Source organism: Bacillus mobilis, from assembly GCF_001884045.1.
Taxonomy (GTDB): Bacteria; Bacillota; Bacilli; order Bacillales; family Bacillaceae_G; genus Bacillus_A; species Bacillus_A mobilis.
In genome coordinates this window covers 1-41,727 of sequence record NZ_MACF01000134.1, presented here as the reverse complement: position 1 = coordinate 41,727, position 41,727 = coordinate 1, and the positions used below count along the sequence as shown (strand labels likewise).

Below are 41,727 nucleotides of genomic sequence, written 5' to 3'. Positions count from 1 at the left end.
CCCTGCACCCCCCCCGGTCCTGTCGCTCCTGTTTCTCCTTGTGGTCCTCTCAATCCTTGTGGTCCCTGCTGTCCTTCTGGTCCAGTTGCACCTATTGGTCCAACTGGTCCTTGTATCCCTTGCACACCTTGAGGTCCTGTCGGGCCCATCTCCCCCATCGGACCTTGTAATCCTCTTGGTCCTTGAGGTCCTGTTGGACCTTGTGGACCAGTTGGGCCAGTAATCCCAATGCCAGTAAATCCCGTTGGAACGGGTGGAAAGGTAGGCCCAATAAGATTTGGTGGAATTCTGAAATTAGAGTTTAATGAATGTTTTTTATCGCGCTCTCTCACACTTTCACCACCTGCACACCATCTTTTTTACATGAAACAAACCTCTTCTTCTTAATATGTATTTACAAAAACAAACTCAAAGACTATTTTTATTTGAAATAATAAAAACTCCCTTAAATCCTTAAGGGAGTCCAGCAACTGAATCCATATTATCTGTATTTGGGACAGCTTGTGCTATACTCGATGTGTTTACACTTTGCCCCGTATTTGTGCCTGTTACAGTACCAGCAGGCGTACCCCTTGTATATGTTGTCGTCACCGAATCTCCTGGTTGCAAGCAAAGCTTCGTCTCCGTTCCTATTACTGTAACAACATCAATCCACGTACACCCCATTGAACCACTATACGATTTCGAAGCAGTAAATGACGTATCACTCAAATTATCACCGGTAAATATATTACCAGTGTTATTCACAATAACAAACTCTTTTATATGAGCAGGCATAATTACACTCTACCTTTCCTCTATGAACCTAATGTACGTGTACTCGTTGCTAACGGCGGAAGAAACACTGATGTTCGAATCACTGCTTCTGGCTGCCTTTTCCCATTTAAAAAAACTGCCGCGCTCGAACCTCCAGCACCTGCATATATTTTTGCTACAGCTAAAGGTGCGATATTATAACAGTCGCCAACATTAACAGCTCCTGTATTGTTAATAATTTTTACTTTACGCATGTTAATCCCCATTTATCCCTCCCCCTTTTGTATACTGTATGCAAAAGAAAAAAACTTGAAACAAACACGTTTCAAGTTTTTAAACTACTTATTTCGTTTCACCTTCATATTGAAGCATACCGCCAACCATGTTCATTGTTTTATATCCTTGCTCATTTAAATAATGGCATACATTTTCACTGCGCATTCCCGAGCGACAAATAAAGATATATTCATTCTCTTTATCAAAGAAATCTACTTTATTTGGGATATCACCCATTTTAATATGTACAGCTTCTGGAATTTTCCCTGCTGCTACTTCTTCATCTTCCCTTACGTCTACTAAAAATAACATTTCACCATTTTCTAAACGTTCTTGCACTTCTTCTGTAGTGATTGTTTTAACTTCTGTCATATTTCGTTCCTCCTTATATACAATAAAACCTTTAGTCTCTTCCTTAAAAAGCATGTCTAATCAATTTTAGCATGCGAAAGAAAGAACGCAAAGAATGCAAAATTTATTTCTCAATTTTCTCGCAAAACTTATTCTTTACAAACATAACTCGTGCATTGTATCCTCAATATACTTGTTTTATGAAAGGAGCCAATGAAAATGACACTTTTTCTTTTCATTACCGGCATCATTTTCTTAATCGCTGCAATTATTGCTCTTAGTATGAAAAATAATAAAAAGATAAAATCGCCACAAGAAATATCATTCTTATTTTTATTACTTAGTATAGCGTTCTTTGGTATAGCAATTGCCACATATATTTTCCGTCTACAAATCATGTAAAAAAAGGTGCCTACTACATACATTGCACCTTTTTCACACCATTTCTTTTCTACACAAAACTAGATACTTTCCGATTTAAAAACTCATAAACCTTTTTTTCAAATAAATGAATATCAAATGCTCCCGCCATATGCCCATTTATACTTTCTATCTCATACACTTCCGCATACTTCCCTTGTTTTTGCAACATGTCTACCATTTTATAATTATAACGTGACGGCTGAAGCAAATCTTGTTTACACGGAATCATAAGTACATTTGCTTCTATATGAGACAGCGCCTCTTCTAAAGACGAAAATCCATGCGCAATATCATGTAATAAAACTGCTTTCGCAGTATATATCCACGAATTTGCATCTACTAACTCTATACCTCTATATGTCACTTTATTTATTTCTTTCTCAAATGACGTCAATGTAGAAACCTTTTCATAAGGAGCTACTTCTATACTATTACGAGGGAATGTTGTTTCATAAAAATGCTCATCAAACGCGTTCATAAACATCATTCTATTTGCTAAATGAAGCCCCTTCATTGGCTGCTCTTCTCCATATTTTCCACCCCTCCAACTTGGATCTAGTTGAATGGCCTCAATAGCATTTTGCGCTACATTTACTGACGTAATAATTGGATTTTGCGGATTCGTAATAACACCAATCATTCGCTCTACCATATGAGGATAATGAACAGCCCATTGCTGCGCAATCATCCCGCCAGCTGACGGTCCCATTACAGCATGTAGCCTTGCGATTCCCATATCTTTTATTAACTCATATTGCATACGAGCTACATCAAGAAATGTAAAAACCGGGAAATCCATCGCATATTCATCTCCAGTTTTCGGATCAATTGATTTCGGTCCTGTTGTAATCACATAAGGGTTCTTTACCTGCACATTACAAAGATTATCAGTGCATATAACAAAGTATTTATTTGTATCAATTGCTTTTCCAGGTCCAATTAAACCATCCCACCAACCAGACTCCTCATCATGCGCTGTATATTTTCCTGCCGCGTGACTCGTTGCACTAAAATGATGACAAACCAAAATCGCATTTGACCTTTCTCTATTTAAAGTACCATACGTCTCATACCCCATTTGAACAGGAATTTCCCTACCATTTTCAAACGTAAACTCCCTTAAAACAAACTTCTCTTTTTTTACAATTTGCACAGACTCTCCCTCTTCCCGTTATAGTATGAACTGCTTACTACATGTTTTTTTCTATGCAAACCAAACTCCTTCTTCTTTTCATAAATAAATGAATAATATACAAAATTAGCCACAAAATAGCACTATATTACACAATTAAAGAGGGAATACATATGATTTGGAATTGGCTACGTAAGAAAAAAAAATCAAATACAACAAAGAAAAACGAAACAGATAACTTGGAGCAACAACCTAACAATCCAGAGGATGATAACAAAGAACAAACTAGAAGTATGAAACATAATAAAGTTAGCAATGGCGCGCAAAAAAAAGAGGAAAACAAGGATTCTTCTCAGGATCAACAACAACACTCTAAACAAAACGACTCAGATCAGAATCAGCAGCAAAGTTCTAAACAAGACCACTCGAATCAGGATCAACAACAACAACAACAACAACAACAACAACAACAACAACAACAACAACAACAACAACACTCTAAGCAAGACGACTCAGATCAGAATCAACAACAACATTCCAAACAAGACGACTCAGATCAGAATCAGCAGCAACAGCAACATTCTAAACAAGACGACTCGAATCAGAATCAACAACAACATTCTAAACAAGACGACTCGGATCAGAATCAACAACATTCTAAACAAGATAACTCGGAGCAAAATCAACAACAAAGCTCTAAACAAGGTAACTCGGATCAAAATCATCAGCAAAGCTCTAAACAAGGTAACTCGGATCAGAATCAACAACATTCTAAACAAGATAACTCGGATCAAAATCAACAGCAAAACTCTAAACAAGATAACTCGGATCAAAATCAACAGCAAAGCTCTAAACAAGGTAACTCGGATCAAAATCAGCAGCAAAACTCTAAACAAGATAACTTGGAGCAAGATCAACAACAAGGATCTGGAAATAATAGTATTTATGATTTTACGAAACCAGGAAAAGACCGTATTCATTCTCTACAAGATTTAATAGAGAAGCTCAAAAAGTCTAGTGATTTTGTTAATTACCATACATCTGATGATGAAACAATGCCTTATTGGATTTCTTACTATCGCCCTTCGCTTGATGGAGAGAAATTGCAAAAATATTTAATGCCTACTCTTTTAGAACGACCTAGTGCTTCACTAGAAGAGCTGAAAGAACATATTCCGATGAGCGGCATTACAATCACGAACGATTTACAAAAAATTGAGGATATGGTGTTAAAAGGACATGCGATTATTCAATTGAACCAGCAAGATCAAAAATGTATGCTTGCAAACATCGCGATTGATAATTATCGTGCACCAACTCCTCCTTTAAACGAATCGACTGTTATCGGTCCTCAAGAAGGTTTCGTAGAGGATATTGATACAAATATTAATTTAGTTCGAAAACGGCTTCCTGTTTTAGATTTACAAACAAAAGAAATGATTGTCGGTGAGTTTTCCAAAACAAAAGTTGTCATGATGTATTTAGACAACCTCGCTGAAAAAGATAATGTAGATTTTCTCGAGGAGTCATTACGCGCTCTTGAATATGATCAAATTAATGATAGCGCTTATATACAAGAACTAATGGGAGAAAAGTCAATTTTCCCCCTCTACATCAATACAGAGCGTACTGATAGAGTTACAAAAGCACTAATTGATGGAAAAATCGCTATTTTTGTGGATGGTTCTCCAAGTGTCCTACTAACACCTGTATCCTATTTCGATTTTTTCATTTCGCCAGAAGACTATAACGTCTCTTGGCTATATGCTACATTTTCAAGGATTTTAAGATTAATCGCCGTTCTATTTTCAATTTGTGCTACACCGTTATACGTTGCAGTTTTAAATTATCATTATGAACTTATTCCAAGCGATTTACTTGAAACTTTGATTTTATCAAGAGCTCAAGTACCGTTCCCACCTTTAATTGAAGCACTATTTTTAGAACTTGCAATCGACTTATTGAGAGAGGCTGGCGCAAGGTTACCGATGAAAGTTGGTCAAACGCTCGGTATTGTAGGCGGTATCGTAATCGGACAAGCATCTGTACAAGCTGGTTTAACGAGTAATATTTTATTAATTATCGTTGCCTTATCAGCACTTGCTTCCTTTATTACACCTATTTATAAAATGGGTAATGCTGTTCGATTACTACGTTTTCCATTTCTTATGTTTGCAGAAATAGGCGGATTATTCGGGATTTCTCTTGGATTTATCTTTTTATTTACTCATCTATTCAGGCTCACTTCCTTACGTAAACCGTACGCTTTGTTTTACCCGACAAGACAACAATCTGTTAAAGATTCTTGGATTCGTTTTCCTTTAACAATGATTGATACAAGAGATGTACAAGCAAGGCCACAACATGTAAAAAAAGCAGCAAAAGGAATTTCAACAAAACATAGATCAGACTTCGATGATTAAGGAATGAGGTGCATTGATGAGTAAAGTTCAAGAAAAATATCAAATATCACCTGTTTTTGTCTTCTTCTTAATTCATGGTGCACAGTTTGGAGCTGGCGTTCTCGGCTTCGCTCGAATCACTGCAAAGGCCGCTGGATACGACGGCTGGATGGGCGTTCTAATCACAGGACTCTGTATCCAAATTCTTATATGGATGATGTATTTTTTATTAAAAGAAACAAACGGTAATTTAATCGACTTACATCGGCAAACATTTGGAAAGTGGCTAGGAAACGGCGTTAACATCGTCTTTGCAGCTTATTTTTTAATCGTCAGTATTTCTGTTATTCGAACATACGTTGAAATTATTCAAGTATGGATGTTTCCTACCGCTTCCACCTTTATGTTAACACTATTTTTATGCTTAGTTAGCTATTACATTATATCTTCTGGATTTCGTGTAATTACCGGTATTTGCGTCATCTCTGTTGGTGGTACATTAGGATATTTATTTCTAAGCTTATTCGTTTTGAAATATTCACATTGGGAGAATTTACTACCTATATTCACACATTCTCTTTCAGACATTTTAAAATCCGCTCAACTGTCAATCTACAGTATGACCGGTTTTGAGATTTACCTCATGGTGTATCCATTTGTGAAAAAGCCTATGCAATCTCATAAATACGCTCAGCTTGGAGCACTATTTTCAAACCTTCTATATTTAATTAGTACCCTTTTAGCCTTTTCATTTTTTAGTGAAAAACAATTATTAAAGACGATATGGGCCCAACTTTCTATGACCCAAGTCATTCAATTACCATTCATAGAAAGGCTAGAGTATATTGCAATTTCAGGCTATGCACTCGTTATTATTACAAGTTTTATTCTTCCTTTGTGGGCGGCGACGAGAGCAACGCACGAAATATTCCGTATAAAACAAAGAGGTGTTTTAATCGCTTTTATGCTTATTACCCTTGTTGTTTCACAGCTTTTAACAAACAGACACGATATTAATAATTTTATTAGTAATGCATCGAAAGGGAGCTTTTGGCTCATTTATGTATACATCCCAATCCTATTTATCATTGTGTGGGTGAAAAGAAAATGGAAAAAATCAAAAAAAAATTAATACTTATCTCTTGTATAACACTCTTCAGTTTAACTGGATGTTTACAAAAAAATATTATCGACGACGTACACCTTATACAAGGAACTGTCTTTGATGTAGCAAAAGATAATAAAATAAAGGTAACATTTGTTTGTCCTATTCAGCAAAAAGGCAACAAAGTTCAAGTTTTTGAAGGAACAGCAAATGCGGTAAAACAAGTAAAAGCTGACACATCTTTAGAGTCTTCTCAACCATTTGCCAGCGGACAAATGCGGGTTTCTCTATTTACCATCCGAATTGCTAAGAAAGGAATGGTTGCTTCCTTCGATACATTAATTCGTGATGTAAATATCGGAAATGCCTTATATGTTGCTTTACTTGACGGTAATGGTACTGAACTTTTAAAAGGAAAGTACACGACTTCATCCAACGTTGCAATTTATATAAAAAAAATGCTAGAACATAATATGGAGACCGGTCCTTTACCAACAGATAATCTGCATGTAGGAGCATTCCGTTATTATCAAGAAGGGCAAGACTACTATATTCCAATTCTAAAGAAACATGGTGATAAAATAAAAATCACGGGAATTGGTCTTTTTAAAAAAGATAAATATGTTGGTAAAATTGCGGAAACAGATATGTTTATATTTAAAGGAATTTTGGAGAAACATAAGTTAGATTCACATGAATTTAAAGCAAATCCTGGGTACGTAATGATTAATAATATTCGTTCTGTTCCAACATACGATATAAAAATAAAAAATGGAAAGCCTTCCTTTTCCATTCATGTTACGCTTGAGGCTCGTATTCAAGAAGTATCAAAACAAATTAACTTAGAGAATGCTAAGAACACAAAAAAGATTGAGAAGGTCGTTCAAAAACAATTGGAGACACAAGCTAACAAATTAATTAAGCAATTCAAATCTTTAAATGTCGATCCCCTCGGACTAGGAGCAAAATATAAACAACATTACCGTCCATTCAAGTTAGAAGAGTGGAAACAGATGTACAAAGATGTCCCTGTTACTGTAAAATACACCGTAAATATTACAAATTCTGGTGTAATCGAATGAGAAATGATTGAACTCCTCTCTCCGGCATGATACAACGGAAAGAGGAGTTTTTATTTTAGATAGAGAGAGAAGATATTTATGGGGGAGCTTATGTCTAAAAAATTAGTAAAGCCTATTTTAAATGGTATTTTATTTCTCGGCGTCTTTTTATTTGCTCATACATACTTAAAAAATGTTTCCTTCACGCGTTATTTACTTGTCGTTATACCAATGTTGCTCGTTGGTATGTTTGGCATCGACCTTATTTTATCCATTTTAATAAAAGAAGAAAAATAACGAGCAGGGCCGTCCCAACAGTATTCCGGGATGGCTTTCTTTTATTAAAAGGCTATGTTTTGTCGTTCAGTCGATATAATCTTTCACTAACGCTATCTGAACTAAAAGATGAAACTTTTGGACAGTCCTTTTTCATTTCATAATCACCATATGTTACAATGAGATTCGGCACAAAGCGAGAAAGGATGAAACAACATGACAAACGAAAAAGGTTTAGATAAAGGGTATGAACTTGTTGCAAAAATGCATGAAGAGTTCGGACATCCTGTGACAAATACTCCAACAAAATTAGCAGAAGAACGTGCAAAAATCCGTGCAAGTTTTATGCAAGAAGAGCTAGAAGAATTTCTAGAAGCAACGACTGTTGAAGATCAATATGATGCACTAATTGACCTTATTTACTTTGCATTCGGAACGTTTGCCGAAATGGGCGTACGTCCTGATAAAGGATTCGAAATTGTAAATAACGCAAACATGGCAAAACTATTCCCTGATGGAAAACCTCGATTCCGCGAAGGCGACGGCAAAATTCTAAAACCAGAAGGCTGGCAAGCACCAGAACCACAACTTCGTGCTGAAATCGAACGTCAGCGCCAAGAAGCTGAAAAAAACTGCTAGGAAATCCTAGCAGTTTTTTATTATGTCTTTTTTTCTGCAATTCCTTAATGACCCACGTGTCCAGCGTGTCCTGCTGCTCCACCAATACTAGCCGCTCCTGCTGCTGCCCCTGCTCCTCCTGCTCCAATTCCACCTGTCCAAGGAGAAGATTGTTGCTGTTGATATTGTTGGTATTGTTGGTGCTGTTGAACATGTTGGCCTTGGTGACCGTGTTGGCCTTGGTGACCGTGTTGGCCTTGATGACCGTGTTGGCCTTGATGACCATGTTGACCATGTTGACCATGTTGACCATGATGACCATGTTGACCATGTTGACCATGTTGACCATGTTGACCATGTTGACCATGTTGACCATGTTGACCATGTTGACCGTGGTGACCGTGGTGACCTTGATGGCCTTGGTGCGTTTGATAAAGAACAGCTTGCGGATGAATGTGGTGGTGACCGTGGTGATGTACTTGTTGTTGATGACCATGGTGGCCGTGTTGGCCTTGATGATGATGATGATGATGTCCATGATGGCCGTGTTGACCTTGGTGGTGATGATGTCCATGATGACCGTGTTGGCCTTGGTGGTGATGGTGTACATGGTGGCCATGTTGACCTTGGTGATGATGATGTACATGATGACCATGAATACCTTGCGGATAACCACCTACTCCGCCTGCTACAACACCTACTCCTGGTACTGGAAATCCTGTCTGCACTCCTCCAACGAAAGAAGGAAATGTAGTTGGTGCTCCTACTGGAAATCCTGTCTGTACGCCAGCTACTGATGTTGGAAAGCTTCCTGTTACTGTAGGCATTCCAGCCCCTGATGTCGAAAATCCTCCCATTGATGTAGGCATTCCCGTTTGCATGCCAGCTACCGATGTTGGAAATCCTCCTGCTGCTCCACCCATCCAGCTCGGAATTCCGCCGTACCCTTGTTGGCCAGCTCCTCCCATTAACATCATTTGTTCATAACTACCCGATCCACCTCCGAAGAAGCCATGTGGTGCATTATTGTCCATCCCTTTCATTCCTTTCACCTCTTCTACTCAATTTAGCCTACCTTTTTTATCATATTTCCTATAGAAGAATAGGTGTTTGTCTGTATTGGAATTCCGCTCCTTTTTCTTCATTCATGATAAAATTAATTAACTAAATATTTCTTCTAGGAGGTATTTCTATTGAAAAACGTAACAAAGGCTTCTATCAAAGATTTAGATGCAATCTTACATATAGATATTGATGTAATCGGAGATGATAGTAGACGAGATTATATTAAACACACTATCAATGAGGGCAAATGCATCATTGTAAAAGAAGACAATTCTATTTCTGGTTTTCTAACATACGATACAAATTTCTTTGGTTGTACTTTCCTCTCATTAATTATTGTTTCGCCAGCAAAAAGAAGGAACGGCTATGCAAGCTCGTTAATCTCATATATGTTAAGTCATTCTCCTACTCAAAAAATCTTTTCTTCGACGAACGAATCGAATACAAGTATGCAAGCCGTTTTTAATACGAATGGATTTGTACGTAGTGGAATAGTTGAAAATTTAGATGAAGGGGATCCTGAAATTATTTTCTACACAAAAAAGCTCAGAGCATAAATGCTCTGAGCTTTTTTAAAATACATTAGTTTGCAACAATGTTAACAAGTTTTCCAGGAACTACAATTACTTTACGAACTGTTTTTCCTTCGATTTGGTCTTGAATTGCTTCAAGTGCAAGTTGTTCCATTTCTTCTTTTGATGCGTCTTTACTCATTGTTAGTTTTGCGCGAACTTTGCCCATAACTTGAACAACGATTTCAACTTCATCTTCTACAAGTTTAGACTCATCAAATGTTGGCCAGCTTGCATATGTGATTGTTTCATTGTATCCAAGTTTGCTCCATAGTTCTTCTCCGATGTGAGGTGCAACTGGTGCAATCATTTTTACGAAACCTTCTACATATTCTTTTGGAAGTGTTTCAGCTTTGTATGCATCGTTGATGAATACCATCATTTGAGAAATCGCTGTGTTGAAGCGAAGCTCTGCATAGTCTTCTGTTACTTTCTTCACTGTTTGGTGGTAAGCTTTTTCAAGCTCTTTATTTGGTGCATCAGTAATTTTCTCACTTAATTCACCGTTATCTTGAATGAATAGACGCCATACGCGGTCTAGGAAACGACGAGCTCCGTCAAGACCATTTTCAGACCAAGCGATTGAAGCATCTAATGGTCCCATGAACATTTCGTATAGACGAAGTGTATCTGCACCATGGCTTGCTACGATATCATCAGGGTTTACAACGTTACCTTTTGATTTACTCATTTTCTCGTTGTTTTCACCTAGAATCATACCTTGGTTGAATAATTGTTGGAACGGCTCTTTCGTTGGAACTACACCGATATCGTATAATACTTTATGCCAGAAACGAGCATATAGTAAGTGAAGTACAGCGTGCTCCGCTCCGCCGATATAAATATCAACTGGAAGCCATTGTTTTACTTTCTCAGGATCCACAAGTGCGTCGCTGTTGTTTGGATCGATGTAACGTAGGTAATACCAGCAGCTACCAGCCCATTGTGGCATTGTGTTCGTTTCACGACGACCTTTTTTACCAGTTTCAGGATCAACAACATTTACCCACTCTTCAATGTTCGCAAGTGGTGATTCACCTGTACCTGAAGGACGGATGTTTTCTGTTTTCGGAAGAACTAATGGTAATTCTTCTTCTTTCACAGCTGTCATTGTGCCATCTTCCCAGTGGATTACTGGAATTGGCTCACCCCAGTAACGTTGACGGCTGAATAACCAGTCACGTAGACGGTACGTTACTTTTTGATTTCCTGCGCTCGTTACTTCAAGCCATTCAATCATTTTTGCGATTGCTTCTTCTTTATTTAAACCATCAAGGAATGCTGAGTTTACGTGTGTACCATCACCTGTGTACACTTCTTTCGTAATGTCTCCACCTTTTACAACTTCCTTCATTGGAAGATTGAATACTGATGCGAATTCATAGTCACGCTCATCGTGAGCTGGAACTGCCATTACAGCACCTGTTCCGTAAGTTGCAAGAACGTAATCAGCGATCCAGATTGGTAATTTCTCACCGTTTACTGGATTAACTGCGTAAGCACCAGTGAATACACCAGTTTTTTCTTTCGCAAGCTCTGTACGCTCTAGGTCACTCTTCATTTTTACAGCGTTAATGTAAGCTTCTACTGCTTCTTTTTGTTCCGCCGTTGTAATTTCAGCAACAAGTGCATGTTCCGGAGCAAGTACACAGTATGTTGCACCGAATAATGTATCAGGACGCGTTGTGAAAACTGTGAACTTCTCATCTGTACCATCGATGTTGAAATGTACTTCTGCACCTTCAGAACGACCGATCCAGTTACGTTGCATATCTTTTAAGCTTTCTGGCCAATCAAGCTCATCTAGATCTTCTAATAGACGATCTCCGTAAGCTGTAATTTTTAACATCCACTGTCTCATCGGACGACGCTCAACTGGATGTCCGCCGCGCTCACTCTTACCGTCAATGATTTCTTCGTTTGCAAGTACTGTACCAAGTGCTGGGCACCAGTTTACAGGTACTTCATCAACGTAAGCTAAGCCTTTTTCAAATAGTTTTAGGAAGATCCATTGTGTCCACTTATAGTAGTTTGGATCTGTTGTATTTACTTCACGATCCCAATCATAAGAGAAGCCTAATGCTTTAATTTGATTACGGAACGTATTAATATTAATCTCTGTAAATTCTGCCGGGCTGTTTCCAGTATCAAGTGCATATTGCTCTGCTGGAAGACCGAATGCATCCCATCCCATTGGATGAAGAACGTTATATCCTTGCATACGCTTCATACGAGATAAAATATCTGTCGCTGTATAACCTTCTGGATGTCCTACGTGTAGGCCTGCACCTGATGGATATGGGAACATATCTAGTGCATAAAATTTTGGTTTTTCTGTCTCATCTGGCGTACGGAATGTTTTATTCTCTTCCCAGTACCCTTGCCACTTCTTCTCAATATCTTGATGATTAAAGCTCATGAGATACCCTCCTTGAAATTCTATTTATTTTCACCGCCCAAAATACAAAAAACCTCTCATCCCTAGAAAGGGACGAGAGGTTATAGATTCCCGCGGTACCACCCTAAATTAATGTACAAATATACATTCGCTTAGATCCGTAACGTGGATTAACGGCAATTGCTACTAATAGTTTCACAACTGCAACTCAAAGGCGAGTTCATAACGAAACGTGGATTGACTTGCACCGACCGTCAACTCTCTAAACCAGCTTCTATTACTACTACTCCTTCTCACTGTTATTACAAATATGAGTTAATGTGAACTACCCACCACTTCGTATCTCTAAAGAGCTTACTTAAAGCGAAGGCTTCTCGGTTAATCGTTACTGTTAATCACTAACGAATTCGTCTTAGGACAGCCGAGCTATCTCCCTTGTTCTAAAGGTTGTTTTATTTAAATATATTCTAAAACATGTTACATGTTCCGTCAAACTAAACTGCAATTTTTTCTTCAACTGTTTCTTCGACTTTTACTCGTTTATCATACATGCTCGTTGCTATAAGCGCTACTACAAGCATTACCATGATTGCTATAAACAATACTTCCATATTGTATAAATCAACAATCGCTCCGCCAACGACTGGTCCGAACATTTTCCCTACAGTCGCCGCGCTATTTACAACGCCCTGATAAAACCCAAGTTTATCTTTTGGTGCAAGTATATTTGCAATGGTCGGAACTGCTGGCCATACAAATAACTCACCAATCGTTAATGTTACCATCGCAACGAGGAACATCGTAAATTGCTGCGCCTGACTTAACACAATGAATGACGCCGCAAAAATGACGATCCCAATCATAATTTGTTGTTTTAAAGAACGCTTCATCCAGCGAATTAACATACTAACAAGTGGCTGCGCACAAACGATCATCGCTCCGTTTATCGTCCATAATAAACTATAATGACGAAGGCTAATATTTAATTCCCGCATATGAGTCGCAATCGCTCCTTGCCACTGTACATATGTAACCCAGCATAAAGCATATGCTACACATACGATAAGAAGTGCTTTGAATCCAGGTGTAAGCGACCAGCCTTTTTTCGTTTCGACTTCTTTTTGTACGCCCGGCTCTTTTTTGTCTTCCATACCACGGAATCCGATAAAAGCAATTAAGAAGAAAACAAAGTATAAAATAAAGTTCGCTAAGAAAATATAATCAAAACGATACGATGCAACTAATCCACCACATGCTGTTCCGATCGCAATACCAACGTTTTGTCCAACATACATCGCATTAAATGCTCGTCTTCCGCCCTCTGGCCAAACCGTACCAACCACCGCATACATCGATGGGAAGACCATTCCAGAACCAAAACCGATTAAGGCTAGCCACACAACATATAACGGCCAACCGTGGAAGAACACAAGACCTAAAATCGATACGAGTGTAATAACAATCCCTACTAAAGTTGATTTATAACCGCCCCATTTATCAAATAAAACACCGCCGAGCAAGTTTCCGATTACACCAGTAAGCGAGTTGATCATTAATACCATTCCGGCCACAGATAAAGATTTCCCTAGGTGATCATGCAAATAAATTGTATTAAAAGGCCATAAAAAAGAAGCACCCGTGACATTAATAATCATCCCAGCTACTAATAGCCATACTTTCCTTGGCATAGTCTCCCCTCCTATTCTATTTTTTCGTTCATCTATAACAGTAAAATTGTAGTCGTTTTTAAATAGGAAGGCAACTGATTAATAGTTGATGAAATTCAGATAACAGTATGTCAGTAAATGAAATTATATTGATTGCTGCTTGAAAATATATCGGCGATTTTGGAAATATATCAGCGATTCTCAAAATATATCGGCGATTCTCGAAATATATCAGCGATTATTAAAATATATCGACTTACCGACAAAAAATGACAGCAATAACAATAAAAAAGAGGAGATTACATGAAGTTCACGCAGTCTCCTCTTTTTTGTACTATCCAACTTCTTTTTCTCGTTTCGCACGTTCTTTCGCACTCCATTTAAATATCTTATCTAATAGAGAGTATATTCTCCCAGACTCTTTCGTTAATAACGGACCTAACGATGCTAATATTAAAACGTACAGTGCAGAGAACGGTTTAATCGCTGCCATTAAACCACCCGCAATGCCAATATTGGCTACAATAATGGAGAACTCTCCGCGTGATACGAGGGTTAAACCGATATTCGTAGAAGCCTTATGCGATAACCCGGCTTTACGTCCCGCAATCATTCCAGCTGTAAAATTACCGATGAGTGTAATAAAAACTGCTCCTAACGCCAACCACACTGCTCCTCCAAGTGAAAACGGATCTATACTTAAACCGAAGCTGAAAAAGAATATAGCTCCAAAGAAATCACGAAACGGGACGACGAGATGCTCAATCCGATCGCTATGCTCTGTTTCAGAAAAAACGAGTCCTAACAATAATGCTCCAATCGCCTCAGCAACATGAATCGTTTCTGAAAATCCTGCTACAAAGAATAAAATAGCAAATATTACGATAATAAAAATTTCATTTGACGAAATATCTAATATTTTATTTAGAAACGGCGTAGCTTTTCTAGCAATTACAAAGAATAGTAGCATATATCCTACTGCGATTAACACCGATGTAAGAGCGCCTAAAAATGATGTTGCACCACCAAGTACTAACCCTGAAACAACTGATAAATATACAGCTAAAAAAATATCATCAAACATAATGATTCCTAATATTAATTCAGTCTCTTTATTACCAGATCTTCTTAAATCAACAATTACTTTTGCAACAATTGCACTAGATGAAATTGTAATGATTCCAGCAATAATTAACGTTTCTAATAAGGGGAAGCCCATCACATATCCATAAAGCAAGCCTAATATGAAATTAAGCGATATGTGGACAGTCCCCCCGAAAGCAATCGACTTTCCTGATTTAATTAATTTTTTTATTGAGAATTCTAAGCCTAAATAGAATAGGAGGAATATGACGCCAACGCGGCCGAGGAAGGAAATAACTTCTCCGCTTTCAATAAACCTTAAATCGATAAGTCCTAAATCTGGGGCATGAGGCCCCACTAACATACCGAGTATAATGAGAAACGGAATAATCGAGAACTTTAACTTCGCAGCGAGGATAGCTGCAAAAGCTACTAATACTAACGCAGTTCCAACTTCAAAGATTAAAGTATCCATCGATTAGGAATCACCTCCTGCTGAAAGCAATTCATTAATAATTCTTTTCACTTCATGTCTCGCACCTGACAACACGAGCATATCGCCAGCTTCAATAATAGAGTCTGGACCTGGATTAAAGAATTTCTTCATATTCTTTTTCAAAATAGCAATAATCGTTACGTTATATGTTTTTCTGACATGTAAGCTACCAATTGTTTGTTGTACTACTGGTGCCTTATTCTCCACCTTAAACCATTCAATTGATAATCCTTCAAAAGCCATCTCAATTGTGTCTAACGCTTGTGGTCTATATACCATTCCGCCTAAAATAGCTGCAATTTGTCTCGCTTCAGAATCGCGAAGAGAAACGCTTGAAATACTCTCATCATGATCCGCATCAAAATGATACATTTCTCTTCGGCCATCATCATGAATTACGATAACCATTTTTTCATTACCTTTTGTGATTACTTCGAATTTACATCCAATGCCCGGTAGTTCACTTTCTCTAATATTCATATTTTCCGCCTCCTAAAATTTTTAGTTACGGCTTTTACAAATCTACATCAATCTCCGTTTTAAACTTCTCATCTTTTGAGATTCCTAAATACTTAAGTGTTTCTGATGGAGTTGCGTGATGAAAATGCTTTTGCAATAGCGCAATCGCTATTCCTCTTTTGTACGCGTGATATCCAAATGTTTTTCGCATTGAGTTCGTTCCAATCTTCCCAACAATTCCAACCGCTTCAGCTGCGCTGTGAATAACGCGATACGCTTGTTGGCGCGAAATTGAATTTGTCGTTTTATTAGATTGAAATACGTAGTTTTCTCTTTGAGCATCAATAGATTGTACATACTCTAAAAGCGCTTCTTTTACTTTTGTATTTAAATAAATATCTTGTTTGAATTTTTCATCTTTCACAGGAAGTGAGTAGAACTCTTTAACGGTTCTATCTTCATTTAATACCTCTTCAAATTTCATGCTAAGTAGTTCGGTAATCTTTAATCCAGTGTTAATTCCAATAACAAATAAAAGATAATCTCGCTGTGAGTGCTCTTTTAAATACTTTTTCATAGCCTCAATTTGGCTTATATCTTTTAATGCCTCTACAACTTCCATACATGTATCTCCTCATCTTATGAACGGTAATTTTCTCATTATCCTGTTCATTTTACCTTATCACGCTATGAGATTTCCATGTATTATCCATTATTTTCACAATATACGACTTAGGTCTGACAATTTTTCATTTGGAAATTTATGATTGTACAAATACGGTGTGGGTAGAAAAATAGGGGATACAAGTTCAGCTTCTTTCTCCAGAGCGGATTCCTCCTTTCGTTTTTCGGTTGCTGATACTCACATATTATGTTACTTATTTACATTATATTATATATTTCAGTAACATTAAAGTGTTTTTTCTGAAAATACAAAAAACCGAGCGCTTTCACTCGGCCTTTTACGTATTAATCTTCTTTCGGAAGAACAATTCCTTTATACAACTGAACTGTAATGAAGTAATAAATCGCATAAATAACTACGAAAATTACGATTGGTACCCAAATACGGAAGTAAGGATCCATTAAAATAAATCCGAAAATATTCATACCAACTAATACGTGAGCGATACCCACAATTGCTGGGAATAAGAATACTAAGAATAACTCTTTATAAATCGATTTCGTTAATAACTCACGGCGCACACCGATTTTACGAAGCATTTGATAACGCGTAATATCTTTTGATGCACCGGAAAGAATTTTAAACATTAAACAACTTGCCATCATTGCTAGGAACGCAATTCCAAGGAAGAATCCCATAAATACTGTTCCACTCGCAATGCCGTAGAATCCATTGTAAGATTGATATTTACTATCTAATCTTTCAGCTTTTATATTTTTATATTTATCTAGCTGCAACTCGTCAAGTTTTTTCCATTCTTTTGTATATGTTAAGAAATCATCTACTTTTCCGATAAATGCCATACCTTCTTTACCATTTAACCCATCGTACATTTTTTGATCTACAATTTTAATTGCATGATCTTCATATACATAAAATGGATGAATTGTTCTAAAAGCATCGTCCCATTCTGCCGGAAGTTCTTTCGCATTCGCATCTTTTTCGTTCATTTCTCTAGAAACTGCGCCTACTGGTAGTTCCTGTGAAGCTTTTTTCGTATTCGCTAAATCCTTCATAGACTTCATCTTTGTCATGTCTTTTACTAAAGGACGATTTTTCTCTAAATCTTCTTTTACATAGTAAACGTATTTATCATCTACTTTGTAACGATATTCATTTTTCTCTTTAAATGTAATACCGTCTAAAATTTTCTTTTCTTCAGCTGTTGGATTATGAACGACTGAATCATAGATTACTAAACCATCAACCATTTTTATAACGTTATTTTTAAACGCCATACCACCTGAAATTGCGCCAGCTCCAAGCGCAACTAACATTGCCACTGTTGCAAGTACTTTCGTTAAGCTATTAATACGGAAGTTTAATTGTGCAAATGTAAAAGCATTAAGTCCTTTTTCACTACGTTTTTTATTACTCTTTAACTTTTTAATAATAACCGGGAGAAGTGAACCAAATAGCATGTAAGTACCAGCTGTTGTTGTAACTAATGCAATAAGGATTCCTATTTCTCTTAGTTTTTCCATGTAAATCATCGATGCATAGCCAATTCCTAATAAAATAACAGCAAGGATTGCAACGACACCTGTCATTTTTCCTTTTACTGCAACACGCTCTGTTTGTGCATCTGCATGTACGAGTTGCAATACAGAAATACGTGATAACTTAATACTGTTCATAATTGCTGATAATACAAATAGTGCAAAGAAGAAGATGCAAGTAACAGTCATAGATGGTAGATAAAATGCTTTATACCCTTCACCAGCAAATTCAAGCTGTTTCATTAATAACTGTCCGATACCTTCTGCAAGCCCTACACCAACTGTAATACCAATCGCAAGAGACGCAGCACCTAATACAATCGTTTCAATAAACATAAGCAATGTAACTTTATGTTTTTTTGCTCCTAACATCATATACATGCCAAACTCTTTTTGACGAAGAGATAATAAGAAAGAGTTCGCATATAAAATATAGAAGAACGTTATAATGGCTAGTAAAAATGAACCTGCTTGGAATACGAATCCAATTGATTGAATAACTGAATTAGATTCGATAAACGCTTTATTCAGCGCTAACGTTTGAAACATATAAAAAATTGAAATCGACATGACAAGACCAACCAGTAAGACGATATAATCTTTTAGCTTACTTTTCAGCCCCGACATGGAAAGTTTAAATAACATACTGGACCCTCCTTTCTTACGCTTTTTGTGTACCTAAATCTGCAAGTACATCTAAAATTTCTTTGTAGAACTCTTCACGCGTACCACCGCGATGAATTTCTTTATACAGCTCACCATCTTGAATGAATAAAATACGTTGGCAGTAACTTGCACTGTAAGGATCATGCGTAACCATCATAATCGATACGCCTTGATCTTTATTTAAGTTTGTCATCGCATCAAGTAAACTCGTTGCATTTTTAGAATCAAGAGCTCCTGTTGGCTCGTCCCCTAAAATAATTGCCGGCTCATGCACAAGTGCACGTGCTGCTGCTGAACGCTGCTTTTGACCACCAGATACTTCAGATGGATATTTTTGAAGAATTTCTGTAATCCCTAACATATCCGCTACTTTTTCTACTTTTGGTCCAATATTACGTGATGGAACACCTTGAAGAGAAAGTGGAAGTGCAATGTTTTCATAAATAGATAAGTTCTCTAGTAAGTTAAAATCTTGGAAAATGAACCCTAATTTTTGTGAGCGGAAATCAGAAAGCTCACCTTGTTTCATTTTCGTAATGTCCGTACCCGCAATTTCAACAACGCCGCCCGTTGCTTTATCAAGCGTTGAAATTACATTTAATAATGTCGTTTTACCAGAACCAGATGGTCCCATAATCCCAACAAACTCACCCTCTTGAATTGAGAATGACACACCTTTTAACGCGTGTGATTGGTTCTCACCTTTTTTACCGTACACTTTTTGAACGTTTTTCACGTCTACAACTGGTTTCGTCATATATATCCTCCTACGCTTGTTTTTCCATTACCTATTTTGCGCTTTTTGGGGGTGAACTGCTATTTGTTAACATTACATTTACCTTACACTTTTGTAATATAAAAAAGGTGCGTGTGTAAGGTTCGTTTTTTTCTATTTGATCAACTTCGTTGGTAAATGAATTTTTATCGGCGATTTTTCAAATATATCGGCGATTCTTCCACTTTTATCAGCGATTTTCAAAATATATCGACGATTCTTCCACTTTTATCAGCGATTTTCAAAATATATCGACTTACCGACAAAAGATGACAATAAAAATAGGCTGTTCCACAAAAGGAACAGCCCACTTCTCTCTTTATCCCGCTTTAATGGGCAGTAAGACCCCCACTGATTAAAGTTTCACTTTATTTCTTTAAAGGTGTTACCGTCCAATACGTAATAACACGCCAAATCCATTCTAATGGCCCCATTTTAAAGATTTTCATCCAAATTACACTAAAAACAATTTGAATTGCATAAATTGCAATACATACATATAACGTCTGCATGTACGTTAAGTTTCCTGCGAAGTTAAACACGCTACCAGCAATTAAGATCATTGCAGTTTGTCCAATATAATTTGTTAAAGCCATACGACCGTAGTATTTCAGTGGTGCTAGCAATGTTTGAACTGGTTTTAGCTGAAGTAATAAAATTAATGCTCCGACATAGAAAGCTGAGATTACTGGTCCAACTGTAACACCAATTTTTAAAAATTGACCTGCCGCATCTATTGTTCCATCCTCATTCATAAGTATCATATTTATAAATGGTTCAGCAGGAACATGCCCATACTGATACCATAAAGCCACCACACTTAAAACAAACATAACGCCTGTAAAAATAGCGACTTTCTTTATATTCTGCGTGAGATTTTCAAATACATGATATTGTCCTGCAGCAAGCCCTAATAAAATTAAGCCAAGTGGCAATAGTTCTTTAATACCCATTACACTAAAAGCTATTGTTAAAATAAGACCGATAACTAAGTTCACTTGTTTTTTCGCTTTATAAAATGGTAAAACGATTAACCCGCAAATTGCATATAACGTTAATGCTTCTCCAGGCTGAAACATGTAATGAATCAAACCGAAAATAAATAGTGCAACTACGCGGCGTAAAAATAGAACGTACCCATTCTTCCCTTTCGCAATTGCTCGTGTAATGAAGATATAGAATCCTACTCCAAATAAGAATGAAAAAATCGAGAAGAAACGACCTTCTACAAATAAGTATAGAAACCTTTGATAACTTGCATCCATCGTATTTGGTTCTGGGATTTTAATATGAAGTAGTGCAAGAATATTTACTAAAATAATCCCCAGTAATGCGAAGCCACGAATGTAATCTAACTCATCAATTCGTTTGTTTGTTATATTGTTCCCCATAAAGCAACTCCTTGTCCAAAATTTAATCCTTCCTTACTCTACTGGAAAAGTAAGCTTGTAACTATCGACAAACCTTACAGAAATCTTACATTATTGTCATATAGTAAAATGAAATTTTAATCGGACTTTTGCGATGCAAAATAAAACCAGGTCATATTGCGACCTGGTTTACTCTGATTGTTTTGATCTTTGCGGTTGTCCTTTTTTACTATTACGCTGTTTCACTTGTACAACCGGATCAAGCTCATTTGAAAACTCAGCGTTATGTCCATTTTGCGTTTTTTGCTCTGGATTATTTTGATCTGAACGTTTCGCCATTACATTCACTCCTTATTAGTGCGGTGTAATAATCATTTGATGTTGCAGTTGGCGAATTGCCATACGCGCTCTATTTAATTGCTCACGTTGCTCATCATTCGCATGTTGTTGCATCGTTTGTAAATCGTTATATGCTTGTTCTAATTGTAACTGTGCATCTCCATACTCCAACGTATTGTAATGCTCTTGTCTCATACCAAGATCTAATTGTTCTTTCGCGTATTCCACAGCTTGTTCCGCTTGTGTAATATACGATTCAAGTGATTGACGCTCTGCCATAATTGTCCCTCCTTGCTTCAATTCCCCTTTAGTGTGTCCCTTCCATCTCTACCTTATGAGTATGTTATAATGGATTTTGTTTCATTTTGACTCGGCTTAGGAGGGAAAGTAATGAAGGTTCAAAACCCTTTTCCATATACAAACGACAATAAACGTTATCATACATGGAATTACCATTTACGAAATGAATTTGGTGAAAAAATCTTTAAAGTTTCATTAGATGCTGGCTTCGATTGCCCGAACCGTGACGGTACAGTTGCTTATGGCGGTTGTACATTTTGCAGTGCTGCCGGATCTGGTGACTTCGCTGGCGATCGCCGCGATGATGTTATAACGCAATATCATGAAATGAAAGAAAAAATGCGCTCGAAGTGGAAAGATGGCAAATGTATCGCTTATTTCCAAGCGTACACAAATACACATGCACCACTTGAAGTGTTAAAAGAAAAATTCGAACCGCTTCTAGCAGAAAAAGACGTTGTCGGTCTTTCTATCGCAACTCGTCCAGATTGTTTGCCAGATGATGTCGTTGAATATTTAGCGGACTTAAATAAACGCACATATCTTTGGGTTGAACTTGGACTACAAACTGTTCATGAGCGCACTGCAAATCTTATTAATCGTGCGCATGATTATCCGTCTTATGTGGAAGGCGTAAATAAATTACGCAAGCACGGCATTAGAGTTTGCTCTCATATTATTAACGGTCTTCCACTTGAAGATTACGACATGATGATGGAAACAGCTCGTGAAGTAGCGAAGCTTGACGTACAAGGAATTAAAATTCATTTACTTCATTTATTAAAAGGAACGCCAATGGTAAAGCAATATGAAAAAGGACAACTCGAGTTCCTTTCTCTTGAAGATTACGTAAGTCTCGTTGTTGACCAACTTGAAATTATTCCAGAAGACGTAATTGTGCACCGTATCACAGGTGACGGCCCACCTGATTTAATGATTGGTCCAATGTGGAGCTTAAATAAATGGGAAGTATTAAATTCCATCGATGCAGAATTTGTACGCCGCGGGAGCTGGCAAGGAAAATATGCAAATGAGGAGAAACAACAATGAAATTAGAACGTGTATTACCGTTTGCACGCACACTGCTGCAAACGGCTGTTAAAGAAGGCGATTACGCTGTAGATGCAACTTTAGGAAATGGACATGACACTTGCTTCCTAGCTGAAATCGTTGGAGATAACGGAAAAGTATTTGGATTTGATATTCAAAAAGAAGCAATTAAAAGCTCTACTATCCGTTTAAAAGAAAAAGAGCTTTTCGAACGTACTGTTTTAGTTCACGATAGTCACGACACACTTCTATCCGTACTACCAGAAGATGCAAAAGGAAAAGTAACAGGCGCTATCTTCAACTTAGGTTACCTTCCTGGCGGTGACAAACATATCGTTACAAAACCGAACTCAACAATTTCGGCAATTGAACAATTACTAGAAGTAATGGCACCTGAAGGTATCATCGTCCTTGTTATTTATCACGGACACCCAGAAGGACAAGTAGAACGCGACGCTGTTCTCAAATTTGCAGAAGAGCTAGACCAAAAACAAGCTCACGTACTGCGATACGGCTTCATTAACCAGCAAAATAACCCGCCATTTATTGTGGCGATTGAGAAACGCTAAATATATCGACGATTTTTCAATTATATCAATCGTAACTCCGAATATATCGACGATTTTTTCGGTATATCGACGATTCGACACACTATATCGACTTATCGACAAAACATAACAAAAAAAGACGTGCACTCATTGCACGTCTTTTTCTTATTCTCCTATATAATGGATGTATACAATATTTGAAGAAAGAAGGATAGAACTTTGCTAGTAGAACTAAGGGGAATTCAAAAGAAGTATGGCAAATCACTTATACTAGACAACATTGATTTATCCATTCCAGAAGGAGAAGCGCTCGCTATTATTGGCGGAAACGGTACTGGAAAAAGTACTCTACTCAAAATAATTGCAGGATTTATTTCACCGACAGCAGGGACACTTCAAAGAAAAGAACATATACAAATTGGCTATGTACCTGAACATTTTCCTGAAGGGATTCGTTTTACATTAGAGGATTATCTATATCATCTCGGTCACATTCACGGTTTATCAACAAAATATTTAAAAGATAAAATTCCGATGCTTCTTGAATCTTTTCATTTACATCATGCAAGGCATTCCGTTGTACGAAACTTTTCAAAAGGTATGAAACAAAAAACAGGCATTATGCAAGCATTGCTTACAGACGTCCATTTATTAATTTTAGATGAACCGCTTTCTGGGCTCGATCCTAACTCTCAGCAAGAACTAGAACATATTTTACTCTCATTAAAACAACAAGGCATATCTATACTCTTCACATGTCACGAAAAGCAACTACTAGAAAACTTCGCCGATAGAATTGTGACGTTAGCAAATCATACAATCACGGAAGATATCTCTGTGCAAAAATCAGCAGAACAAGTCTATATTGAAGCAATCGTTCATGAAACATTTTCAGCGATAGAACTACGGAAACAATTAGGATTTATACACGTTACACACAATTCAAATCAAAACCTTATTCAATTACAAATAAAAAAAGAATATACAAACGAAATGCTTCAGTTTTTATTACATAAAAAAGCATCTATCACACTGCTACAACCTAACTTTTAAATCGAAAGAAGGTTTGTTATGTTTGCTCTTATTCGTTACCATTTTCTCGACTATACAAAATCATATAAGTACGTCCCTCCTATTGCGATGTACTTTGTGAGCTTACTTTTTGTATATGCATATAAACCGACTCCTATTGTACCGACATACTTAGAAACAGCACTCGCACTTTATTTATTATCTGCCTGGATTACAGTCACAATTTTTCATACGGAAGACCCTGTACAAGAACAAATTACTATTTCTCACACAAATAATATTTCCGCACTATATGTGGGTAAATATATTACGGCTCTTCTCATTTGTTCTGTTTTATCTTTCATATCCGTAATCTACCCAATTATTTTGCAAATGTTTAATGAAGAAATGACAGTTTCTTTATTTTTAGTCGGATTTCTCGCTCATATATCTTTCTCTATATTAGGAATTTCAATCGCAACTTTATTTACTAGAAATATGATTCCAAAAGCAAGCACCGCTTGGCTTAGCCTGACATTCATATTACTTATAACAATTGCCTCAATCCGGTTTAAAAAAGAGCTACTATGGTTTTTACCACCTGTCGAAAGCTTTCTAATGCTTGGACAATACAAAATGAATATACTTACTCACACGCTATGGCTCACAGCTTGGGCTATCGTATATTCATTTTTATTACTTACTTTATTTCTATTTGTCGTTCGCAAAAAACGTTTTTAATTACATACTAAAGGAGACAAACCAATGATCGGAATACTAGCAGGAATGGGACCAAAATCAACTGGTCCATTCGTTGATACAGTTGTAGCAAAGTGCCAAACAATATACGGAGCAAAGCATGATATGGACTTTCCTCATATGATGATTTATTCTTGTCCAACACCATTTTATATGGATTGCTCTATTGATCACGAAGCAATGAAAAAGGCGATTATTGAAGGGGCACAAAAGCTTGAAAGTACTGGCGTAGAATTTATCGCTATGCCGTGCAATACGGCGCATCTTTATTTTGAAGAGTTACAGTATTCTCTGTCCATTCCGATTTTAAATATCGTCGATGAGACGTTACAAGCAATTCCTGAAAATACAAAAAGAGTTGCTCTTCTCGCAACAGAAGCGACAGTTCAAGCTGGTATTTATCAAGACGGGATTGCAAAACGTAATATAGAGTACATTCATCATGAAAAATGGCAGGCAATGATTAATCAAATTATTACTTATATAAAAAGCGGAGAAGTTGAAGAAGCCCACAAATTATGGAGCACGCTCGTTTTACAATTGAGAGATGAAGTTGATACCGCAATTATCGCATGTACTGATTTGAATGTTGTGGCGGGTGAGGATTTTGTTGATTCTGCTCAATGTCTTGCTGAGGCAGTTGTTAGGGTGTATGTATCAAATAAAAAGAAATCTTCGTAAACATAGAAAACATACTTTCTGAAATGTGGTTTATGTTTGATGAAAACCCCAAAAACTTTTAACATTTTTCACAATTCCTTCAAAATATCCACACTTAATCTCGCTATATTAAAATGAGGAATCTATTCATATAGGGAAGGTTAGGGGAACTGAAAGTATGAAAGTAAATCGTTCGCTTCATTACATTTTTTGGCGTTGGCATTTTTATGCTGGGCTTTTTATTACGCCGCTTCTTATTACGTTGTCACTGAGCGGAATTGGGTATTTATTTCGGGAAGAGGTTGAAGATTTCATCTATAAAGATTTATATTTTGGGAAGAGCGCCCAAACAGAGTCTATTTCGATGTCTGATTCTATTTCCTTAACAGAGAAAAAATATCCACATTATAGTGTGGCGAAAATTAGTGAGTTTAATGGGGATTATAATACGAGACTTACTATTGCAAATGAGTATACTGGGCAACAAAAGTATGTGTATGTAGATAGCAATAATCAAATTGTTGGGGATCAAAATGCAAGTGAAACGTTTGCGAATATAATGCGGGAATTACATAGTTCTCTTTTAGTTGGTGGCACTGTCGTCAACTATACTGTAGAGCTTGCGGCATGCTGGACAATCTTTTTAATTGTGACTGGATTGTATATGAGTATACGCCAATTCAAAAACACACCGGCATCCAATAAGCGAGAAAAAGCAAAACGACGTCATGCTATTATCGGTATTATATTTACAATTCCACTCGTTCTGCTAGTCGCATCTGGATTGCCATGGTCAGGATTTATGGGGAACCAAATTTATAAAATCGCATCGTCGAATGAATCAATTGGGTACCCGAAATTATATATGGCACCGCCTGAATCAAAGGTAAAAGAATTACCGTGGGCAACAAGAAAAGAAGCTCCTCCTGAATCAAATTCAAATGAACCGAAAGCAATTTCTGTCGATGAATTACAAAAAGGAATTGAAATAAAGAAGCCGTACGTTATCTCACTACCAGCTGATCCGAAAGGTGTATTCACCGTTTCAAAATCGAGCGGTTCTGGTATTACGGGAATGCATGTGGCACCAAATGAAGAAATAACAGCGTACTTTGATCAATATAGCGGAGAGCTTATTTCCAAAACAGACTATCGTGACTATGGATTATTTGCACAATGGTTCACTTACGGTATCCCGCTTCACGAAGGTCATTTATTCGGATGGCCAAATAAAATATTATGCTTACTAACGACATTATCTTTATTACTTCTCATTTATTACGGAATAAAAATGTGGTTAGCAAGAAAGCCGAAAGGAAAATTAGCAGCACCACCAAAGCAAAGAGATAAGAAAAGCATAATCGTTTTCTTTATCATGATGGTTATACTAGGCGCTGTCATGCCTTTATTCGGACTATCTGTTTTAGTTATTTTCGCGATTGAACTTCTCATATATGTATTTTCAAAAATACGATCATAATAAAAAAGCATTTGTACTCTCGTGTACAAATGCTTTTTTATTTGCTATTCGTTTGTTTCTTTCTATTACTCATTAAGAAAACAATATCTATAATAATAATTGCACCAATTAACACTTGTGGCACATAATCCATCATAGTAGGACCACTTGGCCTATTTAACATCATATACATTCCCATCACAAATGAAATTGATAATAAAATTAAAAGTGTAATTTCAATGTGATCATATAGCTTTCGAAAAACACGCTTCATTCCCGCCACCCCTTTACCATATTATAACAAAAACCACTCTACAAGAGTGGTTTTCTTCATCACTGCGCCATTTTCTTTCGGTACATCTTCCCGTTCCAATAGAAGAATCGTGAAGTGAGGCCTCCGTATTTTACAATGCGCCGTGCCATTTTGTGCATATTCTTTTGTGCTGATACCTTTTGATCTGATAAATAAATACCAAGTAACCCTCGGCTTATGAGACGATGAAACTTCGCATGAGGTAAATCACCAATGCTCTTCTCTGCTTCTTCTACAAAATGTTTCATACGATCTAATATTGCTTGCTCGTTTTCATAATAACTACAGAAATTCAAATCCCCGCCCATACGGTCTTCTTCTTGATCGATGAAATAATCAAGTAAAATGTGAAGTCCTTGTACGTAAGGGAAATACCCTTGTCTAATTTTCGCAATATCTTCATCATGTAGCTCATCATGAAATGCATATGCGACAAGACAAAAGATTCCAAGCGTAGAACCGGCACATGCTGAAAATTCAAACCAACTCATCTCTGGTAAGTTTTCTTTATGTGCTTCAAACCATTTTTGTAAGCGTGGTTCTCTTTCTTCTAACTTCACGTGTTTATGAATTTGCAAATCACAATAATAACAAGCAAGTTCATGAAGAACAGGAGCAATTTTGTCATAGTGCTTCGTTTTCTTTAAAACGTCTTGGCATGTTTCAACAAGTTCATCTAAATAACCACCATCATCTTGATCATCACGATAACGATAATAATTACCACCACCTTCTACTTCAGGTGATAATGCCATTAACATCGATTCATGCAGTGCGGCAAAATCATTTGGATCAAGTGATGTACTGCGATCACATAAATTATCTAAATAGTCGCTGATCGTTTGATAGGCTACGATAAAACGAATACATTCCTCTCGGTGTTCATCTGCTAATAGCGCTAAAATGCCTCCGCCTTCGCAATGAAACGTTTTATGCTCAATACTTGCGATTGCCTGACTATGAAGCTCATCATTCGGAATATGGTAGGCACGCTCTTTCCACATCGCTAGCTCATGGTGTACAACCGGAAACACATCACGGTATACTTTCGCCATGAGCGTTATGGGATTACTCGGTACGTTCACTTCTTCCTTCATCTCCTCTATTCAATGTACAAATAATTTACTTATTTGTTTCTATTATGTTATTGATGCGTATTTCAGTAAATGACTGAATATAATTCAAAATTTCATCACGCTCATACTCGTTTAATAACTCGTGATAACAATTCGGCCATTCTTTAAAAGCCTTATCACTTATTTTAACATTATCAAACCAAGTGCGGACACGTGTTTTATCTACAAGTTTATCCTCACAAGCTTGCATTAGCAAGAGCGGAACATCTGGAAAATCATCTATTTTCTTATGAGCAATTTCGATAGACTTAATCAATTCACTATACCAACGTACTGATACTTTGCGCAAGAACAATGAATCATTCTCCATCGCGTCTCGAACTTCATGATTACGAGTAGACATTTCCACTGTAAGATTCGTTGCAAATTGCAGTTTTGGAGCGATAATATTTAATATTTTTGAAGCAACTTGAAGCGGTGCAGAAGGTCCAGCTACTACGCCTAAACATGGCGAACTTAAAATAATGCCTTCTACATCTTCTCTCTTCGTTTCTTGCATCATACGAATAACAATAAGACCGCCCATACTATGACCGAATATAAAAATAGGTAACCGATACTTTCTTGCCTCTTTCACCCATAATTTAACTTCCTCTATGTATTCATCAAACGAATCAATATGTCCTCTATTTCTTGAAGTCGTTCCATGTGACGGAAGGTCCCCCATCACGACGTGGTAGCCGCTATGATTCCACATTTCCGCAACTGCTTCGTAACGTCCGTGATATTCCATTGCGCCGTGCACGATAACAACGACAGCTTTCGCTTCCTCTGCTTCATAATTCCACATACGGCTCTCCTCCATTTCACTCTTTCTTATAATTTGATACACTGAAACTAGTCTCTAGGAAAGGAAGGCTTTACATGATATACCCTTATAAAGAAAAAAATCCGAAAATTTCGAGTAGTGCTTTTATCGCTGATTATGTTACCATTACAGGCGACGTTTCCATTGGCGAGGAATCAAGTATTTGGTTTAATACAGTCATACGCGGTGATGTTTCACCAACAATCATTGGAGACCGAGTAAATGTACAAGACCAATGTACACTTCACCAAAGCCCACAGTATCCTCTTATTTTAGAAGATGACGTTACAGTTGGGCATCAAGTTATTTTACATAGCTGTCATATTAAAAAAGATGCTTTAATTGGAATGGGATCTATTATATTAGATGGTGCTGAAATTGGCGAAGGAGCCTTTATTGGTGCTGGAAGCCTCGTTTCACAAGGAAAGAAAATTCCACCAAACACGTTAGCTTTCGGTCGCCCAGCTAAAGTCGTTCGTGAGTTAACAGAGGAAGACCGTAAAGACATGGAGCGCATTCGCACACAATATGTTGAAAAAGGCCAGTATTATAAATCATTACAGAAGTAACTTTTCCAGCTGCCATTAAATTGGCAGCTTTTTATATAAAAACTAACTTTTTCTTTACAAAACATTATTACTCCCTCAATAAAATCTTATTAAAATAAAAGCTAATATCTCCATATATATGTAAACGAGGGAGGAGAATTTTCATGAAGGTCAGTGGACTGTATAAAATAGAATGTTACATTTTCAAAGGAATTAACCGATACTTTGATCAAAAAACATTAAATATTTTTTTCAGCAATATTACTCATATCGGTGGTGCTACTTTCTCAATCGCACTCACACTTTTCTTTTTAATTTTTGCAAAAGGGACTTTGCATCAAGCTGCAATCGCAACTGCCAGTTCTTTAGCAATTAGCCATATTCCTGTACAAATATTAAAAAGATGGTATCCACGAAAACGTCCTTATTTAACAATTCAGGATGCGAAATATCCAGTCCATCCATTAAAAGACCACTCTTTCCCGTCTGGTCATACAACAGCCGTTTTCTCTGTCTTCATTCCATTTATTTGCTATAATCCAAACTTACTTGTTTTTCTATTACCTTTAGCATTATGCGTCGGTATTTCTCGTATTTATTTAGGGCTTCACTATCCGTCTGATGTATTTGTCGGTATGTGCCTCGGCACTTGCTCTGGCATCATCTCTTTTTATCAATTCATCCCACTTTTCACATAAAGGAGTGATATGATGAGAGTCGCCATTTTTACCGATACTTTTACACCACAAGTCAACGGGGTTGCGAAAACATTAGAACGATTAACACGTTATTTTCAGAAAGAAAAGATTGCCTATTCTGTTTTCGCCCCTCAGCATACAGCTGAAGATGATTTCGTAGCTAATGTAAACAAGATGAGAAGTATCCCGTTAACAATATTATATCCAGAATGCCGCTTTTCTTTTCCTACTCCGCGTATTAAACGAGAACTTCTTTCCTTTAAACCTGACATTATTCACATTGCTACACCTTTCAACATGGGACTTTGTGGATTGTATTATGCCAAAAAATTAAACATCCCAGTTGTCGGTTCTTATCATACTGATTTCGATGCTTATTTACGCTATTACAAAATCGAATTTCTCTCTAATATGCTTTGGAACTATTTAAAATGGTTTCATAGTCATATGCAAAAAAATTTCGTTCCTTCCTTTGAAACGTTACACCAACTAAAAAACAAAGGTTTTCAGGCCCTCTCCATATGGGGACGTGGTGTAGATTGCACACTCTTTCATCCATCTTACAATACAGACCTATTCCGAAAAAAATATAATATTACAGCGAAGTATGTCCTTTCCTATGTTGGACGGATTGCTCCTGAAAAAGATATTGATACGTTGCAACACCTTATCGTGACAACGACGCATACTCGAAACGACATTCATTGGCTTATCGCAGGAGACGGTCCGCTAGCAACAAATTTGCGTGAAGCTGTTCCGAGTGCAAATATCACTTTTACTGGATATTTACAAGGGAAGGATTTAGCTGAAGCATATGCTTGTTCTAACATCATGGTATTTCCATCCGCTACTGAAACGTTCGGAAATGTCGTACTCGAATCACTTGCATGCGGTACACCTGTCATTGGTGCAAATAGTGGCGGAGTTAAAAATATTATTACGGATGGAAAAACGGGAGTTCTTTGTTCGCCCAAAAATGAGGACGCATTTCTATCATCCATCTATTCTTTATTGCAAAATGAAGAGCAACTTATGCAAATGGGCATCGCGGCTTCGTCTTATGCCCAATCAAAAAGCTGGGATGAAATCTTTCGTGGCTTACTTGACCAATATGAAGAAGTTCTTCAGCACACTGCATCAGAATTACTCGCTTAAACAGAAAAACTCCCTTCAAAAAACGAAGGGAGTTTATTACACAGTTATAAATTTTAGTTTACTAAATGATACACAAGGTGAAATATCTATTTATTTTTATATTCATTATAACAAAAAGAAACATAAATAAACAGACTTGTAATAAAAACCCATAAAAATTAATATATGGTTATACAGTATTTTTACTGTATGATGATTTTAAGAGATTCCCCTTAAAATCAACTTACTCACATACCTTTATACAGTAATTGTTCCCCAATTTCTGTATATCAAAAAAACCTTTCATTCATTTGAAAGGTCTTTTTGAGCCTGCACATACTCTTCTTTCGTATTCATATTTATAAACCAATCTGCATTCGCTTGTACATCTTCACCAGCAATATATTTCACATTACATTGTAATAAAAGCTGACCCATACTTCTTTTTTCTTCCTGAAGCAAAGCATAAATCTTTTCTTTCACACGGTTATGATACGCTGCAAGTAACGGTTGTTTCCTTCCATTAATAATAGGGACAACTGCATCATATTCATTACTCGTTTGCTCTAGTAAAATGGTAAACCATTCTTGCGAAACATTTGGCGCATCGCAAGGCATAATAGCATACCAATCTGCTTCTATATATTCCATTCCTGATACAATGCCAGCAAGTGGTCCATTTCCTTTATAATGCGGAATATCTTCTATAACTGGAACTTGTACAAGTTCCTCTACTCGCTCTTTTATATCGGAGTGACTAATGACTACAACTTCTTGCAACGCAGTCGTCATCACTTTCACAATATGCTCTATAAAAGTACTACCTTGCCAGCTCGCTAATGCTTTCGGCTCACCGAATCTACTCGACATACCTCCTGCCAATACAATTCCAGCATACTTACTCATTGGCGATGCAGCTCAAATGTAATATGACCTAATTCCGGTAAAATTAATTTATTCATCGCAAGACGAACCGCTCCGCTAGATCCTGGCATGGAAAAGACAACCTTGCGCCCAATTGTACCGCCAATCGCTCTACTTAACATTGCGCTGCTTCCGATATCTTCTAAATAACTAATCATGCGGAACAACTCACCAAACCCGACAATTTCTTTATCTAATAACGCTGATACTGCTTCAATCGTCACATCACGTTTCGTAATGCCCGTACCGCCATTTGTTAACACGACATCAACATCTTCCTTATGATAACCAGCTAACACCGCTTGCTGAATACTTTCTTTATCATCCTTTACAATTTCATAAGAGGTCACTGTATGCCCTGCTTCTTTTAATAATTCATGTAATAGTTGTCCGCTCTTGTCCGTCTCTTCTGTACGTGTATCAGAAATCGTCACGATCTTGCAGCGCACTTCTTTTGGCGCTTGTTTTTTATGTTCATTAACACTCATTTTTCATCTTTCCTTTCATTTAACTTTGTAAAATTATGTATAAATCAAAGAATTCAATATGATACAATATAAGTATATTTATCCATACAAAGGAGCTTTATATGATTCAAAATATGAAACGATACGTACCCATTATACCATTCCTAATTATATTATCCCTTTTTCAATGTATCGCTTACGGGTTTGATATTAACTTTTTAAAATTGTATGTGCTTATGCCTGATGGTGGTATTCGTTACTATTTGACTAGCACATTAATTCCTCTCGTACTTGCCTACATAGTAGATTTTATATTTAAACGTTCTATCTCTAAATAAGGAGGTCTACATATTATGGAACTTTACAAAAAACTAACAACAACATTCATCCTCTTATTCGTCGCTTCCATTACTGTTGGCTTTTCTCTAAAAGGCGCAATTCCATACGCTACATTAGTAAGCATTATATTCGCAACACTATTTTTACTAAGCAGTGCCTTTTGCGCGGGTAAAGCACGTCAAATGAAAGGTTGATTACATATGTTCCAGAAGAAACCAATCCTTTGCAAATCATGTGAAAAAGAAATCCAAACATATGAAAAAGCATGGATTCATATGCCCTTTCCAGCAAGTGGCATGATGAATATGAAAAAGTATATTGAGCTAGACGGCGAAGTGTATTGTAGCTCATGCATTCAAATTGTAAATAAAACAAAATAAAAAAAGCTTTGCGCTCACCGCGCAAAGCTTTTTTTCATATATTATAGACCAGCTTGCTCTTTTAAAGCTGCAGCTTTGTCTGTACGTTCCCATGTTAGATCTACATCAGTACGTCCGAAGTGGCCGTAAGCTGCTGTTTGTTTGTAAATTGGGCGACGTAAGTCTAGCATTTTAATAATACCAGCTGGGCGAAGATCGAAGTTGTTACGAACTAGTTCTACTAGTACGTCTTCAGATACTTTACCAGTGCCGAATGTATCAACTGAAATTGATACTGGTTGTGCTACACCGATTGCGTATGCAAGTTGTACTTCTGCTTTATCAGCAAGACCCGCTGCTACGATATTTTTCGCAACATAACGAGCTGCATATGCTGCTGAACGGTCAACTTTCGTTGCATCTTTACCAGAGAATGCACCGCCACCGTGGCGAGCGTATCCACCGTAAGTATCAACGATGATTTTACGTCCTGTTAAACCAGCATCACCTTGTGGTCCACCAATTACGAAGCGACCAGTTGGGTTAATGAAGAATTTCGTTTCTCCATCCATTAATTCTGCTGGAACTACAGCTTTAATTACATGCTCTTTTAAATCGCGATCGATTTCTTCCCATGTAACATCTGGATGATGCTGTGTAGAAATTACGATTGTATCTACACGTACAGGTTTACCATTTTCATCATACTCAACTGTAACTTGCGTTTTTCCATCCGGGCGTAAGTATGATAATGTATCATCTTTACGTACTTCAGTTAAACGGCGAGCTAATTTGTGAGCAAGCGAGATTGGAAGTGGCATTAACTCTTGTGTCTCATTACATGCGAAACCAAACATTAAACCTTGGTCTCCTGCACCAATTGCCTCAATCTCAGCGTCAGTCATTTGACCTTCGCGTGCTTCTAGCGCTTGGTCAACACCCATAGCGATGTCAGCAGATTGCTCATCGATAGATGTTAAAACTGCACAAGTTTCTGCATCGAATCCGTATTTTGCGCGTGTGTAACCAATGCCTTGAATTGTTTCACGAACGATTTTTGGAATATCTACGTAAGTAGAAGTCGTAATTTCCCCCGCTACCAATACTAAACCAGTTGTTACAGTTGTTTCACAAGCTACACGTGCATTTGCGTCTTTTGATAAGATCGCATCTAAAATTGAATCAGAAATTTGGTCACAAATTTTATCTGGGTGTCCTTCAGTTACAGACTCAGATGTGAACAGATGACGTTTTTTTGTCATGTGGTAAACCTCCCTACAGTAATTGTATATATTGTACGGAACTCATCCTTAATTTGCCACAAACTGCGACATACATTTATTCTCCCACAAGCATACAGAAAAACCTTTCCTACTTTACATAGAGGAAAGGTTTAATTTGCTACTTGCATACTGCTTTTTGCCCTTCGCTCTTATCGTTCGAGACCTGTAGCCTCGCACAGGTTTTAGCACCTATTCACCTGTATTTACCACTACAAATGAGGTTGCTGGGCTTCATCGGGCCTGTCCCTCCGCCAGCTCGGGATAAGAGAGTATCCGTCCCAACCTATACTAAAGAAATGATATTCATTTGTCAATTAATATTCACATTTTCCTGAAAGTTTTTCTCAATACGCCTGGAATGAAATATTAATAAGGAAATAATGCATTCACACAAACAAAAAGAAATAAATAGTATACATTATTTATATAATTGTGTTATACTCTTGTTGGGGATTACGAGAAATATTTCATTAAATGAAAAGGATGGTATATAAATATGAGTACTGTGAATGTCCAAATTGGTTTACACGAATTATTGAACGGAAGCAATGCACAGATTCAACTAAGTGTTCCGCAATTAGTGGAAAAAGTATTAATGCGAAATGAAGGGAAATTAACTTCTACTGGTGCCGTTTCTGCTTCAACAGGAAAATATACAGGACGTTCTCCTAAAGATAAATTTATTGTGAAAGAAGCATCGGTTGCTGATAAAATTGCTTGGGGAGCAGTGAATCAACCGATTTCTGAAGAACATTTTAATAAATTATATACTAAAGTTTTAGAATACTTAAAAGAAAAAGAAGAGTTATTCGTCTTCAATGGATTTGCAGGCGCTGACCGCAATTACCGCCTACCAATTCAAGTTATTAACGAATATGCATGGCACAATTTATTTGTACATCAATTATTCATTCGTCCAACTGAAGAAGAATTAACAACTCATGAATCAGAGTTCACAATTGTTTCTGCACCGAATTTCAAAGCTGATCCAGCTGTTGACGGTACAAACTCTGAAGCATTCATTATGGTTTCATTCGAAAAACGTATCGTACTAATTGGTGGTACAGAATACGCTGGAGAAATGAAAAAATCAATCTTCTCTATTATGAACTTCTTATTACCTGAACAAGATATTCTTTCTATGCATTGCTCTGCAAACGTAGGTGAAGAAGGCGACGTAGCACTATTCTTCGGTTTATCTGGAACAGGTAAAACAACATTATCTGCTGATCCAAACCGTAAATTAATCGGTGATGATGAGCATGGCTGGTCTGATAACGGTGTATTCAATATTGAAGGCGGTTGCTACGCAAAATGTGTAAACCTTTCTCACGAGAAAGAACCACAAATTTTCGATGCAATCAAATTTGGATCTGTTTTAGAAAACGTTATCATTAATGACCAAACGCGTATCGCAGACTACAACGATACTACTTTAACAGAAAATACTCGTGCTGCATACCCTATGCATGCGATCGACAATATCGTACTGCCAAGTGTTGCTGGACACCCAAATACAATCATTTTCTTAACTGCTGATGCATCTGGCGTATTGCCTCCAATCAGCAAGTTATCAAAAGAACAAGCTATGTATCATTTCTTAAGTGGTTATACTAGTAAACTAGCAGGAACAGAGCGCGGCGTTACATCACCGCAAGCAACATTCTCAACTTGCTTCGGTTCACCATTCTTACCACTTGATGCATCTCGCTATGCTGAAATGCTTGGTGAAAAAATCGAGAAACACGATGCGAAAGTATTCTTAGTAAACACTGGCTGGACTGGTGGCGAATACGGCGTTGGTAAACGTATGAACTTAGGTTACACTCGTGCAATGATTCAAGCAGCATTAAGCGGCGAACTTGCGAAAACAGAAACAGCTAAACATGACATCTTCGGTCTTGAAGTTCCACTTCACGTACCAGGTGTACCTGACGAAGTGTTAATGCCTGAACAAACTTGGGCTGATAAAGCTGCTTACAAAGCAAAAGCAATCGAGCTTGCGAGCGAATTCAAAGAGAACTTCAAAAAGTTCGACAGCGTTTCTGAAAATATTATTAACTTAGGCGGTCCAATCGCTTAAGTACAAACTTTCTGTTGGAATAACCCTTTTACTCATATGAATAAGTGTCGTGTAACCGTAAAGTTTCGCGTACTCACCGACAAAACCCAATGCGGCTTAACGGTTACACACACTTACATAAAAAAGAAGCTTACGTTTTTTACGTAAGCTTCTTTCTATATCTTCTCTCTTCATCCATGATGTAGTTCGGAAAAAATACAGAAAATTCGTTTTATAATCATACACTTTTCGTTTTTTATGATAAAATTTACATATACAGGAAAGGAGGAGTCCTATGAAAAATTTTTCTCGTACAGGAAAAATTTTATTCAGTTACGGAGCAATCCAAATGTTTTGGGGACTTGTGATGCTTAACGTTAATTTATTTCAGCAAAGTGAAACGATAAAATACATTATTCTATTTACCGGTATAATTTGTTGTATTATATCCAGCTTTTTTAAAGAACCTAAGAATCATACTAATAAGTGATTTCATGTTAACTTATTCGAAGCAGAAACCTGTATTTTGTGCAAAGTTTTGCTTCCTATCGTACTATCCATCACTGAATCACTTATCCCAGAATAAACCCATTTCCACACAGACAAATCGCGGTTTCGAACATATCAATTATATCCCTACTCATTACAACTCTCCGGCTTCACATCGATGGGGCTAAAAAAGGCCCTGACCGCTTCTATCCTTCGCTGGATTCTCTCTTCCATAGTAAAGCAACTTTCAATTTATATACTTGAATTTTCACACGTACAAATCACAGCTTCGAACATATAAAGTATATCCCTATCACTACATCTATCTGGTTTCACATCGCATGGGGCTAAAAAAGGCCCTGACCGCTTCTATCCTTCGCTGGATTCTCTCTTCCATCTAAAAGAGGCTTTTTATCTTTTTATCTTTTTATCTTTTTATCTCTTCGTTAATTCTTCCTCGTCTTTCATACTATAGTAGCCTAAATTCACAACGATTAAGAAATAGCCACCCAGAATCCCTACTGCAAATGCCCACATAACCATGTGGTGCTCAATTTCGTACATAATAACAGCACCCAAAATAGCAGCTGCAAAACGATTAAACATACCGAGCGTCGGTGCTTTCGTTTTCTTTACGATACTATCTCCAAGCTTCTCAATTCGTCTCCCTAAAAGCCAAACACAATACATACTTACGATAAGTCCAATTCCAGCACCTAAAAAGTGTGCTGAAAACGGTGTTAACATCCAGCCTAGTAAAAGAAAACCTAGTAAATAATACGATTGAATTTTAAACGATCTTAATGACATACTAATCATGCTGTTCTCCTCTTCAGTAATTTTTACCCCGCATTAACGGGCAGTACGACCCTCACCTCAAAATTCAGTGGAAGCAAAGAAGTTAAGTGGGGGCTCAACTGCCCGTAAAAGCCCGATTGGTTCAACTAATAATCAGTGGGGGATGAACGAATCCCCCACTGATTAAAGTTTCACTTTATCTATCCAACAAAAGCTGTATAACTCAGTTCTTTCGAGTTCATACTACTTAAAATTCATTTCACTCAAATTAAAAACAACATAAACAGTTTGTTTATGTTGTTTTTAATGTTTTCAGGAAATAATATTATACAAGATTTCAAACATCATATTCTCATAATTTGTGACGTTTTTCCAAACATTTTTCGTCCATTTATGAAAAAAATGATATCAATCTATGAACATACGGATATGATGTAATAAGCACACAAATAAAGGGGGCGTCTAATGATTTATTTTTTAATGGCTCTCATTCACCTCATTATCCCTGCACTTATTGGACTTTCATTGTATTGGTACACGAAAAATCATAGTATTTTCTATGCTGTCCTCGGTGTTCTTCTTCCAGGTATTATTCTTATCACACTCTTCCGTATTCCATTTTTAAACTTAATCCCACTTATTACTGCTATCTTATTTCTCGTCTTCTTACCAAAAATAAAAAAATAGGAAAGCAGATCATAGGTGATCTGTTTTCCTATTTTGATATAGGTTCTCCCGCAGCAACATGAACTTTTACTTTCTCCGATTTCACAAACCATAGACCGAAGAAAATAATAATGCCACCAATTATTTGTTGAAACGATACATATTCATTTGCCCATACAGCTGCAAATAAAACAGCTACAAGCGGCGTTATATACATATATACCATCGTATGTGACGCGCCAATTTTTTGAATACCAACATACCACATTACTAAACCAAATACTGTTACAAAGAAAATGGAATATAGTAAAGCGAATAGTGTCATTCCGCGTGTAATGTGAAATGGCATTATAAATACATGTGGTCCACTTAACAATAAAAGCGGAATCGCGCCAACTAATGCTGACCATGCGGTAACACGTAGTGCTGAATATTTTTTAATTAATGGACCTGCTAAAACAGGATAAAGTCCCCAGCATATTGATGTAATAAGTCCGATCCCATTCCCGTAAAAAGAACTAGTAAGTGAATGTCCTGCTACTAAAACTAACGCTGCACCGCCAAAGGCAATGATAGATCCGATGAACTTCCGAGAAGAAAACTTTTCTTGTTTTAAGAAAATCGCAAATACAGTTGTAAATATAGGTGAAATAGAAATGAGTAAAGAGGCATTTGTAGCGGATGTATATTTGACAGTTTCCATAAATAATGTTTGATACAGTATAATACCTACAATGCTAACGATGATTAACCTAGGTATATCCTTTCGCTCCATATAAACCGACTTTTCAATAAAAAATGTAAGGAGTAACATAAGCGGTGCCGCCGATATCATCCGAAGTGCAGTAAACTCAATTGCTGTAAATTCTAAAAGTCCATATTTTGCAATCGTAAAATTAATCCCCCAAATAATAACGACTGTTAAAATTAAAAACTCAATCCCCCATCTTCTCATGCGTATCCCCTCCGCAAATAAAATTATACAGAAAATTCAATCACATGTACATTTCATTATGTGAAAAAATCTTTGTATTGTATGAAGAGGTTTGCTTTGTTTGGTACATGAAATTATATTAGCGATTTTTTAATTATATCGACTTATCAACAAGAAACGGCATTGATAGCACCTTATATAATAAAAAGGCGGTCCAATTTTTTTGGAACCACCTTTTCTTTACTACACTCGAACGTGTAACTTCATATTCGGATTATAAAATTGGCTCGGGCTCTTCAACTGAAAAGTTCCTCCACCTTCATGCCAATCAACTGTTAACTTATCATCCATAAATACAAGCTTTGTGCGATCTGCGATAAAGTTCATTGTGCTAGATTCGATATCCACATCACGCTCATCTTTTTCTGCTACAGCTACTAAATCGATAATTCCGCTCATGACACAACCGCAACCTTCATTATCGTAAAATAACTTTATATATTTCGCTTCATTTGGAATCGTATCCATAATCTTTTTATATGCTGCTTCTGTTACAGTAACGTACATACGCTAATCTTCATCCTCTCTTCTCATATCCTTCATATATTGTACCACCATTTTTCTCTAAAATTATATACAGAAAATTAAGATTAATATACAATGTATGTGATAAAGGAGGTTATCACTCATGTTCAAATTACTGCGATACCCCATCTTCTTAGGTCTACTTGGTAGCTTTTTTATTTCTAGCGGCATGGTATTACAACATACACTTCTCTATTCTCCTTCTATTGGCTGGATTCTAGGTTTTATTTGTTTCCTATCTGCTTCTTATTTTGCTATGAAAAAATAAGAAGTATCTTAAGATTTATTTGCAGTAAACTTTGACGTGGATGTTACTTTCGTTCCACAAAAAGTGGTAACTCTAAAACAATTCAACTCTCCCACCTATTTTGGAAATCTAGACAAACAATACAATCGACCACACAAAAATATAGAATTCATAATATACATATAGTGGTTCTATTTTTAAAACTAGTTTTTCAAAATATAGAAAGGAGAACGTACATGTATCCACGTAATTGTTTTAGTTGCGACGGCAGACGCAACAGTGGTTCTAACGGAAACACCGGGCCTACGGGTAGCACCGGCGTTACTGGACCTACGGGAGCTACCGGACCTACTGGGAGTGCTGGACCTACCGGAGCTGGTTTCCAAAGTACTACCGCCTTTAGTCTAGCAGCCGCTCCCACCTATAAAACAGGACAAGTTGTCACTTATACGAGCAGCGGCTATGTTGTAAAAAAAGATGCACCTCAAGGGTTTCCGAATATATCTCCAGATTATATCGTATTAGTAGAAAGTGGGCCTACTGGTAGCACTGGGTCTACCGGGAACACTGGACCTGCCGGGAACACCGGATCTACTGGCAGTACTGGACCTTCTGGGAGCACCGGACCGACTGGGAGCACCGGACCGACTGGCACCGCAGGTAATGTATCAGCAAA

48 protein-coding genes, 1 pseudogene, 1 riboswitch and 1 other annotated feature are annotated in these 41,727 nt (G+C 37.1%); of the genes and pseudogenes, 24 read left to right on the top strand and 25 right to left on the bottom strand.

Features of this window, described 5'->3' with window-relative positions:
- The 4 genes from BAQ44_RS26050 to BAQ44_RS26035 form a co-directional block, all read right to left on the bottom strand.
- The coding region (locus tag BAQ44_RS26050; protein ID WP_131801872.1) for an exosporium leader peptide-containing protein at positions 1-332 on the bottom strand (332 nt) is incomplete at its 3' end.
- A gap of 121 nt (positions 333-453) precedes the next feature.
- Positions 454-777: a hypothetical protein gene (locus BAQ44_RS26045; RefSeq protein ID WP_061676794.1), complete on the bottom strand. Its 324-nt coding sequence runs from the start codon at positions 775-777 to the stop codon at positions 454-456.
- Positions 778-797: 20 nt separating this feature from the next.
- The gene (locus BAQ44_RS26040) at positions 798-1,022 is read right to left on the bottom strand and encodes a spore germination protein (protein WP_002067672.1); all 225 of its coding nucleotides are present in this window, start codon (positions 1,020-1,022) and stop codon (positions 798-800) included.
- Between the two features lie 76 nt (positions 1,023-1,098).
- Positions 1,099-1,404, bottom strand: a complete 306-nt coding sequence (locus BAQ44_RS26035; protein WP_071724584.1) for a rhodanese-like domain-containing protein — start codon at positions 1,402-1,404, stop codon at positions 1,099-1,101.
- Between the two features lie 198 nt (positions 1,405-1,602).
- On the opposite strand from BAQ44_RS26035, the gene BAQ44_RS26030 reads away from it, so the two are divergent.
- A complete protein-coding gene (locus BAQ44_RS26030) occupies positions 1,603-1,785 on the top strand; it encodes a hypothetical protein (protein WP_016085879.1) in 183 nt (60 codons plus the stop codon).
- A 49-nt stretch (positions 1,786-1,834) separates the two neighbouring features.
- Here the strand turns inward: BAQ44_RS26030 and BAQ44_RS26025 are convergent, their stop codons facing one another.
- Positions 1,835-2,959, bottom strand: coding sequence for a homoserine O-acetyltransferase family protein (locus BAQ44_RS26025; protein WP_071724583.1), 1,125 nt, complete (start codon positions 2,957-2,959; stop codon positions 1,835-1,837).
- Positions 2,960-3,111: 152 nt separating this feature from the next.
- Here BAQ44_RS26025 and BAQ44_RS30055 point away from each other — a divergent pair, with 152 nt between their 5' ends.
- The 5 genes from BAQ44_RS30055 to BAQ44_RS25990 all read left to right on the top strand — a co-directional run bounded on the left by BAQ44_RS30055 (position 3,112) and on the right by BAQ44_RS25990 (position 8,421).
- The gene (locus tag BAQ44_RS30055; RefSeq protein ID WP_084669642.1) at positions 3,112-5,361 is read left to right on the top strand and encodes a spore germination protein; all 2,250 of its coding nucleotides are present in this window, start codon (positions 3,112-3,114) and stop codon (positions 5,359-5,361) included.
- Between the two features lie 16 nt (positions 5,362-5,377).
- Positions 5,378-6,472 carry a spore germination protein gene (locus BAQ44_RS26005; RefSeq protein ID WP_071724579.1) on the top strand — a complete coding sequence of 365 codons (1,095 nt, stop codon included), beginning with the start codon at positions 5,378-5,380 and terminating at the stop codon, positions 6,470-6,472.
- Positions 6,448-7,527 carry a Ger(x)C family spore germination protein gene (locus tag BAQ44_RS26000; RefSeq protein ID WP_071724577.1) on the top strand — a complete coding sequence of 360 codons (1,080 nt, stop codon included), beginning with the start codon at positions 6,448-6,450 and terminating at the stop codon, positions 7,525-7,527. The genes BAQ44_RS26005 and BAQ44_RS26000 overlap by 25 nt, the downstream gene beginning before the upstream one ends.
- Positions 7,528-7,617: 90 nt before the next feature.
- Positions 7,618-7,803, top strand: coding sequence for a hypothetical protein (locus BAQ44_RS25995; RefSeq protein ID WP_000038782.1), 186 nt, complete (start codon positions 7,618-7,620; stop codon positions 7,801-7,803).
- Between the two features lie 195 nt (positions 7,804-7,998).
- The gene (locus BAQ44_RS25990) at positions 7,999-8,421 is read left to right on the top strand and encodes a pyrophosphohydrolase domain-containing protein (protein ID WP_071724576.1); all 423 of its coding nucleotides are present in this window, start codon (positions 7,999-8,001) and stop codon (positions 8,419-8,421) included.
- Between the two features lie 44 nt (positions 8,422-8,465).
- Here the strand turns inward: BAQ44_RS25990 and BAQ44_RS25985 are convergent, their stop codons facing one another.
- Positions 8,466-9,443, bottom strand: a complete 978-nt coding sequence (locus tag BAQ44_RS25985) for a hypothetical protein (RefSeq protein ID WP_071724575.1) — start codon at positions 9,441-9,443, stop codon at positions 8,466-8,468.
- Between the two features lie 150 nt (positions 9,444-9,593).
- Here BAQ44_RS25985 and BAQ44_RS25980 point away from each other — a divergent pair, with 150 nt between their 5' ends.
- A complete protein-coding gene (locus tag BAQ44_RS25980; RefSeq protein ID WP_071724574.1) occupies positions 9,594-10,022 on the top strand; it encodes a GNAT family N-acetyltransferase in 429 nt (142 codons plus the stop codon).
- Between the two features lie 25 nt (positions 10,023-10,047).
- On the opposite strand, the gene leuS is transcribed toward BAQ44_RS25980, so the two are convergent.
- The 10 genes from leuS to BAQ44_RS25925 all read right to left on the bottom strand — a co-directional run bounded on the left by leuS (position 10,048) and on the right by BAQ44_RS25925 (position 21,753).
- Positions 10,048-12,456: a leucine--tRNA ligase gene (gene leuS, locus BAQ44_RS25975; RefSeq protein WP_071724572.1), complete on the bottom strand. Its 2,409-nt coding sequence runs from the start codon at positions 12,454-12,456 to the stop codon at positions 10,048-10,050.
- A gap of 65 nt (positions 12,457-12,521) precedes the next feature.
- Positions 12,522-12,741: a binding site (T-box leader), on the bottom strand.
- A 188-nt stretch (positions 12,742-12,929) separates the two neighbouring features.
- Positions 12,930-14,123, bottom strand: coding sequence for an MDR family MFS transporter (locus BAQ44_RS25970; protein ID WP_071724570.1), 1,194 nt, complete (start codon positions 14,121-14,123; stop codon positions 12,930-12,932).
- Positions 14,124-14,436: 313 nt separating this feature from the next.
- Positions 14,437-15,660, bottom strand: coding sequence for a cation:proton antiporter (locus tag BAQ44_RS25960; protein WP_071724567.1), 1,224 nt, complete (start codon positions 15,658-15,660; stop codon positions 14,437-14,439).
- Between the two features lie 3 nt (positions 15,661-15,663).
- Positions 15,664-16,161, bottom strand: a complete 498-nt coding sequence (locus BAQ44_RS25955) for a cation:proton antiporter regulatory subunit (RefSeq protein ID WP_001026050.1) — start codon at positions 16,159-16,161, stop codon at positions 15,664-15,666.
- A 34-nt stretch (positions 16,162-16,195) separates the two neighbouring features.
- On the bottom strand, positions 16,196-16,762 hold the full coding sequence (locus BAQ44_RS25950) for a tyrosine-type recombinase/integrase (protein WP_063262134.1): 567 nt from the start codon (positions 16,760-16,762) through the stop codon (positions 16,196-16,198).
- A 347-nt stretch (positions 16,763-17,109) separates the two neighbouring features.
- A complete protein-coding gene (locus BAQ44_RS25945) occupies positions 17,110-18,969 on the bottom strand; it encodes an FtsX-like permease family protein (RefSeq protein ID WP_071724565.1) in 1,860 nt (619 codons plus the stop codon).
- A 16-nt stretch (positions 18,970-18,985) separates the two neighbouring features.
- Positions 18,986-19,747: an ABC transporter ATP-binding protein gene (locus tag BAQ44_RS25940; protein ID WP_000165844.1), complete on the bottom strand. Its 762-nt coding sequence runs from the start codon at positions 19,745-19,747 to the stop codon at positions 18,986-18,988.
- Positions 19,748-20,133: 386 nt separating this feature from the next.
- Positions 20,134-21,156: a DUF418 domain-containing protein gene (locus BAQ44_RS25935; protein WP_071724563.1), complete on the bottom strand. Its 1,023-nt coding sequence runs from the start codon at positions 21,154-21,156 to the stop codon at positions 20,134-20,136.
- A gap of 168 nt (positions 21,157-21,324) precedes the next feature.
- Complete coding sequence (locus BAQ44_RS25930; protein WP_001129345.1) at positions 21,325-21,474, bottom strand: hypothetical protein; 150 nt, start codon at positions 21,472-21,474, stop codon at positions 21,325-21,327.
- A 15-nt stretch (positions 21,475-21,489) separates the two neighbouring features.
- Positions 21,490-21,753 (bottom strand): YtzC family protein, encoded by a 264-nt coding sequence (locus BAQ44_RS25925; RefSeq protein ID WP_061676783.1) that lies wholly within the window; start codon positions 21,751-21,753, stop codon positions 21,490-21,492.
- A gap of 111 nt (positions 21,754-21,864) precedes the next feature.
- Between BAQ44_RS25925 and mnmL the strand changes: the two genes are divergently transcribed.
- From mnmL to BAQ44_RS25895, 6 genes are all read left to right on the top strand, one after another.
- The gene (gene mnmL, locus BAQ44_RS25920) at positions 21,865-22,824 is read left to right on the top strand and encodes a tRNA modification radical SAM protein MnmL/YtqA (RefSeq protein ID WP_000868034.1); all 960 of its coding nucleotides are present in this window, start codon (positions 21,865-21,867) and stop codon (positions 22,822-22,824) included.
- Positions 22,821-23,393 carry a tRNA 5-(aminomethyl)-2-thiouridylate-methyltransferase MnmM gene (gene mnmM, locus BAQ44_RS25915; protein ID WP_071724560.1) on the top strand — a complete coding sequence of 191 codons (573 nt, stop codon included), beginning with the start codon at positions 22,821-22,823 and terminating at the stop codon, positions 23,391-23,393. Before mnmL ends, mnmM begins: the two co-directional genes overlap by 4 nt.
- A gap of 198 nt (positions 23,394-23,591) precedes the next feature.
- On the top strand, positions 23,592-24,425 hold the full coding sequence (locus BAQ44_RS25910; protein ID WP_071724559.1) for an ABC transporter ATP-binding protein: 834 nt from the start codon (positions 23,592-23,594) through the stop codon (positions 24,423-24,425).
- 18 nt (positions 24,426-24,443) lie between these two features.
- Positions 24,444-25,124, top strand: a complete 681-nt coding sequence (locus BAQ44_RS25905) for an ABC transporter permease (protein WP_071724557.1) — start codon at positions 24,444-24,446, stop codon at positions 25,122-25,124.
- A gap of 24 nt (positions 25,125-25,148) precedes the next feature.
- Entirely contained in the window at positions 25,149-25,823 is a 675-nt protein-coding gene (locus BAQ44_RS25900) for an aspartate/glutamate racemase family protein (RefSeq protein WP_071724552.1), read from the top strand.
- 157 nt (positions 25,824-25,980) lie between these two features.
- On the top strand, positions 25,981-27,282 hold the full coding sequence (locus BAQ44_RS25895) for a PepSY-associated TM helix domain-containing protein (RefSeq protein ID WP_071724551.1): 1,302 nt from the start codon (positions 25,981-25,983) through the stop codon (positions 27,280-27,282).
- A 37-nt stretch (positions 27,283-27,319) separates the two neighbouring features.
- On the opposite strand, the gene BAQ44_RS25890 is transcribed toward BAQ44_RS25895, so the two are convergent.
- The 3 genes from BAQ44_RS25890 to BAQ44_RS25880 are packed head-to-tail and all read right to left on the bottom strand — an operon-like array spanning position 27,320 to position 29,500.
- Entirely contained in the window at positions 27,320-27,535 is a 216-nt protein-coding gene (locus BAQ44_RS25890) for a hypothetical protein (RefSeq protein ID WP_071724550.1), read from the bottom strand.
- A gap of 59 nt (positions 27,536-27,594) precedes the next feature.
- A complete protein-coding gene (locus tag BAQ44_RS25885) occupies positions 27,595-28,659 on the bottom strand; it encodes a tetraprenyl-beta-curcumene synthase (protein WP_061676775.1) in 1,065 nt (354 codons plus the stop codon).
- Between the two features lie 37 nt (positions 28,660-28,696).
- Positions 28,697-29,500: an alpha/beta hydrolase gene (locus BAQ44_RS25880; RefSeq protein ID WP_061676774.1), complete on the bottom strand. Its 804-nt coding sequence runs from the start codon at positions 29,498-29,500 to the stop codon at positions 28,697-28,699.
- 74 nt (positions 29,501-29,574) lie between these two features.
- On the opposite strand from BAQ44_RS25880, the gene BAQ44_RS25875 reads away from it, so the two are divergent.
- The 3 genes from BAQ44_RS25875 (at position 29,575) to BAQ44_RS25865 (ending at position 31,919) form a co-directional block, all read left to right on the top strand.
- Positions 29,575-30,087: a gamma carbonic anhydrase gene (locus BAQ44_RS25875; protein WP_071724549.1), complete on the top strand. Its 513-nt coding sequence runs from the start codon at positions 29,575-29,577 to the stop codon at positions 30,085-30,087.
- A 143-nt stretch (positions 30,088-30,230) separates the two neighbouring features.
- Complete coding sequence (locus BAQ44_RS25870; RefSeq protein ID WP_071724546.1) at positions 30,231-30,764, top strand: phosphatase PAP2 family protein; 534 nt, start codon at positions 30,231-30,233, stop codon at positions 30,762-30,764.
- 12 nt (positions 30,765-30,776) lie between these two features.
- Complete coding sequence (locus BAQ44_RS25865) at positions 30,777-31,919, top strand: glycosyltransferase family 4 protein (protein WP_071724545.1); 1,143 nt, start codon at positions 30,777-30,779, stop codon at positions 31,917-31,919.
- A 282-nt stretch (positions 31,920-32,201) separates the two neighbouring features.
- Here BAQ44_RS25865 and BAQ44_RS25860 read toward each other — a convergent pair whose 3' ends face one another.
- Both BAQ44_RS25860 and BAQ44_RS25855 read right to left on the bottom strand, forming a co-directional pair.
- On the bottom strand, positions 32,202-32,804 hold the full coding sequence (locus BAQ44_RS25860; protein ID WP_071724543.1) for a molybdenum cofactor guanylyltransferase: 603 nt from the start codon (positions 32,802-32,804) through the stop codon (positions 32,202-32,204).
- On the bottom strand, positions 32,801-33,310 hold the full coding sequence (locus BAQ44_RS25855) for a MogA/MoaB family molybdenum cofactor biosynthesis protein (protein WP_063262151.1): 510 nt from the start codon (positions 33,308-33,310) through the stop codon (positions 32,801-32,803). Before BAQ44_RS25855 ends, BAQ44_RS25860 begins: the two co-directional genes overlap by 4 nt.
- A gap of 101 nt (positions 33,311-33,411) precedes the next feature.
- Between BAQ44_RS25855 and BAQ44_RS25850 the strand changes: the two genes are divergently transcribed.
- Genes BAQ44_RS25850 through BAQ44_RS25840 form a run of 3 tightly spaced genes read left to right on the top strand, consistent with a single transcriptional unit; the run spans position 33,412 to position 34,008 of the window.
- Positions 33,412-33,627, top strand: coding sequence for a hypothetical protein (locus tag BAQ44_RS25850; RefSeq protein WP_071724541.1), 216 nt, complete (start codon positions 33,412-33,414; stop codon positions 33,625-33,627).
- 15 nt (positions 33,628-33,642) lie between these two features.
- Positions 33,643-33,822, top strand: a complete 180-nt coding sequence (locus BAQ44_RS25845; RefSeq protein ID WP_000424805.1) for a hypothetical protein — start codon at positions 33,643-33,645, stop codon at positions 33,820-33,822.
- Positions 33,823-33,828: 6 nt separating this feature from the next.
- Complete coding sequence (locus BAQ44_RS25840) at positions 33,829-34,008, top strand: hypothetical protein (RefSeq protein WP_071724539.1); 180 nt, start codon at positions 33,829-33,831, stop codon at positions 34,006-34,008.
- A 41-nt stretch (positions 34,009-34,049) separates the two neighbouring features.
- On the opposite strand, the gene metK is transcribed toward BAQ44_RS25840, so the two are convergent.
- Positions 34,050-35,249: a methionine adenosyltransferase gene (gene metK / locus BAQ44_RS25835; RefSeq protein ID WP_000163118.1), complete on the bottom strand. Its 1,200-nt coding sequence runs from the start codon at positions 35,247-35,249 to the stop codon at positions 34,050-34,052.
- A 167-nt stretch (positions 35,250-35,416) separates the two neighbouring features.
- Positions 35,417-35,538, bottom strand: a riboswitch (SAM riboswitch).
- Positions 35,539-35,766: 228 nt separating this feature from the next.
- On the opposite strand from metK, the gene pckA reads away from it, so the two are divergent.
- Both pckA and BAQ44_RS25825 read left to right on the top strand, forming a co-directional pair.
- The gene (gene pckA / locus BAQ44_RS25830; protein WP_000108821.1) at positions 35,767-37,353 is read left to right on the top strand and encodes a phosphoenolpyruvate carboxykinase (ATP); all 1,587 of its coding nucleotides are present in this window, start codon (positions 35,767-35,769) and stop codon (positions 37,351-37,353) included.
- Positions 37,354-37,627: 274 nt separating this feature from the next.
- The gene (locus BAQ44_RS25825; protein WP_063262153.1) at positions 37,628-37,822 is read left to right on the top strand and encodes a hypothetical protein; all 195 of its coding nucleotides are present in this window, start codon (positions 37,628-37,630) and stop codon (positions 37,820-37,822) included.
- Positions 37,823-38,256: 434 nt separating this feature from the next.
- Here BAQ44_RS25825 and BAQ44_RS25820 read toward each other — a convergent pair whose 3' ends face one another.
- A complete protein-coding gene (locus BAQ44_RS25820; RefSeq protein ID WP_063262154.1) occupies positions 38,257-38,640 on the bottom strand; it encodes an ATP synthase subunit I in 384 nt (127 codons plus the stop codon).
- Between the two features lie 444 nt (positions 38,641-39,084).
- Here BAQ44_RS25820 and BAQ44_RS25815 point away from each other — a divergent pair, with 444 nt between their 5' ends.
- Positions 39,085-39,306 carry a hypothetical protein gene (locus BAQ44_RS25815; RefSeq protein ID WP_000639043.1) on the top strand — a complete coding sequence of 74 codons (222 nt, stop codon included), beginning with the start codon at positions 39,085-39,087 and terminating at the stop codon, positions 39,304-39,306.
- A 28-nt stretch (positions 39,307-39,334) separates the two neighbouring features.
- Here BAQ44_RS25815 and BAQ44_RS25810 read toward each other — a convergent pair whose 3' ends face one another.
- Both BAQ44_RS25810 and BAQ44_RS25805 read right to left on the bottom strand, forming a co-directional pair.
- Positions 39,335-40,240 (bottom strand): DMT family transporter, encoded by a 906-nt coding sequence (locus BAQ44_RS25810; protein ID WP_071724538.1) that lies wholly within the window; start codon positions 40,238-40,240, stop codon positions 39,335-39,337.
- 222 nt (positions 40,241-40,462) lie between these two features.
- Positions 40,463-40,786 carry an iron-sulfur cluster biosynthesis family protein gene (locus BAQ44_RS25805; protein ID WP_000289565.1) on the bottom strand — a complete coding sequence of 108 codons (324 nt, stop codon included), beginning with the start codon at positions 40,784-40,786 and terminating at the stop codon, positions 40,463-40,465.
- Between the two features lie 121 nt (positions 40,787-40,907).
- On the opposite strand from BAQ44_RS25805, the gene BAQ44_RS31220 reads away from it, so the two are divergent.
- Positions 40,908-41,072: a hypothetical protein gene (locus tag BAQ44_RS31220; protein ID WP_084669640.1), complete on the top strand. Its 165-nt coding sequence runs from the start codon at positions 40,908-40,910 to the stop codon at positions 41,070-41,072.
- Between the two features lie 215 nt (positions 41,073-41,287).
- Positions 41,288-41,727 (top strand): annotated as a pseudogene (locus BAQ44_RS25800) (collagen-like protein); the annotation flags it as partial.

Excerpts from the sequence above, each read along its gene's own strand:
- mnmM (WP_071724560.1), top strand. The coding sequence starts at position 22,821 with ATGAAATTAGAACGTGTATTACCGTTTGCACGCACACTGCTGCAAACG.
- BAQ44_RS25850 (WP_071724541.1), top strand. The coding sequence starts at position 33,412 with ATGATTCAAAATATGAAACGATACGTACCCATTATACCATTCCTAATT.
- BAQ44_RS26045 (WP_061676794.1), bottom strand. The coding sequence starts at position 777 with ATGCCTGCTCATATAAAAGAGTTTGTTATTGTGAATAACACTGGTAAT.
- BAQ44_RS25855 (WP_063262151.1), bottom strand. The coding sequence starts at position 33,310 with ATGAGTGTTAATGAACATAAAAAACAAGCGCCAAAAGAAGTGCGCTGC.
- BAQ44_RS30055 (WP_084669642.1), top strand. The coding sequence starts at position 3,112 with ATGATTTGGAATTGGCTACGTAAGAAAAAAAAATCAAATACAACAAAG.
- BAQ44_RS25990 (WP_071724576.1), top strand. The coding sequence starts at position 7,999 with ATGACAAACGAAAAAGGTTTAGATAAAGGGTATGAACTTGTTGCAAAA.
- BAQ44_RS25925 (WP_061676783.1), bottom strand. The coding sequence starts at position 21,753 with ATGGCAGAGCGTCAATCACTTGAATCGTATATTACACAAGCGGAACAA.
- BAQ44_RS26035 (WP_071724584.1), bottom strand. The coding sequence starts at position 1,404 with ATGACAGAAGTTAAAACAATCACTACAGAAGAAGTGCAAGAACGTTTA.
- pckA (WP_000108821.1), top strand. The coding sequence starts at position 35,767 with ATGAGTACTGTGAATGTCCAAATTGGTTTACACGAATTATTGAACGGA.
- BAQ44_RS25865 (WP_071724545.1), top strand. The coding sequence starts at position 30,777 with ATGAGAGTCGCCATTTTTACCGATACTTTTACACCACAAGTCAACGGG.
- BAQ44_RS25875 (WP_071724549.1), top strand. The coding sequence starts at position 29,575 with ATGATATACCCTTATAAAGAAAAAAATCCGAAAATTTCGAGTAGTGCT.
- BAQ44_RS25955 (WP_001026050.1), bottom strand. The coding sequence starts at position 16,161 with ATGAATATTAGAGAAAGTGAACTACCGGGCATTGGATGTAAATTCGAA.
- BAQ44_RS25805 (WP_000289565.1), bottom strand. The coding sequence starts at position 40,786 with ATGTACGTTACTGTAACAGAAGCAGCATATAAAAAGATTATGGATACG.
- BAQ44_RS25960 (WP_071724567.1), bottom strand. The coding sequence starts at position 15,660 with ATGGATACTTTAATCTTTGAAGTTGGAACTGCGTTAGTATTAGTAGCT.
- BAQ44_RS25905 (WP_071724557.1), top strand. The coding sequence starts at position 24,444 with ATGTTTGCTCTTATTCGTTACCATTTTCTCGACTATACAAAATCATAT.
- mnmL (WP_000868034.1), top strand. The coding sequence starts at position 21,865 with ATGAAGGTTCAAAACCCTTTTCCATATACAAACGACAATAAACGTTAT.
- BAQ44_RS25895 (WP_071724551.1), top strand. The coding sequence starts at position 25,981 with ATGAAAGTAAATCGTTCGCTTCATTACATTTTTTGGCGTTGGCATTTT.
- BAQ44_RS26000 (WP_071724577.1), top strand. The coding sequence starts at position 6,448 with ATGGAAAAAATCAAAAAAAAATTAATACTTATCTCTTGTATAACACTC.
- BAQ44_RS26030 (WP_016085879.1), top strand. The coding sequence starts at position 1,603 with ATGACACTTTTTCTTTTCATTACCGGCATCATTTTCTTAATCGCTGCA.
- BAQ44_RS25840 (WP_071724539.1), top strand. The coding sequence starts at position 33,829 with ATGTTCCAGAAGAAACCAATCCTTTGCAAATCATGTGAAAAAGAAATC.
- BAQ44_RS25900 (WP_071724552.1), top strand. The coding sequence starts at position 25,149 with ATGATCGGAATACTAGCAGGAATGGGACCAAAATCAACTGGTCCATTC.
- BAQ44_RS25930 (WP_001129345.1), bottom strand. The coding sequence starts at position 21,474 with ATGGCGAAACGTTCAGATCAAAATAATCCAGAGCAAAAAACGCAAAAT.
- metK (WP_000163118.1), bottom strand. The coding sequence starts at position 35,249 with ATGACAAAAAAACGTCATCTGTTCACATCTGAGTCTGTAACTGAAGGA.
- BAQ44_RS25950 (WP_063262134.1), bottom strand. The coding sequence starts at position 16,762 with ATGGAAGTTGTAGAGGCATTAAAAGATATAAGCCAAATTGAGGCTATG.
- BAQ44_RS25825 (WP_063262153.1), top strand. The coding sequence starts at position 37,628 with ATGAAAAATTTTTCTCGTACAGGAAAAATTTTATTCAGTTACGGAGCA.
- BAQ44_RS25860 (WP_071724543.1), bottom strand. The coding sequence starts at position 32,804 with ATGAGTAAGTATGCTGGAATTGTATTGGCAGGAGGTATGTCGAGTAGA.
- BAQ44_RS25870 (WP_071724546.1), top strand. The coding sequence starts at position 30,231 with ATGAAGGTCAGTGGACTGTATAAAATAGAATGTTACATTTTCAAAGGA.
- BAQ44_RS25985 (WP_071724575.1), bottom strand. The coding sequence starts at position 9,443 with ATGAAAGGGATGGACAATAATGCACCACATGGCTTCTTCGGAGGTGGA.
- BAQ44_RS25940 (WP_000165844.1), bottom strand. The coding sequence starts at position 19,747 with ATGACGAAACCAGTTGTAGACGTGAAAAACGTTCAAAAAGTGTACGGT.
- BAQ44_RS26005 (WP_071724579.1), top strand. The coding sequence starts at position 5,378 with ATGAGTAAAGTTCAAGAAAAATATCAAATATCACCTGTTTTTGTCTTC.
- BAQ44_RS25945 (WP_071724565.1), bottom strand. The coding sequence starts at position 18,969 with ATGTTATTTAAACTTTCCATGTCGGGGCTGAAAAGTAAGCTAAAAGAT.
- BAQ44_RS25880 (WP_061676774.1), bottom strand. The coding sequence starts at position 29,500 with ATGTGGAATTATGAAGCAGAGGAAGCGAAAGCTGTCGTTGTTATCGTG.
- BAQ44_RS25890 (WP_071724550.1), bottom strand. The coding sequence starts at position 27,535 with ATGAAGCGTGTTTTTCGAAAGCTATATGATCACATTGAAATTACACTT.
- BAQ44_RS25820 (WP_063262154.1), bottom strand. The coding sequence starts at position 38,640 with ATGATTAGTATGTCATTAAGATCGTTTAAAATTCAATCGTATTATTTA.
- BAQ44_RS31220 (WP_084669640.1), top strand. The coding sequence starts at position 40,908 with ATGTTCAAATTACTGCGATACCCCATCTTCTTAGGTCTACTTGGTAGC.
- BAQ44_RS25815 (WP_000639043.1), top strand. The coding sequence starts at position 39,085 with ATGATTTATTTTTTAATGGCTCTCATTCACCTCATTATCCCTGCACTT.
- BAQ44_RS25845 (WP_000424805.1), top strand. The coding sequence starts at position 33,643 with ATGGAACTTTACAAAAAACTAACAACAACATTCATCCTCTTATTCGTC.
- leuS (WP_071724572.1), bottom strand. The coding sequence starts at position 12,456 with ATGAGCTTTAATCATCAAGATATTGAGAAGAAGTGGCAAGGGTACTGG.
- BAQ44_RS25970 (WP_071724570.1), bottom strand. The coding sequence starts at position 14,123 with ATGCCAAGGAAAGTATGGCTATTAGTAGCTGGGATGATTATTAATGTC.
- BAQ44_RS25995 (WP_000038782.1), top strand. The coding sequence starts at position 7,618 with ATGTCTAAAAAATTAGTAAAGCCTATTTTAAATGGTATTTTATTTCTC.
- BAQ44_RS26040 (WP_002067672.1), bottom strand. The coding sequence starts at position 1,022 with ATGGGGATTAACATGCGTAAAGTAAAAATTATTAACAATACAGGAGCT.
- BAQ44_RS25935 (WP_071724563.1), bottom strand. The coding sequence starts at position 21,156 with ATGGGGAACAATATAACAAACAAACGAATTGATGAGTTAGATTACATT.
- BAQ44_RS25810 (WP_071724538.1), bottom strand. The coding sequence starts at position 40,240 with ATGAGAAGATGGGGGATTGAGTTTTTAATTTTAACAGTCGTTATTATT.